Genomic DNA, 57,671 nt, shown 5'->3' with positions numbered 1-57,671 from the left:
CAGTAAATGGAAAATAAGATGGTCTAAATCTAATTTTTAATTTTTCATCAAAAAAATATTTTAAAAATAAAGATAATATTGCTTTTAATTCTAAAAAATTAATATTATTGTCTATTAATAATCCCTCTATCTGATGAAACATAGGAGTATGTCTGTTATCATAATCATTTCGATATACTTTACCTGAAGTTAATATTCTTATAGGAGGATTTAAAATTTTCATCATTCTAATTTGCATATTAGAAGTTTGTGTACGTAATAAATTTTTTTTATTTAACCAAAAAGTATCTTGTTCTGTTCGTGAAGGATGATTTTCTGATATATTTAATGCATCAAAATTATGATAAACATCTTCTATTTCTTGACTTTCTGTTATTTTAAATCCTAATTTTATAAAAAAATTCTCAATATCATAAATTACCATAGTTATGGGATGTTGAGATCCCATTTTAAAGTATCTACCAGGAAGTGTAATATCAATTTTTTTATTTAAAACTTGAAATTTAATATTATTAGATTCTAATTTATTTTTATGTTGTTTTATTAATGTTTTGATTTGTTTTTTTATATTATTAATAATTGTACTATTTTCAATTTTTTCTTGTTTTGTTAATTTTTTTAATAATAAAAATTGTGAAGATATATATCCTTTTTTTCCTAAATATTTTACTTTAAAAATATTTAATTCTTTAATATTATTAATTAAATTAATTTCTTTTTTTACATTTATTATTATTTGATTAAGATCAGATATCATTTTTTAGATATTCTCATTAATAATTAATTAATTTTTGTAAAATTTATTAACTTAGTAAATGATTGTTTATCAAAAATAGCTAATTCAGAAAGAATTTTTCTATTAATATTAATATTAGATTTTTTAAATCTATTCATTAAACAACTATAAGAAATATTTTCTTGACGAGCTGCAGCATTAATTCTTATAATCCATAATTGACGAAATTTTCTTTTACGTTGACGTCTATCACGATAAGAATATTGCCCTGCTTTTACAATTGCTTGAAATGCAGATCTATAAGTTCTTGATCTTGATCCAAGATATCCTTTAGCTTGTTTAATAATTTTTTTATGTCTGGTATGAGAAATTACACCTCGTTTAACTCTAGCCATATAATTTAAGATCTCCAAATTTTATTAAATTTTTTTATAAATAAGGTAAACAAGATATTAATGAATATGTATCTCCTTTAAATACTAATTTTTTTTTTCTTAAAGAACGTTTTTTTTTAGCTTTTTTTTTTGTTAAAAGATGTCTTAAATTAGCTTGTTTATGTTTAAATTTTCCAGAACTTGTTTTTTTAAAACGTTTAGCAGCACTACGTAATGTTTTAAGTTTGAACATATTTATGTAATCCAAATATTTTTTAAAAAACTAACGTATTATTTTATAAAAAAAATTTATAATTATTTTTTTTTAGGTACTAAAATCATTATCATTTGTCTTCCTTCAATTTTTTTGGGAAAATATTCAACTAAAGCTAAATGATTTAAATCATTTTTTATTCTATTTAACATAGAAAATCCAATTTGGATATGTACCATTTCTCTACCTCTAAATCTTAAAGTTATTTTTATTTTATCTCCTTTTTCTAAAAAACGAATTAAACTACGTAATTTAACCTGATAATCTCCTTGATCTGTATTTGGTCTAAATTTTATTTCTTTTAATTGAATTATTTTTTGTTTCTTTTTTTGTTCTCTTGATGTTTTATTTTTTATGTATAAAAATTTACCATAATTCATTATACGACATACAGGAGGATTTGCATTAGGACTAATTTCTACTAAATCAAATCCAATTTCTTTTGCTTTCATGATTGCAATTTTCAAATCAACAATACCAACTTGCTCACCTTTAAAACCTATTAATCTTACAATTTTAGCTTTAATATTTTCATTAATTTTATTAGGTTTAAGTTGTATCATTTTTTTTCCACTTTTAATATCCTATCTCCCCAATTGATGAATATTATAATTATTAATTTCTTTTTTTACCTTGCTGATAATATCATGAATTTTCATATTTCCCAAATCTTTACCAAAACAATCACGAATTGATACTGTATTATTTTCTATTTCTTTATCTCCACATATTAAAATATAAGGTATATGTTGTATAGTATATTGTCTAATTTTAAAAGATATTTTTTCATTTTTTAAATCTGCTTGAACTCGAATATTATTTTGTTTTATTATATTTAATAAATTTATAACATAATCAGTATGTTTATTACTTACATTAATTATGATGATTTGTAATGGAGCTAACCAAATAGGTAAATAACCAGAATATTCCTCCAGAATAATTCCAATAAATCTTTCTATAGAACCTAAAATAGCACGATGAATTATTATAGGTGTTTTACGTTCATTTTTAGAATCTATATAAAATAAATTTAAACAATTTGGTAATGTAAAATCTAATTGTATTGTACCACATTGCCATTCACGATTTAAACAATCGAAAAAAGAAAATTCTATTTTAGGTCCATAAAATGCACCTTCTCCAACCTGATAATTAAAAGTTATACCTAATTTTTTTAAAACTATAGCTAAATTTTTTTCAGATTGATCCCATACTTCATTATTTCCAATACGGTTTTTAGGTCTTGTAGATAATTTTACTAAAAAATTTTTAAAACCAAAAATTTGATAAATTTCACGCATCATATTAATACAATTTTCGATTTCTATTAAAATTTGTTCTTGTGTGCAAAATATATGAGCATCATCCTGAGTAAAACTACGTAATCTCATTAAACCATGCAAAGAACCTGATGGTTCATTTCGATGACAAATACCAAATTCTGCAATTCTTAAAGGTAAATCTTTATATGATTTCAAACCTTGTTGAAAAATTTGTATATGTCCTGGACAATTCATAGGTTTAATACAATAATTTCTATTTTCAGAAAATGTACTAAAAATCGCTTTTTTATAAATTTTCCAATGTCCTGTATTTTTCCAAATTATACTATCTGTTATTAATGGTGTTTTTACTTCTTGATAGTTATATTTTTCAAGTTTTTTACGTAAAAATTTTTCTAATTCATGAAAAATAATATAACCATTATTATGCCAAAAAACCATCCCTGGTGATTCATTTTGAAAATGATATAAATTGAGTTTTTTTCCAAATATTCTATGATCAAATTCTAGTAATTTATTTTTATTTAATAATTGTTTTTTTTTTTTTATTTTTTTATTATTAAAATTAGATGAATTATTATTTTGTTGCATTTTTTTCTTTTATATTAATTAATTGAATTTAATAAATTTTAAAATAATTAGTTACAATTAAATATATATATTTAATATATTATTATAAATATAATAAAATTATTAGTTATTAAAATTAATAATAATTATTATAGTGATATTTATTTATATAACAATAAAATAATTTTTAATTTATTAAAATTTTTATAAAAAAATTAAATTTTTTGTCCATAAGTTACTCTTTTATTACCATTATAATCTAAACAAGTTTTTATATTCTTATATTTTTTTTCTTGTAATATTTTCATAATTTGATTAGATTGATTGAATCCATGTTCTAGTATTATCCATCCAAATTTATTTAAATATTTAGTAGATTGTAAAATAATAGAATTAAAATTAGATAATCCATTATCTTCTGCAATTAAAGAATATATTGGTTCAAATTTTATACTTTTTTCAAGAAATAAATAATCTTTATATTTAATATAAGGAGGATTACTTACAATAATATCAAATTTTTGATGTTTTAAATTACTAAACCAATTACTTTGTATAAAATTAACATTATGAATAGATAATTTGTTTGCATTTTTTTTTGCAATATTAATTAGTTCTGGAACTATATCTATTCCAATAACATTTAATTTATTACATTCACTAGCTATAGCTAAAGCTATAGCTCCAGTTCCTGTACCTAAATCTAATATATTTTTTGTATTAAATTTAATTTTTGTTAATGTGTGTTCTACTAAAATTTCTGTATCTGGTCTAGGTATAAAAGTTAATGATGAAACATTAATTTTTAATGACCAAAATTCACAATATCCTAATATATAAGCAATTGGTTCACCATTTATTCTTCTTTTTAATAATTGCATTAATTTTTTTAATTGTGTTATATTTAAATAATTTTCATAAAATTCATAGATCCAAAATTTAGATTTATTAAGAACAAAAGATAATAATATTTCTGATTCTATTTTAGATAGATATATTTTATTTTTTTTTAAGATAATATTAGCATAAAATAACCATTTTTTAATTTTCATTTTTTTTTGATGTAAATAATAATAAATCAGCATGATATTTATGTAAGATATGTTCTATTAACAAATCTAATTTACCATTCATAATTTCATCTAATCTATAAATTGTTAAGTTAATGCGATGATCTGTTACTCTTTTTTGAATAAAATTATATGTTCTATTCCTATCAGAACGTTCACCAGTTCCTAACAAATTTTTTCTTATTAATGATTCATTTTTATTTCTTTTAGCTATTTCTGCGGCATTAATTCTAGCTATTAATACTGATAAAGCTTTAGATTTATTTTTATGTTGAGATCTTTCATCTTGACATTCTACAACAATTCCTGTTGGTATGTGAGTAATACGAATAGCTGAATCAGTTGTATTAACATGTTGTCCACCAGCTCCAGAAGAACGAAAAGTATCAATTTTTAAATCATTATTATTAATTTCTGGAACTTCAGATTTAGATAATTCTGGCATAACAGCTACAGTACATGTGGAAGTATGAACTCTTCCCTGAGATTCTGTTTCAGGAACTCTTTGTACTCTATGTCCACCTGATTCGAATCTTAATTTTCCATATACACCATGTCCAATTATTTTTAATATGATTTCTTTATATCCTCCATGTTCTCCATAATGAACATTAATTATTTTTACCTTCCAAGATTTAGATTCAGCATAACGAGCATACATTTTATAAATATTACCTACAAAAATAGCTGCTTCATTACCTCCTGAACCTGCTCTAATTTCTAAAAAACAATTTCTATTATTTTTATCATTACTTTTGGATAATAAAAGAATTTTAATTTCTTTTTCTATTTTTTTTTGTTTAATTTTAATATTTTTAATATCTTCTAAAACTAAAGAATATAATTCTTTATCATATAATAATTCGTTATTATTGATTAAATCTAATTGTAAATTCTTCCATTCTATAAATGGTTTAATTACTATAGATAAATTCATATATTCTATTGAAAGTTTACGTAAATTTTCTTGATTATTATATATTTTATAATTACTTAATTTTTTTTCAATATATATATAACGTTTATGTAATAAATTAAGTTGCTTAATAATAGAATTATTCATAAATTAAATTTTATGTTATAAATTTTGTTAAATAAATTTTAATAATATAATAAAAAAAATTAAAAATAATAAATTTTTATTAATAATATATATTATATTTTTTTTTATATATGGTACTTCTATATATATTTAAAATACTATATTAATAGTAATAAAAAATATTATTATAAATAATATTTATAAGGAATATTTTATGTCTGATATGAAATTATTTTCCGGAAATGCAATTCCAGAATTAGCAAAAGAAATTGCAGATCATTTATATACTAATTTAGGAAAAGCATATGTAGGTAAATTTAGTGATGGAGAAACTTCTGTTCAAATAAATGAAAATGTTAGAGGAGATGATGTTTTTATAATTCAATCTACTTGTCATCCTACAAATGACAATTTAATTGAATTAATTATCATAGCTGATGCATTACGAAGAGCTTCAGCAGGAAGAATAACAGCAGTTATACCATATTTTGGATATTCCAGACAAGATCGTAGACTAAGATCTGCCAGAGTACCTATTACAGCAAAAGTTATAGCTGATTTTCTATCTGGTGTAGGAATAGATAGAGTTTTAACGGTAGATTTACATGCAGAACAAATTCAAGGATTTTTTGATATTCCTGTAGATAATGTATTTAGTAGTTCTATTCTTATAGAAGATATGACAAAAATATTTTTAGATAAACCTATTATAGTGTCTCCAGACATTGGAGGTGTAATACGTGCTAGAGCTATAGCAACAACATTATTTAATGGTACTGATATGGCAATTATAGATAAAAGAAGATCTAAATCTAATATATCAGAAGTTATGCATATTATTGGAGATATTATAAATCGAGATTGTATTTTAATAGATGATATTATTGATACTGGTGGTACATTATGTGAAGCAGCAAAAGCGTTAAAAAAAAATGGTGCTAAAAGAGTTTTTGCATATGTAACTCATCCTATTTTTTCTGGTAATGCAGCAAATAATATTTCTAATTCTTTAATAGATGAAATTATAGTATGTGATACAATTCCTTTATCAAATAAAATAAAAAAATTAAAAAAAGTAAGAAAACTAACTTTATCAGAAATGCTTGCAGAATCTATTCGTAGAATAAATAATGAAGAATCTATTTCTGTAATGTTTAATAATTAAAATAGGAAATATTATTTGAATAATATTAAAATGATTGTTGGTTTAGGAAATATCGGAAAAAAATTTATTGGATCACGTCATAATGTAGGATCTGATTATATTTATTACCTTGCTAATTATTTTAAAATTAAATTGAATAAAATAGAAAAATTACATAGTTATATTGGTTTTGTTAATTTATCAAATAAAAAATTAATTTTATTAATTCCTGATACTTTTATGAATAATTCTGGTAAATCTATACTTCTTGCATCCAATTTTTACAAAATTATTTTAAATGAAATTTTAATAATACATGATGAATTAGATTTTTTACCAGGAAAAATAAAATTTAAATATGGAGGAGGTAGTGCGGGTCATAATGGACTAAATGATATAATAAAAAATTTTAATAATAAATTATTTTATAGATTAAGAATTGGCATTGGACATCCTAAAAATAAATTAAAAATAAATAATTTTGTATTAAATAAACCAACAGTAATTGAAAAAAAAATAATTAACTCCTCTATGAGGAATATAATTAACGCAATAAAAATCTTTATTAATACAAATTATTATAAAGCTATGAATTATCTTCATTCTAAATAAATAATAGGATTAAAAGTGAAATTAAAATGTGGTATAATTGGATTACCTAATGTTGGAAAATCAACATTATTTAATGCATTAACTAATTCAAATGTTAATGCATCTAATTATCCTTTTTGTACAATAGAACCTAATATTAGTATTGTTAATGTTCCTGATAAAAAATTAGATATATTATCTGAAATAGTGCTAACAAAAAAAATTACTCCATCTGTAATAAAATTTGTAGATATAGCAGGTTTAATTAAAGGAGCTTCTAAAGGAGAAGGATTAGGAAATAAATTTTTAAATCATATAACAGAAATGAATGCTATTATTCATGTTGTACGTTTCTTTGAAGATATAAATATATTAGATATATCACCTACTAATATACCAATTAATAATATTAATATAATTAATAATGAAATTATTCAATTTGATATTTATTTATGTATGAAACAAATAAAAATTTTATCTACAAAAAATAATTGTAAAAAAAATCATCAAAATATAAAATTATTAAATTTATGTTTAAATAAATTAAAAGAAAAAAGATTACTTAATACAATTAATTTTAATATAGAAGAATTAAAATTTATTAATAATATAAAATTATTAACTATTAAACCAATGATTATTATCGCTAATATAAGTGAAAATATATCACAAAATAAATTATATTTAAATCAATTACAATTGATATCTAAACAATATAATATTATAAATATATGTGCTAAATTAGCATTCACTAAGATTAATGAATTACAAAATTATTATTTAAATAAAATTGTAATAGCTAGTTTTAATTTATTAAATTTAAATATATTTTATACTGTTGGAATTAAAGAAACAAAATCATGGAGTATTATGAAAGGTACAACAGCTTTAGAAGCTGCAAAAAAAATTCATAGTGATATTAAAAGAGGGTTTATTAGAGCTAAGGTAATAAATTATAATGATTATATTTTTTATAAAAATGAAAATAAACTAAAGTTAGCAGGAAAAATTAGATTAGAAGGTAAAAATTATATTATTAAAAATAGAGATATAATTCATTTTCTTTTTAATGTTTAATAATATAGATTATTTATATATTTTCATATACAATTAATTATACTATTTTAATTTGAATTGATTTATTATGAATATTTATTCATAATAAGATTTACTTTCATAAATATGAGTAATATGTAATTAGTATTTATTATTACTTAAATCATATTATTTCACTGATGTTATAAGTGAAATTTGAGAATTATAATATGAAAATTATAAAACCTACATTACAACTAATTACAACTAAAACTGCTTATAGAGAAAACCCTACTATTATATATAATGAATTATGTAAAAAAAAAAAATATACTTTATTATTAGAATCAGTTGATATTAACAGTAAGAAAAATTTACAAAGTTTATTAATTATTGATAGTTCATTAAGGATTAGTTCTATTAAAAATACTGTAACTATTCAATCATTTTCTAAGAATGGAAATTTATTATTACAATTATTAGATAAATTTTTACCTAAAAATATATCTAATATAAAAAAAACAAACAATCGTTTTTTAATTTTACCAAAAATAAAAAAATTAGAAGATGAAGATACAAGATTAAAATCTTTATCTGTTTTTGACATATTAAGATATATACTTAAATTAGTTAAATTACCTAATAAAAAAGAAAATAAAGCTATGTTTTTAGGAGGATTATTTTCTTATGATTTAATATATAATTTTGAAAAATTACCACAAAGAACAAAATACCAAAATATATGTCCTGATTATTGTTTTTATTTATCTGAAATATTATTAATAATAGACCATAAAAAAAAAATATCAAATTTACAAGCTAGTATTTATATACCTAATAAACAAGAATTTCAAAGGTTAAATAAACGTATTAAAAATCTTAGTAAACAAATAGAACAAACAATAATATTACCATTAACTAATATTAACATTAGATCAAAAATTCATAAAAATATTTCTTATACATGTAATCAAAAAGATTTAGAATATTGTAATATAATTAAAAAAATGAAATTCTATATTGAATCAGGAGAAATTTTTCAAGTAGTACCTTCAAGAAAATTTTTTATACCATGTTATAATCCTTTAGTTGCTTATGATATTTTAAAAACAATAAATCCTAGTCCATATATGTTTTTTATGCAAGATAAAGAGTTTATTTTATTTGGAGCGTCTCCAGAAAGTTCATTAAAATTTAACTCTGTAAATAGACAAGTAGAATTGTATCCAATCGCCGGTACTAGATCAAGAAAATATATTAATAATATTGTGAATTTAGATTTAGATAGTCGTATTGAATTAGAAATGAGAATAGATCAAAAAGAAATGGCAGAACACTTAATGTTAGTAGATTTAGCAAGAAATGATTTAGCTAAAATATGTATTCCTGGTAGTAGATATGTAGCAGATTTGACAAAAGTTGATCGTTATTATTATGTTATGCATTTGGTCTCTAGAGTTATAGGAATTCTTAAACCTAATTTAGATGCTTTACATGCTTATCGTGCATGTATGAATATGGGTACTTTAACTGGAGCACCTAAAATACGTGCTATGCAATTAATAGCAATATTTGAAAAAGAACACAGAGGAAGTTATGGAGGCTCTATTGGTTATTTAACAGGACATGGAGATTTAGATACATGTATAATTATACGTTCTGCTTATATTCAAAATAATAAAGCAACTGTACAAGCTGGTGCAGGTATAGTATTAAATTCAGAACCACAATCTGAAGCGAATGAAAGTTTTAACAAAGCTAAAGCAGTTTTAACTGCTATAGAAAAAAGTAATTTTTATTATAAGGAGTAATAATAATTTAATGTCTAATGTATTTATTTTAGATAATATTGATTCATTTACTTATAATTTAGTCGATCAAATACGTTCTTTAAATCATAAAGTTATTGTTTATCGGAATAATCTTCCAATAAATTTTTTGTTAAGAAAATTAAGTAAAATTAAATATCCTATTTTATTATTATCTCCCGGTCCAGGATTACCTAATAAAGCTGGATTTATGCCTAATTTATTAAAAATTTTAATAGGAAAAGTACCTATTATTGGAATATGTTTAGGGCATCAAGCAATAATTGAATCTTATGGTGGATGTATCATAAGAGCAAAAGAAATTTTTCATGGTAAATCTTCAACTATTATTCATGATAATAAAGACATGTTTTATGGGATAAAAAATCCTATGAATGTGGCTCGTTATCATTCATTAATAGCAAATAAAATTCCTAATTTTTTAAAAATTAATTCGAAATGTAAAAATATTATTATGAGTTTTCGTTATAATTATCATAGAACATGTGGTTTTCAATTTCATCCTGAATCTATTCTTACTCCTGATGGAGATATTTTAATGAAAAAAACTATTCATTGGGCTTTGTCTTAAAATGAATATTATTAAAAGTGATAAAATGATTAATCTTATTTTAAATAAATTATACAATAGTAAAAATATTTCTAAAGATGAAAGTAATTATTTATTTACAGCTATTATAAATAAAAAATTAAATTCTAGTCAATTAGTAGCTATATTAATAGCTATGAAAATAAAGGGAGTAAATTATGAAGAAATTGCTGGTGCAGTAACTGCAATAATATCACACAAAATAAAATATTTTCCCAAACCAAAATATATTATATCAGATATTGTTGGTACTGGAGGAGATAATATGAATACTTTAAATATTTCTACAGGTAGTTCTTTTATTGCTGCTTCTTGTGGATTAAAAATAGTAAAACATATTAATCATTGTATATCGAGTAAATCTGGATCAGCTGATATACTATCTGCCATGGGTATTCAATTAAATCAATCTAGTATTGTTTCTCGTAAATTATTAGATGATTTTAATTTATGTTTTTTATTAGCACCTAAATATAATAATTTTTTTTTAGATTTTATGATTATAAGAAAACAATTAAAAACAAGAACTATTTTAAATATATTAGGTCCTTTATTAAATCCTGCTAAACCTCAAATTATTTTAATTGGGGTGTATAAAAAAAGTTTATTATTACCTGTTATTAATACTTTAAAATTATTGCAATATAAAAAAGCAGCTGTAGTTCATTGTAGTGGAATGGATGAAATATCATTACATGATAATACTCATGTATTTGAATTAAATAATAACATAATTTCTAATTATATATTAACTCCTAAACATTTTGGATTAAATTATATTTTAAAAAATGATTTGGTTGGTGGGTTACCTAAAGAAAATGCTAAATGTTTAATAAAATTATTAAAAGGAAAATCTAAAAATATTAGTTATAAAAATACTATAGCAGCTAATGTTGCTTTTTTATTAAAATTACATGGAAAAAAAAATTTAATTCAAAATACTCAAATGGTTCTTAATATAATTAATAATGGTCTTGGTTATAAATATATTACTAATTTAATAAATAAAGGTTTTATAAAAAAATAACTATGTATCAAAAAAATATTTTAGAAGAAATTATACAAAATAAAATTTCTTGGATTAAAAATAAAAAAAAAATGTTCCCTATAAAAAAAATTACATCATGTATAAAAAAAACACAATACGATTTTTATCATGCATTAAAAAGTAATAACAGTGTATTTATTTTGGAATGTAAAAAATATTCTCCATCTAAAGGATTAATTTGTAAAAATTATGATTTAAAATCTCTTGCTAATATTTATAAAAATTATTCATCTGTTATTTCAGTTCTTACAGATGAAAAATATTTTCAAGGAAATTTTAATGATATTAGTATTATTAGAAATATAGTATCACAGCCAATTTTATGTAAAGATTTTATTTTAGATCCATATCAAATATATTTTGCTAGATATCATAAAGCTGATGCAGTACTTTTAATATTATCTATATTAAATGATCAAGAATATATTCAATTATCTACAATAGCCAATAAATTAAATATGGGTATATTAACTGAGATTAGTAATGAAAAGGAACTTAAAAGAGCAATATATTTAAAAGCCCAAGTTATTGGTATTAATAACAGAAACTTAGAAGATTTTACAATAGATATTAATAAAACATGTGATTTAGTAAATTTAAATTTTATTCCTAAAAAAATTATATTAATTAGTGAATCAGGTATTAATAGTAATTTTCAAATAAGAAAATTAAGTAAATTTGTTCATGGATTTTTAATAGGTTCCGCAATAACATCTAAAAAAAATATTTTATTTGCAGTTAAAAATTTAATTTATGGAATAAATAAAATATGTGGTTTAAAAAAAATTGAGGATGCCAAAATAGTTAATGATTCAGGTAGTATATTTGGTGGATTGATTTTTGTAAACCATTCTATAAGAAATATTAATCTTAAAATTGCAAAAAATATTGTATTTGCTATTAAGCCTTTATTATACATAGGAATTTTTTGTAATAGCACAATTGAAACAATAGTTGAAATATCAAAAACATTATTATTATATGCTGTTCAATTACATGGTGAAGAAAATCAAAATTTTATTAACATTTTAAGAAAAAAATTACCTAATACAATTAAAATTTGGAAAGTTATTAAAATAAATAATAATATTCCTATATATAAATATAATAATGTAGATTTATATGTATATGATAATTACTTATCTGGTAAAGGAATAAAATTTAATTGGAAATTATTAAAAGGAAAAAATAATAAAAATATTTTATTAGCAGGTGGTTTAAATAAAAATAATTTTATAGAAGCAATAAAATTAAAATGTTATGGATTAGATTTTAATTCAGGAGTAGAAAGTGTTCCTGGAATTAAAGATCATTTAAAAATAAAAGAAATTTTTCAAAAATTAAGTAGATATTAAATATGTATTATTAATTTTTAATTATAAGGAAAATATTTAAATGATTACTTCGTTGCCTAGTTATTTTGGTAAATTTGGTGGAATGTTTGTACCACAAATATTAATACCTGCTTTATTAGAATTAGAACAAATATTTATTCAATCTCAAAAAGATCCTATTTTTAAAAAAACATTTAATTTGTTATTAAAAAATTACGTTGGTCGTCCAACTCCATTAACAATATGTAAAAATTTAACTAAAAACACAAATTCTATTCTTTATTTAAAAAGAGAAGATTTACTACATAGCGGAGCACATAAAATTAACCAAGCATTAGGTCAAGCATTATTAGCAAAAAAAATGAATAAAAAAGAAATTATAGCAGAAACAGGAGCAGGACAACATGGAGTGGCTGCGTCAATTGTATGTGCACTGTTAGAATTAAAATGTAAAGTTTTTATGGGAGAAAAAGATATAAAACGTCAAATATCTAATGTTTCAAGAATGAAATTATTAGGAACAGAAGTAATTTCAGTTAATCAAAATAATGGTACATTAAAAGATGCGTGTAATGAAGCAATTCGTTATTGGTCTAGTAATTATAAAAATTCTCATTATATGATAGGAACAGCTGCTGGACCTCATCCTTATCCTACTATTGTAAGTGAATTTCAAAGTATAATAGGTAAAGAAGTAAAAAATGACATTATTTCAATGGAAAATAGATTACCTGATATGTTAATAGCATGTGTAGGTGGTGGATCAAATGCTATTGGATTATTTAAAGATTTTATACAAGATAAATCTGTTCAATTAATTGGAATTGAACCAGGAGGTTTAGGAGTTCATACTAAAAAACACGGCGCTGCTTTAAAATATGGAAAAATAGGAATATATTTTGGTATGAAAACCGCAATCATGCAAACAAAAAATTATCAAATTGCTGAATCTTATTCAATTTCTGCAGGTTTAGATTTTCCTGCTGTAGGACCACAACATGCATATTTAAATAATATAGGTAGGGCTAATTATTTTTCTATTACAGATAAAGAAGCTATAGAAGCTTTTAAATTATTATGTGTGAAAGAAGGAATAATACCTGCTTTAGAATCTGCTCATGCTTTAGCATATGCTTTAAAAATTATTAAAAAAAATCCTAAAAAAAAACAAATATTAGTAGTAAATTTATCTGGAAGAGGTGATAAAGATATTACTACAGTAAATAATAATTAATTATAGGTTATATATAATATATGGAAAAACGTTATAATAATATGTTTAAATATTTAAAAAATAAGAAAGAAGCTGCATTAATACCTTTTATTACTATAGGAGATCCATCTATAAAAACATTTTTTAATATTGTGGACACACTTATTTATAATGGTTCAGATGGATTAGAATTAGGAATTCCATTTTCTGATCCATTAGCTGATGGTCCTATTATACAAAAAGCAAACAAAAGAGCTTTAAATTTAGATATTAATATTATTAAATGTTTTAAATTAATTAGTATTATCAGAAATAAATATCCTAATATTCCTATTGGAATATTAATATATGTAAATATTATTTATTCTTATGGTATAAAAAAATTTTATAACCAATGTTATAAATCAGGAATTGATTCTGTTCTTATTGTAGATGTACCAATTGAAGAATTTATACCTTTTTATAAAGAATCAATTAAAAATAAAATTTTACCCGTTTTGATTTGTCCACCTAATGCTAGTAATTTTTTATTAAAAAAACTTTCATCTTTTCATTGTGCATATACTTATGTATTATCAAGGTCTGGAATTACTGGTATTGATCAAATAATTAATAACAATTTTGATATTTCTAATTTATTTTCTCAGTTAATAAAATATAATGCAGCTTTACCATTACAAGGGTTTGGAATTCAAACTACTAAACATATTAAAAATGCTATTAAAAATGGTGCTTATGGAGTGATTTTAGGATCATTTATAATTAAATTAATAGAAGATTATCAAAATGATTCTATCATTTTATTAAAAAAATTAAAAAATATGATAATAAAATTTAAATCTGCTACAATTTCTGTAGAAAAGAAATAATTACAAAACTTATTTATATAAATAATTTTACTTATATGTCTTTTTTAAAAATTAAATTATTAACAAATAAAACTCAAATATTTTTCAAAAAATATTTGATGTTTTTTATAAAAATCGTTTTAAGTTTTTCCATATTATATTTAATGATAGAATATTTAACTTATCCCTATAAAAAAATATTTATTACTATATTGAAAGATATTATTAAAAAAAATAATTTTAATAATTTTTTTTTAATCTTACAACATTTAACAAACAAACAAAAGTTATCTATAAATTATTATTTTTTTATACATAAAATAGTAACTTTAATAAATTTTTTTTTAATAATAATTATTACAATTTCAGTTATAATTATTGATAATAATAAAAAAAAAAATATTATTAATTTTATTATAGAAAATATTTTTTATAATTTTCCTATATTATTTATAATATTTTTTATTATAAATATAATTTTAAATTATTATTTTATAATAGGTATTTTTTATAATATAATAATATTTTTTTTTTTATTATTATTTCCTATAATTAGAATAATAGAAAAAACAAATATTTTTATTTCTATTACTTATAGTATAAAATTAGTTTGGATTAATAAAAAAATAATATTTCCTATTTTTTTAATATATTTAATAATAAAATTTTTTTTATTAATTTTAAATACTATTTTATTATTTAATAATTCCTATTTATTATTATTAATATTTAATATTATTAATAATTTTATAACAATTATATTTATAATTTACTTAACAAAATGTTATTTTTTAATAAAATAATATAAAATTATTATTTTATTAAAAAATATAAAATTCTATACTAGACAAAAGATAATTTTTAATGATATATAAAGAGATATTCAAATAAATTATATTTTTATAAAGTTTATTTTATAAGATAATTAATAATTATTATGAAATTCCTTTCATTTAATATTAATGGTATTAGAGCACATATTCATCAACTTGAGTTAATAATTAATTTATATAATCCTGATATTATTGGATTGCAAGAAACTAAAGTTGAAGATATAAATTTCCCTAAAGAAAAATTAATAAAATTAGGTTATAATGTCTTTTTTTATGGTGAAAAAAAATATTATGGAGTAGCTTTATTAAGTAAATGTATTCCATTAAATATACAAAAAGGATTTTTGTGTGAACAGTTTAATAATCAAAAAAGACTAATAATAATTGATATTCCAAGTTCTATTGGTATTATAAAAATAATAAATTGTTATTTTCCTCAAGGAGATAATTGTAATAATTTTATTAAATTTTCTTCTAAAATTAATTTTTTTAAAAATTTACAACAATTTCTTGAAGATAATGTAGATCCTAATAGCCCAATTATATTAATGGGTGATATAAATGTTAGTATTTCTGATTTAGATATTGGTATAGGAGAAATTAATCGTAAACAATGGTTAAGTAAGGGAAAATGTTCTTTTTTGCCAGAAGAAAGAATCCATATTAATAAATTATTAAAATGGGGTTTATTTGATATTTGGAGGATAATGAATCCAAAAATAAATAATATATTTTCCTGGTTTGATTATCGATCTAATAGATATTTAAATAATCAAGGTTTAAGAGTTGATTTAATTTTAATTAGTAAAATATTAATACAATATTATATTGATTCAAATATAGAATATTCTATTCGAAAAATAATTAGACCATCAGACCATATACCAGTTTGGGTTGATTTTAAAATTTTTTAATTTAGTTTTATTTTAATATTAGGTGATAAATGACTATTTTATGGAATTTAATAAAATATTTTTTTTGTTATACTTGGTTAATACTCAATTTTATTAAAAAGTTAATATTAAATTTAATATTTTTATCTTTAGTAATAATATGTAGTTATTATATTTATAATATTGGTTTTCATAATCCAATAAATAATTTAAATAAAAATAAAAAACATATATTAGAAATTAATGTTCAATATTTAACAGATGATATAATAGATAATAATATTTTTTATAAATTATTGAACAAAATATTTAATTTACCAAAACAAAATTCAACTTTTCAAGTTGCTCAAGCTATTTTACGTGCGAAAACAGATAAAAATATTAATGGAATTATTTTAAATTTAAATAATTGTATGGTAGAAGATATAACTGTATTAGACTATATAGGTAAATATTTAAATAATTTTAAAACTTCTGGTAAACCTATATATGCTATAGGTGATATATATAACCAAAATCAATATTATTTAGCTAGTTTTGCTAACACAATAGTTCTAGAACCACACGGGTTTATAAATTTACATGGTTTATCTACAAATATGTTTTATTTTAATAGTTTATTGAAAAAATTAAAAATAAAATTAAATATATTTAAGATAGGAGAATTTAAATCAGCTGTTGAACCTATGACAAGAAATAATATGTCTTCAAGTACTAAAATAGTAGAAAAAAAATTAATTAATAATTTGTGGGGTAATTATTTAAGAACAATTATGAATAATCGTAAAATTACTCTTCAAAATTTATTTCCTAATCATAAAACTTATATTCAAAAACTAAAAAATAGCAAAGGAAATTTAGCATTATATGCTTTAAAAAATAAATTAGTAGATAAAATATCTACAAGATTTGATTTTGAAAATGATATGATAAAAAAATTTGGATGGGATTCTAAAAATCAAACATATAATCATATAAATATAAGTGAATATATTAATCAAAATTTTAAAGAAAAAAATAAAAATAATATTGCAGTGATAGTTATTGACGGAATTTTAAATTATGGTGTAAAAAGTACTGGTATTATTAATCAAATAAATCAAGCATATTTAGATCCTAATATTAAAGGAGTAATATTAAAAATTAATAGTCCAGGAGGTAGTTTAATAGCTTCTGAATATATATATAATGCATTAATTGCTTTAAAAAGAGTTCATAAACCTGTTGTAATATCAATGGGAGAAGTAGCTGCATCAGGAGGATATTTTATTGCAACTGCAGGAGATTATATTATAAGCAATAAAAATACTATTACAGGATCTATTGGTATATTTTCTATTGTACCCACATTTAATAATACTTTAAAAAGCTTAGGAATTTACAGTGATGGTGTTAGTATTAATAATGGATTAACAGAATCATTATATAAAGAATTATCTTTAGAAAGTAAAGAAATTAATAAAGCAACTTTACAAGGAGGTTATGAAAAATTTATATATGTAATTTCTAATGCAAGACATAAATCTATAAAAGATGTAAAAAAATTAGCTAATGGTATGATATGGATAGCTAAAGATGCAAAAAAAAATGGGTTAGTTGATGCTATTGGAGATTTTGATTCTGCTGTAAATAAAATTTCTAAATTAACAGGAATTAAAAATGTTTCATTAGAATGGTTAGAAAGTGATGTTGACTTATTTTCTTATAGTTTATTAGATTTTTTAACTTTTAAAATAAATAATAATTTTATTACTCTAAAAAATTTTTTTCCATTTTTAACAAATTATTATATTCAAAAAATTTTTTTCAAAAATAATTCATCATTATTAATGCAACAAGTAAATGATCCAGAAAACATATATGCTATATATAATTTAAATATTAATTAATAAAAAATATTTAAAAATAATATTTAAATAAGGAGAAAATAATGTCTGTTAGAGTTGCTATTAATGGATTTGGAAGAATAGGGCGTGTTTTTTTTCGTATTGCAGAAAAAAATTCTAAAATTAAAATTGTAGCTATTAATGATTTATTAGAAATAAATTATATGGCTTATATGTTAAAATATGATTCTACACATGGAAAATTTAATGGTAATATTGAGGTAAAAAATCAATATTTAATTGTTAATGGTAATTATATTAATGTTTTTTTTGAAAAAGATCCTTGTAATTTAAAATGGAATGATTTAGGTGTAGATGTAGTTGTAGAATCTACAGGGATGTTTTTAACTAAAGAATTAGCAAATAAACATATAATTGCAGGTGCTAAAAAAGTTATAATCACTGCGCCTCCTAAAGATAATAATATTCCTATGTATGTTAAAGGTGTTAATTTTGAAAATTATAATGGTGAAAATATTATATCTAATGCATCTTGTACAACTAATTGTTTAGCACCTTTAGTAAAAATTATTCATGATAATTTTACTATAAAAGAAGGATTAATGACAACAGTACATGCTGTTACTTCAACTCAAAAAACAGTAGATAGTCCTTCCTATAAAGATTGGAGAGGTGGTAGGGCTGCATATCAGAATATTATTCCATCAACTACAGGAGCAGCTAAAGCAGTAGGATGTGTTATACCTGAATTAAATGGTAAACTAACAGGTATATCTTTACGAGTTCCTGTTTCTAATGTTTCAGTTGTTGATTTAACAGTTAAATTATTTAAAAAAACTACATTGAATGAAATATTTAATAAAATAAAATTTGCTGCACATAATGATATGAAAGGTGTTCTTGGATATACAGAAGATGATGTAGTATCTAGTGATTTTAATGGAGAAATATTAACTTCTATTTTTGATAAAAAAGCTAGTCTACTAATTAGTAGTACTTTTGTAAAATTAATTGCTTGGTATGATAATGAAACAGGATATTCTAATAAAATTTTAGATCTTATAATACATATTACAAAAAATAATTAAATATTAGTCTTTTAATAATATTTAGACTTTTAACTGATAAAGCTTCGTATAAATGTTTATCAGTTAAAATATTCATATCAAGTTTATAAAATAAATCTTGTTTTCGGATATATTATTTAATATTTTAAAACATAAATTTATATATACATTATTATTTATTATTCATATGAAATGTTAAGTTTTGTCAAAATTAATGATAATCCGAAATACAGGAGCACCACTCTTTGGATTTACAATCAACTTTAATTTTATTTATTATAGGATGTATATTAATTGCATCTAGTATTTTAATAAGTTCAATTACTTCTAAAATAGGTATTTCTATCTTATTGGTATTTTTAGCAATAGGTATATTAGCTGGATCAGATGGTATTGGAAGAATTTCATTTCATAGTTATGAAATAGCAAATATTATTAGTAATTTATCTTTAGCTGTTATTTTACTTGATGGTGGAATGAGAACAAAAATTTCTTCAATTAAAATTGCTTTAATTCCTGCATTATCTTTGGCAACAATTGGAGTTTTAATAACTGCAGGATTAACAGGAATAATGGCGTCTTATTTGTTTAAAATACATTTAATTTATGGTTTTTTAATTGCTTCAATATTAGCATCCACTGATGCTGCTGCTATTTTTACTTCTGGAAAAGGATTAAATGAAAGAGTTATTTCTACTCTTGAAATAGAATCTGGAAGTAATGATCCTATGGCTGTATTTTTAACAACATCTATTATTAAAATGATTCAAATTAAACAATTAAATTTTACTATTAATATATTATTAATACATTTTATTTATTTAATTAAACAATTTATATTAGGAATAATATTAGGATTAATTGGCGCGTGGATATTAAAAAAAATTATTAATAAAATTATATTAGTTAGTGGATTATATCCTTTATTAGTATTAAGTATTGGTATACTTATTTTTTCTTTAACTAATTTATTAGATGGTAGTGGTATTTTAGCTATTTATTTATATGGTTTTTTAATTGGTAATTATAATATTCGTAATCAGAATAATATTCTTCAAATTTTTGATGGCATTGCATGGTTCAGTCAAATAACTATGTTTTTGATATTAGGATTATTAGTCAGTCCTAGTTCTTTGTTACATATTGCATTACCATCGTTAATATTATCATTTTGGATGATCTTATTAGTAAGGCCTTTATCTGTTTTTATAGTATTATCACCATTTGATAATTTTAATATACGTGAAAAATTTTTTATTAGTTGGATGGGATTAAGAGGTGCTGTTCCAATTATATTAGCTTTATTTCCTATAATAGCACAAATAGAACATGCTATGTTATTTTTCAATATAGCATTTTTTATTGTTTTAATTTCTTTAATACTTCAAGGAAGCTTTTTAAATTTTTTTGCAGTTAAGACAAAAGTATTATTACCTTCTATTGTTTTACCTATTCATAGAACTAATTTAGATATAAATATTAAAGAACAATGGGAACAATTTACCTATAAATTAGATGCAAAAACATGGTGTGTTGGGACTGCAATACGTGATTTATATATACCTAAAAAAACATTTATTAATGCATTATTTAGAAAGGGTAAATTAATAAGACCAATAGGAAATACTATTTTACAAAAAAATGATATAATCTGTATTATGGGTTGTGAAAATAATTTAACAGATTTAGGAAAATTATTTAGTCAAACAGTTTCATTATCTCTTAGTCAAAAATTTTTTGGAGATTTTATTCTAGATGCTGAAGCTAAATTATATGATATAGCAAAAATTTATAGTTTAAAATTAAATAAAAATATTGATGTTCAACAATCTATTGGAAAATTATTAATTTCTTTAATGCAAAATAATACTATAGTTGTTGGAGATCATATAAAATGGAATAATATTTTATGGACTATAGCAGAAAAAGAAAATAATAAAATTACTAGAATAGGTATTAGATCTATAAAAAAATATTAGTTAAAATATAAAATTTTTTTATTTAAATTATTTCTAATAATTTATCTCTGATAATAAAGAGTGATTAATATATTATTATCAGTTTTAAAATTTTAATTTAAAAAAATTTTTATATAATAGAAATATTAAATTTGTATTAATAATATTCTTTAATTCCTTGTCTTCCACCTAAAAGATGTAGATGTAAATAGAATATTTCTTGACATCCGTGTTTATTACAATTAATAACTATTCTATATCCATTTTTATTTATATTTGTTTTTTTGGCTATTTTAGAAGAAACTAATAACATTCTACCTAAAATTAATTCATGTGTTTGATTAATATCATTAAGAGTAGCAATAAATTTATTTGGTACAATTAAAATATGTATCGGACTTTTAGGATAAATATCATGAAATGCAGTTACTAACTCATCTTGATATATAATATTTGTTGATGTTTTATGTAATATTATTTTTTTAAAAATATCATTATTATTTTTCATTTTATTATTAATTATAAATTAATTAAAATTAATTAATATTTATTACTTATAAAATTATCTATTTCTGTTTTTAAATTATCAGATTTAGTTCCAAATACTGCTTGTACTCCATTGCCAGATATAATAACTCCAATTGCTCCTAATTTTATTAGTTTTTTTCGATTAACTTTGTTGATATTTATAACACTAATACGTAATCTTGTAATACAAGCATCTAAATTTGTAATATTTTTTTTACCACCAAAAGCATCTATTAATTGTTTTATATATTCTATTTTATTTTTTATAATATTATTTTTAATGTTTGATATATTATTATTTAAAATTTCTCTTCCTGGGGTTTTTAAATTCCATTTAACTATTAATATTCTAAAAATAGAATAATATATTATAGCATAAAAACTTCCTATTATTGGAAATAGCCATATTTTACTACCATGACCACTTAATATGATAAAATCAATTAAACCATGAGAAAAACTTGTTCCATTTCTCATACCTAATAAAATACAAATAGGAAAAGATAATCCAGCTAAAATTATATGTATAATATATAATATTGGTTCTACATACATAAAAGAAAATTCTATTGGTTCTGTAATTCCAGTAAAAAAAGAAGTTAATGCAGCAGATAACATTAAACTACCAATTTTACTTTTATTTTCTTTTTTAGAAGTATGCCATATTGCAATTGCAGCAGCTGGTAAACCATACATTTTAAATAAAAAACCTCCTGCCAATTTTCCTGCAGTAGGATCTCCTGATATATATCTAGCAATATCTCCATGATATATTTGTTTTGTTATATTATTAGTAAATGATCCAATTTCCATTTGGAATGGGACATTCCAAATATGATGTAATCCAAAGGGTAATAAAGCTCTTTCTACAATTCCATATATTCCAAAAGCAAGTATTGGGTTTTGATAAGCTGCCCAGTGTGAAAAACATTGAATAATTTTACCTAAAGGTAACCATAAAAAAGATAATAAAACTCCAATAAAAATTGAAGTTAAACCAGATATAATAGGGACAAAACGTTTGCCAGAAAAAAAACCAAGATATTCTACTAATTTAATTTGGTAAAATTTATTAAACATATATGCTGCTATAGATCCAGATATAATTCCTCCTAGTACTCCAGTATCAGCAAGATGTTTTTTTAGTATAATATCATGTGGTATATTATATAATAGTAATGGAATAATTACTTCTACAGTTTTAGTTAAAATACCATATGAAATAACAGATGCTAATGCAGATACACCATTATTTTTAGTAAATCCTAAAGCAATACCAATAGCAAAAATTAATGGCATATTAGAAAAAACTGATCCTCCAGTTTTTTCCATAATATTAGAAATAACTTTTGGTAACCAATAAAAATTAGCAGATCCAATACCTAATAATATACCAGCAATAGGTAATACTGAAACTGGTAACATTAAAGATTTACCAACTTTTTGTAAATTAGCAAATGTATTATTAAACATTATACAATCCTGACTTTTATTTATTTTTATAATTATAATAAAACATAATTAATTATTTTTTTAAAAATTTATTTTTTTTTCAAATGATAATAAAAATCTAATTAAAACTAATTTTTGATTAATATAATTAATATTAATTAAACAATTACGATAATATAATAAATCATCTATAATTAAAAATATATTATTTAATTTTATTATACTTGATATTACTGAAATTGAATCATATTGATCTAAGTTATAAAAAAATTTTTTATTAATTTTTAAATGATATTTAATTACATCTATTAATATGAAATATAACCAATGTAAATATAATAAAATATTTTTATTATTTAATATTTTTAATAAATATAATATATCATATTTTATTGCTGAAATAAAAATTTCATATAAATTTTTTCTTTCTATCCATAAAAAACTATTTAATAATTTATATGCATTGATAGGAGAATGATTGCATACACGTAATGCAGTTATTATTATTTTTTTTTCATAAAAATTATTTGATTGTTTTTGTATCCAAAACAATCCATCATTTTCAGATGGAGTATTAATGTACCATATTTGACAACGACTAGATATTGTAGGTAATAAATCATTTTTTTGATAACATTGCATAAAAAACCAGGTATTTTTAGGAGGTTCTTCAAGAATTTTTAAAATTGCATTACTAGATGAATGATTTAATTGTTTAGCATATGGTAACCATATTATTTTACCTTGATTTATATAAGAATTATTAGAAATATTATTAATAATATTTCTAATATTATCTATACTTATAGATATATTAGTATTATTTTTTTTTACAATATATAAATCAGGATGATTCCCAGTTTTTATTAAAATACAACTTGTACATTTTTTACAGTTATTTAAAAATTTTTTATTTGTACACAAAATCCATTTAATTAATGCATAAACTAAATCTATAGTACCTATACCATTAATTGAACAAAAGATAAAAGCATGATAACTTTTATTTCTTAAAAATTGTTGTATTATTGTTTTATAATGATTATTTAACCAAGGATAACATAATGATAATGTTTTATATTTTGACATAATTATTTATAATTCCTAACTTTTAATAAGTTTATTATTATTTTATTAAATATAATTTTATTATAAATTATTTAAAATAAATCATAATATATTATGATTATAAAAATTAATATTTTATATTAAGAAATTATTGAATAATTTTTTATTTATCTTAAATATTAATTTTTTATATATCAAAATATATTTTTATTATTAATAGTAATTAGTTATATAACTAAATGTTATAAAATTATTATTTATTTATATTTTTTAAAAAATAAAAATTATTCAATATTAATTATATAATTAATTATATCTTCTTAAAAATTAATGATGCATTAGTTCCTCCAAAACCAAAAGAATTACATAATACATATTTCATATTATATACATCACGTGCGATATTAGGAATGAAGTCTAAATCAAAATTTTTATCAACATTATTTAAATTAATCGTAGGTGGAACTATTTGATCTCTTAACGATAAAATAGAATAAATAGATTCAACTGCACCAGAAGCACCTAATAAATGTCCAGTTACTGATTTAGTAGAACTTACAAATAAATTTAAACTATTTTTAAAAATATGTTTAATAGCATGAAATTCTGCAATATCACCTAATATAGTTGATGTTCCATGTGCATTAATATACTTAATTTGATTAGAATTGATTTTTGCATCTTTTAATGCATTAAACATAGCTTGAATAGCTCCTTCTCCATATTTAGAAGGAGAAGTAATATGATAAGCATCATTACTCATACCAAATCCTACTATTTCTGCATAAATATTTGCGTTACGTTTTTTAGCATGATTATATTCTTCTAACACTAATATTCCAGCTCCATCACTTAGAACAAAACCATCTCTATCTTTATCCCAAGGACGGCTAGCTCCTTTAGGATTATTATTTCTTTTAGATAATGCTTTTGTTGCACAAAATCCACTTAATCCTAAAGGAGTTATTGCTTTTTCTGACCCACCTGCTAACATTACATCAGCATCATTATAAGATATAATTCTTGATGCTATTCCAATATTCTGCATAGCGGAACTACAAGCACTACTAATAGATATAGTAGGTCCTTTAAAACCATAATCAATAGTGATATTTCCTACTATCATATTAATCATTGTAGATGGAATATAAAAAGGAGATACTTTTCGAGGTCCTTTATTATATAATAAGTAATAATTTTTTTCTATTAAACTAATACCACCCATTCCAGAACCTATTGCTGCACCAAATCTATGAGCATTATTTTCGTTAACAATTATTCCTGAATCATCTATTGCTTGTTTAGAAGCAACTATTCCATATTGGATAAATAAATCCATATTACGTATTTTTTTTTTTAAAATAAAATTTTTACAAGAAAAATTTTTTATTAATCCTGCAAATTTAGTTGTATATTTACTTGTATCAAAATCATTGATTAAATCAATACCACTATTTCCATTTATAACATTATTCCAACTAGTTTTTATTGTATTTCCTATAGGAGTGACAAGTCCTATTCCAGTAATAACAACTCTACGTTTTAACATATTTTTTATAGTATAATTATTATTTAAAATAATCATCAAAGGATGAATTTAATATTTTTATTCATCCTTTGATGTTATTTAATTTTTGTGGTTATTAATATAATTAATTGCTTCTTGAACAGTAGTAATTTTTTCAGCATCTTCATCTGAAATTTCAGTATTAAACTCTTCTTCTAGAGCCATAACTAGCTCAACAGTATCAAGAGAATCTGCTCCTAAATCTTTGATAAATGCATTAGTATTAATAATTTTTTCTTGTTTAATATCAAGTTGTTCACTAATAATTTTCTTAACACGTTTCTCTGTAGAACTACTCATACTATTAAATTTCCTATAAAACTTATTTACATTATGATTCGCTATTTATCAAATTTTAAAAAAATAATTAAATATTAATATCTTTATTAAAATTAAATTTTGTTTATATAAAAAACATTATATTAATTTAAGACATATATAAACCACCATTAACATGTATTGTTTCTCCTGTAATATAAGATGCTTTATCAGAAGCTAAAAACGCTACAACATTAGCTATTTCTTGTGGAGTACCAAAACGTTTAAAAGGTATTTTAGATAAAATATGATTTTTTGTATGTTTTGAAAGTTTACAAGTCATATCAGTTTCAATAAATCCAGGAGATATAATATTAACAGTAACTCCTTTATGTGCTACTTCTAAAGCTAAAGATTTACTAAATCCTATTAAACCCGATTTTGATGCTGCATAATTTACTTGTCCTATATTACCTATCGAACCTATTATAGATCCTATACTAATAATACGTCCAAATGATTTTTTTAACATATAACGTATAACTTCTTGTGATAATTTAAAAACCGAAGTTAAATTAGTCATTAAAACATTATTCCATTCACTATCTTTCATATTTATAAGAAGACTATCAGAAATAATGCCAGCATTATTTACTAAAATATCTATATTACCAAATTTATGACGAATATCATTTAAAAAATTTTTAACAGATACAGTATTACTTATCAAATCTAATATTAAACCTATACCTTTTTTATCTAAGTATTTATTTATAATTTTTACACCATTTATACTTTTAGATGTACCAATTACTTTAGCACCATAGTGTGCTAAAGTATTAGAAATATAATATCCTATACCACGACTAGCACCCGTAACTAAAGCTAATTTTCCTGTTAAATTCATTTTATCCTCAAATTATTATATTTTTTTAATGCAATAGATAATGTTTTAGAATTGTTTATTGAAATAACATCTAAATTATTAGTAATATTTTTAGCTATTTTTGCAAGTATATTTTTTGGTCCAAACTCTAATATATTATTTATATTTTTATTTGATATATATTCCATACATCCAATCCAATTAATTGGATTGTATAATTGATGTATTAAATTATATTTTATTTTTTTGGGAGATGTTTCGCATTTTATATTTAAAGTATTAATAATAGGGATTGTAGGATAATTAAATTTAATATTTTTTAAAAATTTTTTAAATTTTTTTACGATTGGTTTCATTAATAAACAATGTGAAGGAACATTAATTTGTAATGGTATATTATGAGCACCTAATAATTTACATGCATTAATAACTCTCAGGATAGCATTTTTATTACCGCTAATTGTAACTTGATTATATGTATTATAACTAGAAATATTAACTATATTATTTTTTGATTCTTGTTCACAAACTTTTTGAATTAAAAATTTATTTAATCCTAAAATAACCTGCATAAAATATCCATCAATATTACTCTCTTTTAGAGAAACAGATATTTCTTGCATTAATTTTCCTCTATAATTAATTAATTGAATAGCATCATAAAAATTAATAACGTTGCTACATAACATAGCTGTATATTCACCTAAACTATGACCAACCATAATATTAGGAATAATATTACTTTTTTGTATCCATAATTTATATATTGCAAAAGATGCTATTAATATAGCAGGTTGAGAATAATAAGTTGTATTTAATTTTTTTAAAGGTCCTTTTTGTATCAATTTCCATAAATCATATTTTAAAATATCAGATGCTTTCTTAAAAATTTTTTGAATAATTAAATTTTTATCAAATAAATCTGATAACATTCCAATAAATTGACATCCTTGACCAGGAAAAATAGCAGCCAATTTTTTTTTTTATATATTGAATATATAATTTATTATTAATATTCAAATAAACATCCTTTATAAATTATATTAAATATAAAATTGTTAAATACCTTTTGTAAAAATAAATGATTAAATAAATTAATAAAAATTACTTATTTACTATTTTTTTACCTCTATAAAATCCATCTGATGTCATATTATGGTATAAATATTTTTTTCCTGTTTTTTTATCAATTAATAAAATTTTATTTTCAGATAATGCATGATGAGAACGACGCATTCCTCGTTTAGATCTAGATTTTTTACTTTTTTGTACAGCCATATTTAATCCTTTATTCATTTATTATTTATTAAAAAAATAATATTTATTATATATAAAATTATATATTTAAATATATAGATATTCAATAAAAAAGTGATTTTACAAAAATTAAAAATTTAACTTTAATAAACAATTTTTTAATTTACTGTTTAATGGAGCACAGATACAAATTTTTTTATTTGTTATTGGATGTATAAATTTTATTTTTTGTGCATGTAAAAATAATCTATTTAAACCTATTTTTTTTTTTAAATTTAAATTAAGATCTATATCTCCATAACGATTATCATAAGCAATAGGATGACCAATATGAGACATGTGTACTCTAATTTGATGAGTACGTCCTGTTAAAGGCATTATATTTAATAACATCATAGATTTATAATATTTTATAACTTTAAATTTTGTTTCTGAATATTTACCAATTTTATTATGTATAATTACTTTAATTTTATTATTTGTTTTTTTCTTTAATAAAAATCCTTTTATACAACCATAATTATTTTTAGTATAATGTCCTTTTACTAAAGCTATATAATTTTTTAGAATATTATTTTCACGTAATTGTTGATGTAGTAATTTTAATACAGATCTCTTTTTTGCTATTAACAATATACCAGAAGTTTCTTTATCTATCCTGTGTACTAATTCTAAAAATTTATTTTTTTTAAATAAAAATCTAAAATTTTCAATAATACCAAAATTTATACCACTACCTCCATGAACAGCAATTCCAGAAGGTTTATTTATAGCAATAATATATTTATCTTCAAATAAAATCATTTTTTTAAAAAAATTTATTTTTTTTTTATTAGGTAAAAAATTATTTTTTTTAATATTTTTTATATATATTAAAGGAAGAGATAAGACATCTTGTGATTTGACTTTATATTTTGGATCTACTTTTTTTTTATTAACTTTTATTTTACCTTGTCGTAAAATTTTATAAATAAAACTTTTAGGAATATTTTTAAATTTTGTAATTAAAAAATTATCAATTCGTTGCGAATCAATATAATTGGGTACAATTATAAATTGGTTTTTTATTTTTTTGTACATAAAATTTTTAAATTTCATATATAGTATACATTATATATATTTTAAATAATATTAAAATATTTTTTTTTATTAATAAAATAATTATTTGAAAATATATTTTTATGTTAGAATAAAAGTTTGTGATTATTTATTATACTTTTAATATTTAATAAATAAAATATACAAAACATCCATTTTATTAAAAAAAACATATAAAAATAATATTTAATATTATTTTTTAATAATTTAAAATAAATTATTTTAGTAAAAATTTTCCAAAAAAATACCATATTATATTTTTACAAATCAAATTTTTTTAATAAAATGATAAATTTGATATAAAAATAATGAGCAAGTTATAATGAAAAGAATGTTAATAAATGCTACTCAACATGAGGAATTACGTGTAGCTATGGTTGATGGACAAAAATTATATAATTTAGATATAGATAATAATAATTATAAACAAAGAAAATCTAATATATATAAAGGTAAAATTATTCATATAGAACAAAGTTTAGAAGCTGTTTTTGTAGATTATGGTGCTAAAAAACACGGTTTCTTACCTTTCAAAGAAATTACTAATAAATATATTACTAATAATTTAAATCATATTATTTTAAATAAAAATATTAAAGAATATTTATATGAAGGAAAAGAATTAATTGTACAAATTAATAAAGAAGAAAGAGGAAATAAAGGTGCTACATTAACTACATTTATAAGTTTAGCAGGTACATATTTAGTTTTAATGCCTAACAATCCTAAAATAGGAGGAATTTCAAAAAGAATTAAAGGTAAAAAAAGAAATGAATTAAAAAAAATTTTATTATCATTAAAGTTACCTAAAAATATGGGTTTAATAATACGTACTGCTGGATTAGATAAAAATAACCAAGAATTAGAATATGATTTACAATTAAGATTAAAACATTGGAAATCAATTAATAAAATAGCTGATAGTAAATCAGCACCTTTTCTAATACATCAAGAAAGTGATATAATTATGAGATCATTTAGAGATTATCTTTGTACAGAAATTAATGAAATTCTTATTGATAATCCAGAAATATTAAAATTAGCTAAAAAGTATATTAATTTATTAGGTAGATCTGATTTCAATCATAAAATTAAATTATATTCTAGTAAAATTCCATTATTTAGTCATTATCAGATAGAATCACAAATAGAAACTGCATTTCAAAGAAAGGTAAATTTACTATCTGGTGGCTCAATAATTATTGATACAACTGAAGCACTTACATCAGTTGATGTAAATTCAGCTAAGGCAACTAAAGGAACAAATATAGAAGAAACAGCTTTTAATATTAATTTAGAAGCAACTGATGAAATTGCAAAACAATTAAGATTACGTGATATAGGTGGTTTAATTGTTATTGATTTTATAGATATGTCTTCTTTAATACATCAGAGAGCAGTTGAACAACGTTTAAGAGATAAATTAATTCAAGATAAAGCTAAAATACAAATGAATCATATATCAAAATTTGGATTATTAGAAATGTCTCGTCAAAGAATTAAATCATCTTTAAGAGAAAATAATCATTTTATATGTCCTAGATGTATAGGAAATGGTACTATAAGAGATAATAAATCATTGTCTTTATCAATTTTAAGGTTAATTGAAGAAGAATCTTTTAAAGCAAATACTAAAGAAGTTTATGCAATAGTACCTGTAAAAATAGCATTATACTTATTAAATAAAAAAATAAAACCTATTAATATTATTGAAAATAAAAAAAATAAAGTACAAATTTTTATTATTCCAAATAATCAAATAAGTATTCCTGACTACTCTATTTTACGTATTTGTCATGGAAAAGATAAAAAAATTATTAATAGTTCTGTAACAAAAATTTATAATTTTAATTATAAATTTGATTATTATAAATATATGTATTTATTTTTTAAAAAAAATTTAATTAAAAAAAAAGAATTATTAATTGATAATCAAAATAAAATTTTAAAAAAAAATAAAATATTTAATTTTTTTTTAAAAATTAATATTATTATAAATAATAATTTTATACAAAAAATTTTTAATTATAAATTAAATTATATAAAATTAAATTTTAATAAAAGAATAATTGATTTTTATATACAAAAATATTTTAATTATTTTTATAAATTTTTATATTTTATAAATAATATGAGTTTAAATTATAAATTTAATAAAATTAATAATTTTCAAATAAAAAAAAAACTTTTGATTTTTTTTTATTTATTAAAAGAAAATCATCAAAAATAAATAATAAATTATTATTAAAAACTAATAGTCTATTAGAAAATAAAAATAATAAATTTAGAAAACTCCAATTAAATAAATTATCAAATTTTTTAAAAAAAATTTATAAACACTATTTTATATATAAAAAATATAATAAAATTAATTTAAATAATATTTATTATAAAAAAAAAATATATTTAATTATATTCATAATTTTGTTATTAAAAATAAAATATAAACGTATAATTAAAAAAATTTAAATACAAATTACTTAAATTATAAAACACAAAAAATAATTTTATTGTAATTTAAAATTTTTAAAAATTATATATTTAAATTGTCTATAATTTTTGAATATTTTTATAAAAATAATAATTATTATATAATTAATTATAAAAAATTTTTTTATTAAAAATTATTAAAAATAAAAATAATGAAATTATAGAAAAAATAATATTTTTTATCAAAATATTTTAAAAAAGTTAATTAAACAGAAGATACCCATCTATTAATAAATTATTATAGAAAATTATTAATTAATATATTTATTATTTAATATAAATATTAGAAATTATTTATAATTAAATCAAATAATTAAAAATTTATTTAATGATAATTAATATTAATTTTTTTATATAAAAAATTTCAATTTATTATTTTCAAAGTTGATTCTAGTAATTTATTTTATTATGAATGATTCTAGAATCAACTATAAATGTTTTTATTAAAGTATTTTTAAAATTTTATTAACAGTTTCTTTTGCATCTCCAAATAACATGTAACTATTATCTTTATAAAATAAAGGATTTGTAATACCAGAATATCCATAATTCATACTTCTTTTAAAAATAATAATATTTTTTGCTTTCCAAGCTTCTAGTACAGGCATGCCTGAAATTGGACTATTTTTATCTTCTTGAGCAGAAGGATTAACAGTATCATTAGCTCCTATAATCAAAACAGTGTCAGTATTAGAAAAATCTTTATTAATTTCATCCATTTCTAATATTATTTCATAAGGAATATTTGCTTCTGCTAATAAAACATTCATATGTCCTGGCAACCTTCCCGCTACAGGATGAATAGCAAATCTTACTTTAATATTATAAAAATTTAATTTTTTTACTACTTCTGAAATAGCATGTTGAGCTTGTGCTACTGCCATCCCATATCCAGGTATTATAATAATATTGTTAGATTCTTTTAAAATTTCTACTGTTTCAATTATAGAAATTTTTTTATATTGTTGTTCAATATCATTTTCAATAATATTATCACTTTTTTGATTTTGTAATCCTCCAAATATTACATTGATAAATGATCTATTCATACTTTTACACATTAAATATGATAATATTGCTCCAGAAGAACCAACTAATGCTCCAGTAATAATTAATAAATCATTGTTTAACATAAATCCAGAAGCTGCAGCAGCCCAACCTGAATATGAATTTAACATTGAAATGACTACAGGCATATCTGCACCACCTATACTAACTATTAAATATAAACCAAAAATCAATGAAATATGTATCATAAATATTAATGATAAAATTTGTACAATAATATATTGTGTATGTATAAATATTAACATTAATATAATAGAGATAATTAATGTAATAAAATTAATTAATTTTTTAAATTTGAAATTATAAGCTTTTGTTGTAATAATACCTGATAATTTACTAAATGCAATAACAGAACCTATAAAAGTAATAGATCCTATAAAAATACTAATAAATATCTCTATTAATTTTATTATATCATGTGTTTTATTGATATTATAATATATTGATAAATAACTATTTAACCCTACAATAACTGCAGTTAATCCTACAAAACTATGTAATATAGCAATTAATTGTGGCATTTTAGTCATATCTATTTTTTTAGATATGTTTATACCAATAATACCTCCTAAGATAATAGCTATTAATATATAACCAATATTATTAAATTGAGATTGTAATATAGTAACTATTATTGCAATTGTCATACCACTTATAGCAAAAAAAATACCTTTTTGAGAAGTTTCTTTCTGAGAAAGACTTGCAAGACTAAATATAAATAATATTGAAGATATAGTATATGTAACTATTGCTAGTCCATCAAACATCTATTAATACCTCTTAATTTTTATTAAACATTTTTAACATACGTTGAGTTATAGTTAATCCACCAAAAATATTTATACTAGACACTAATATCCCTAAAAATGATAATATAATTATTATTATATTATTATTATTAATTTGAAATATAACACCTATAATAATAATACCGGAAATTGCGTTAGTTACTGACATTAAGGGAGTATGTAATTTATGACTAACATTCCATACAACATAGTAACCTACTATACAGGATAATAAAAATATTATAAAATGAGGTATAGTTTCTTTAGGAATGAATTTTATAATATACATAAAAAATAAACTTGTAATTATAAAAAAATATTGTTTTATATCTTTTAAAAAAGATTTTTCTTTTTTAGTTTTTATATTTTTTTTTATAATTTTTAGTTCGTGTGAATTTTCTAAATTTTGTTCAAATTTTTTTTCTTCAATTAATGGTGCTGGCCAAATAACTTTTTTATCATAAGTAACCGTCATATTACGTATAATTTCGTCTTTAAAATCAATATTTAATCTTTTAGTATCATTAGATAATAATAATTTAATTAAATTAATAATATTATTACTATATAGTTGTGAAGCTTGTATGGGCATTCTACTAGGCAGATTAATAAAACCTACTATTTTAACATTATTTGCAGTTGTAATAATTTTATTTATTTGAGTTAATGTACAATTACCACCATTTTCAGCAGCTAAATCAAAAATAATACTTCCTGGTTTCATATTTTTAATCATTTCATCATTAATTAAAATAGGAGCTTTTTTACCAGGTATTAATGCTGTAGATATAATAATATCTGTTTCTTTCATATAATTAGATAAAAGTTTCATTTCTGAACTTATTTTATTTGAATCAAAAAATTTTTTATTATTTAAATTATTATATTTTTGTTTAAATTGAAGAAACATAGCACCCATACTATTAATTTGTTCTTTAACTTCTTCTCGAGTATCAAATGCTTTAACTATTGCACCTAAACTTCGTGCAGTTGCTATAGCAGATAGCCCTGCAACTCCAGCTCCTATAACTATTATTTTTGCTGATGGAGTTTTACCGGCAGCTGTAATTTGTCCATTAAGTGATTTGCCAAATAAGTAAGCTGATTCTATAATACTTCTATATCCAGTTAAATTACTCATAGAACTTAAAGCATCTATAGATTGTGCTCTAGAAATTCTGGGAACTGAATCCATAGATATAGCTGTAATATTTTTAATTGCTAATTCTTTTAATAAAAAAGAATTTTTTGAAGGCCAAATAAAACTAATTAGTATACTATTATTTTTTATTAATTTTATTTCTTCTATAGTAGGAGGATTAATTTTAATTATTATATTAACATTCCAAATTTTAATTTCATTAACAATTTTTGCTCCGACATCAATAAAATCTTGATCTTTAAAATAAGTACTTTTTCCCGCACATTTTTCAATAAATATTGTAAATCCTAATTTTATTAATTTTTTTGCTGAGATAGGAGTAATAGCTATTCTTGTTTCTTTAAATAGTTTTTCTTTTGGTATACCAATTATCATTGTTAACCTCTTTTTTTATATAAAATTTAATTTGTAAAATTATAAAAATTTATATTTTTATATATGCAGTATTTTAAAATATAAAAATTATATTTATTAAATATATTATCAGATAAATAAATTTAATAAAAATTAAAAATTTTTATTAATACCAATAAGATTAAACCCCCCATCAACATGAATTATTTCTCCAGTAATTCCACATGATAAATCAGAACATAAAAATACAGCAACATTACCAATATCATTTATTGTAATTTGATATGATAATGGTTTCATTCTATTATAATATTCTAATATATAATTAAAATTATTAATACCTGATGAAGCTAAAGTTTTTATAGGTGAAGAAGATATCCCATTAATTCTAATATTTTGTTTACCAATATCATACGCTATATAACGAATATTAGCTTCTAATGATGCTTTTGCTAATCCCATAACATTATAATTAGGTATTACTCTATTAGCACCCAAATATGATAAAGAAACTATTGAAGATTGAGGATATAGCATAAATCTACATTCTTTAACCATAGCTGTTAAACTATATGAGCTAATATCGTGAGCTATTTGAAATCCTTTTCTTGAAGTAGTTTCAATAAAACTTCCTTTTAACTGATTTTTAGGAACAAAAGCAATAGAATGTATAAAACCATGAAATTTATTCCAAAATTTAGATATTTTAATAAATAAAAATTTTATATTATTATCTTTAGATACATCACATTTTATTATCGGATAATTTGTCATGTTTTGTACTAATTGTTCTACTCTTTTTTTATTTTTTTTTTTTTGATATGTAAAAATTAATTCTGCTTTATTGGCATACATAGCTTTAGCTATGCCATATGCAATAGATAATTTACTTATTATTCCTGTAATTAATATTTTTTTTCCAAATAACAATTTCATAAAAAAATTATACCTTTTAAAATTAATAATATTTTTATATATAAAAATAAATATAAATAAAAATTATTGAAAATAATATTTTAAAAAATTCGACACTTCTCACTTTTTTGATTTGTTTCACTAGACAAATGAATTATTAATTGATGTACTTCATTTGACACACTTCAGTGTCTATTTTTATGTAAAGGTAACAATTGATGTCCAAGATTAAAGGTAATGTTAAGTGGTTTAATGAATCTAAGGGCTTTGGTTTCATTACTCCTGAAGATGGCAGTAAAGATGTTTTTGTACATTTTTCTGCAATTCAAAGCAATGGATTCAAAACATTAACTGAAGGCCAAAAAGTAGAATTCGAAATCACTAACGGTGCCAAAGGTCCTTCTGCTGCTAATGTAATTGCTATTTAAAATTATTATTAGTATTTAACATTTAAAAGGTCGAATTCTGTTGCCTCTGAGAGTTTAAATTTTTAATTTTTAATATTTATAAATAAAACAAAATATATCAAAAAATTTTTAAATAATGAGAAATTTGTTTTAAACAAATGTTATAAAAAGATCTTAAACTATTCAGAGGCATAATAATGTTTATTTAATAAAATAACTTTTTGCGTTATAAGAAGAACGTATAAAAGGTCCACATACTACTTTTTTAAAACCTATATCTAGAGCTTTTTCCCTTATTTTATTAAAATCTAATATACTAATATATTTTTTAACAGCAATATGTTTTTTAGTAGGTTGTAAATATTGACCTATAGTAACAATATCAACTCCATTTGATTTTAAATCATATAAAGTATTATATAATTCTTCATTAGTTTCTCCAAAACCTAACATTAATCCTGATTTTGTTGTAATTTTAGGAAATTTTTTTTTAAACTGATTTAATAAAATTAATGATTGTTTATAATTTCCAGAAGGTCTTATTATTTTAAATAAACGTTCTACTGTTTCTATATTATGATTGAAAATATCAGGTAATGTATTTTTAATAATTGTTAATGCTTTATTAATACAATTTTTAAAATCAGGAACTAATATTTCTATTTTAGTATTAGGATTTTTTTTACGTATTAATTTTATACATATAGAAAATTGTTTAGCTCCTCCATCATGTAAATCATCTCTATTCACAGAAGTAATAACTACATATTTTAATTTCATTTGATAAATAGTATTAGCTAAATTTAATGCTTCATTATTATCAATTTTTAATGGTCTACCACTAATAACATTACAATACAAACAATTTCTAGTACATATATTACCTAAAATCATAAAAGTTACTTGTTTTTTACTAAAACATTCTATAATGTTAGGGCAAGATGCTTCTTCACAAACAGAATATAATCTATTTTTTTTTATAATAGATTTAATTTGTTTTACTTTATGAATATTCTTTTCAGAAAATTTAATTTTAATCCAATCAGGTTTTTTTAAAAAAAATTGTTTCATATTATTTAATATTTATTAACTTTTTATAAATAAGGTGTTTAAAATATAAAATAAATTTATATTTTACTATATTTATTTAATAATTTCATAAATTCATTAATTATTAAATTTTTTACTATAGGAATTTTAATGTTAGGAACTAAATCTTTTATTTGAATCATTTTTAATTTATGGAAACCACATGGATTAATATAAGTAAAAGGTAATAAATCCATATCAACATTTATAGCAATACCATGTAATGAATATCCTTTAGATATTTTTAAACCTATTGATGCAATTTTTTTATTATTAATATATACACCAGGATTATAGTTATATAATAATTTATCTGCTTTTATTCCTATATTAAATAAAACATTTATTACTGTTTTCTCTAATATTGATACTAAAATTCGTATACCAATATTACGTTTTTTCAAATTAATTAATACATACATTAATTGTTGCCCTGGAGCATGATATGTAATTTTTCCACCTCTATTACTATTAAATAAAGGAATTTTATTATTTATATATAAAATATCTTCTTTTTTAGATGTTCTGCCTTGTGTAAAAACTGGTGTATGTTCTACCATCCAAATTTCATCTAATGTAAATAAATTACGTTGTTCAGTAAAATTATTCATTTTTTTATAAGTTAAAACCCAAGGTTCTATACCTAAATCACGTACAAATAAATTATTTTTATAATTATACATAGTTAATATTATTATTAATTTGAATAAAATATATCTATTGAAATATTATTGATTTAACCATTTACTTAATAGTAATCTAATATAATCAAAAAGACAAATAAAAAAATTACCTTTAGGTATTTCTTGTAAAGATACTAATGGATAACTTTTTAATATATGATTATTTATAATAAAATTAACACTACCTAATATTTCATATTTATGAATAGGTGCTATTATTTTATTACAATTAATAAAATATATTATATGTAATTTTTTCTCTTGACTTTTTACAATAGTTAAATATACATTTTTATTAACTCCTAAAAATGTAGAATGATATTTCCCAAAAAAAACTGGAATAATGCTAAATTTTTTGTATTTAATTAATGGATTTATAGTTTTAAAATTTTTAAATCCCCAATTTAATAATATTTTACTATCTAATGTACGATTTTTTTCAGATTTTTCTCCTAAAATAACAGCTAAAAGTCTCATATTATATTTTTTAGCAGAAACTAATAAATTATAACCAGCAATTTCAGTATGTCCAGTTTTAATACCATCGACATTTAACAAATTATCCCATAATAATGAATTGCGATTTATTTGATGAATTTTATTAAAAGTAAATTCTTTTTCTTTATATAAATAATATTCATTAGGAAAATCTCTTATTAATGCTCTTCCTAGAAGAGCCATATCTCTAGCAGAAGTATATTGTTTAAATTCATCTAATCCATGTACATTTTTAAAAATTGTATTTTTTAACCCTATTTTTTTTGAATAAAAATTCATTAAATTAACAAAGTTATGTTGATTACCAGATATATATTCAGCAATTGCAACACAAGCATCATTACCTGATTGTAATATAATACCTTTTATTAAATTTTGAACAGAAACATGTTCTCCATATTTTAAAAACATTAAAGATGATCCATTAAATAATATATTACCTGAATAATGAGCATTTTTACCTATAGTTACTTCATCATTACGATTAATTTTACCTAATTCAATAGCTTTTTCTATTACATAGCTAGTCATTACTTTTGCTAAACTAGCAGGATTATAATGTATATCAGCATTTTTTTCTGCTAATACTAATCCTGAATAATAATCTATTAAAATATATGATTTAGCATTTAAAATAGGTTTAGATGTAATTTCAAAAAAATTTTCATTACTATAAGATATATAAGAATACATCATAAATATAATAATTAATATTAAGTTAATTGATATCTTATAAGTATATTTAATACAATTATTTATTAATTTCATTATATGTTAAACTCTATATTTAGAATATGTATTTTAAATTTTAAATAAATATAATTTTTATTATTTCTTAAAATATATATTTTATATAATTTTTTCTAAAATAGAAATAAAATATTAATAGATTTCTTTAATATAATAAATAAAAATTTTAAAACTTATTTATAAATACTTATCAATATAATATGAAAAAAATATTTAAATTTGCTTTAGGAATAGAATATAATGGTAGTAATTATCATGGATGGCAAAAACAAAAAGAATTTTCAAATACTATACAACAACACATAGAAAATGCAATATCTATAATTGCTAATCATAATATAGAAATTTTTTGTGCCGGTAGAACAGATATAGGAGTTCACAGTATAGGCCAAGTCATTCATTTTGAAACTGTTTCTATACGTAAGATTAAATCTTGGATATTAGGTATAAATAGTTTATTACCTAAAGATATAGTAGTTACTTGGATTGTTCCAGTAACAAAAGAATTTCATGCAAGATTTAGTGCTATATCTCGTAAATATTATTACATAATATATAATAGTAAATATCGTTCAGGAATTTTAAATAAATTAGTTACTCAGTATCAATATAATTTAGATATTAAAAAAATGAATAAAGCAGCAAAATATTTGATAGGAGAAAATGATTTAACTTCTTTTAGATCAGTAAAATGTCAATCTAGTAGTTCTTATAGAAGAATAATACATTTAAATATAAAAAAATATAATAATTATATAATTATTGATATAAAAGCTAATTCTTTTGTTTATCATATGGTACGCACTATAGTAGGTTGTTTATTAGAAATAGGATCACATTCTAAAAAAGAAATCTGGTTATTAGAGTTATTAAAAAAAAAAGATAGAACAAAAGCAGCAACTACAGTAAAACCTAATGGATTGTTTTTAGTAGAAATTGAATATCCGAAAAGATTTAATATACCATATTATAGTAATTTAAATTTTTTATTAAATTTATAAAAAAATTTTTAGAAAAATATTAGTTATAATAAATAAATAGTTATCATTAAATAATCATTTAATTAAAATTTATTAAACAAAAATATAATTAAGATATTTAAGTTTGTATATGATATTCTAAAATATATAATAAATAAAGAAAAATAAAAATTTATAAATGAATATTGAGGTTTAATATAAAAAAAAATATGTATCTGATCGATTATTTTCTAATAATAATTATTATTATTTCATCTTTAATAAGTTGGTATAAAGGTTTTTTACAAGAAATATTATCAATATTTACTTGGTTTTTTGCATATTATTTTTCTAAAAAATATTATCATTATTTATCCAAATATATACATAGTATTGATAATTTATTATTAAAAAATAGTATTTCTATGTTTACTTTATTCATAATAATATTAATTATTGGGTATACTATCAATTATTATGTAAATAATAGTATCCAAAAATCTTTTTTAAATAAAATAAACCAAATTTTTGGTTTATTTTATGGTATTTTTAAAGGAATTATAATAATTTTAATATTTTTATATATAATAAATTATTGTAACCGTGAATTATATTCAGATCTTTTAAAAGATAAACCACAACTATTTTATTATTTAAATCATTTTATTAAAAACAATATAAAATAAATATTTTATATAATATGTTTTGGTACCCAGAGCGGGAATTGAACCCGCACAACAATATATATGTCGAGGGATTTTAAGTCCCTTGTGTCTACCAATTCCACCATCTGGGCATGAATATTAAAAAGGAAAGGCGCATCCCGGAATTGAACCGAAATAAAAGGATTTGCAGTCCTCTGCATAACCATTCTGCCAATGCGCCACATACTTATTTTATTAATAAAATTTTTTTTTAATAACTTGTAGAGATTATAAAACAATATTTATAAAAATTGCAATAAATATATAATTTTAATTTCTTTTATATATAAAATTTATATAATTTATATATAATTATAATTTTTATATCATATTAAAATAATAAATTTATAATTAAAATAATTTATTTATGATAAATAATAATTTTTAGTAAAAAATTATTTTATTAATTATTAAATTTTTAATTTTTTATAAATAAACATCTTATTTCTTATAGATATTTATGAGGATATAATTTATGTCATTTAAATTAGTACTTGTTATTAATTGTGGTAGTTCTTCTTTGAAATTTGCCATAATTGATCCAATTAATAAAAAAACTTTTTTGTCTGGTATTGCAGAATATTTTAATAATATTAAAGCTTATATTAAATGGAAAATAAATAATTCTGAAGAAAAATATTTTTTAACAAAACAAAGTAATCATGGAATAGCATTAAATTTTTTAGCAAATAAAATTTTAATTATGTATCCAGTACTATTTAACAGTATTATTGCTATTGGACATCGTATTGTTCATGGAGGAGAAAAATTTATACAATCTGTAATTATTAATGATGAAGTTATAAAAGAAATAAAAAAAGCATCTATATTTGCTCCATTACACAATCCCATTCAATTAATTGGAATACAAGAAGCATTAAAATCTTTTCCACATTTAAAAAAAAAACAAATTGCAGTTTTTGATACTTCTTTTCATCAAACAATACCCGAAGAATCATATTTATATGGATTACCATTATATTTTTATAAAAAATATAAAATTCGTCGTTATGGAGCTCATGGAACAAGTCATAGATATGTTTCTAAAAAAGGTGCTGAAATATTAAATAAATCAATTCATAATTTTAATTGTATTACTTGTCATTTAGGCAATGGTTCATCAGTAACAGCTATTTGTAATGGTAAAAGTGTAGATACTTCAATGGGATTAACTCCATTAGAAGGATTAGTTATGGGAACTAGATGTGGTGATATTGATCCAGCTATAATTTTCTATATGAATAAAGAATTAAAAATGGATGTAAATTTAATTGAAAATATTTTAACTACTAAATCAGGTATGTTAGGGTTAACAAATATAACTAGTGATTTTAGATATATTGAAAATAATTATTTAAAAAACAAAAAAATTCAAACGGCAGTAAAAATATTTATACATCGTTTGTCAAAATATATAGCTTCTTATACTATATTAATGAATAATAAATTAAATGCTGTTATTTTTACAGGTGGTATAGGAGAAAATAGTATTTTAATTAGGGAATTAACAATAAAAAAATTAAAAATATTAGGTATGAATATTAATAAAAAACTAAATATAGATATGAAACATGGTAAATCAGGACTAATTAATAATAGGAATAGTATTCCAATATTAGTAATACCAACAAATGAAGAATTATTAATTGCACAAGATACATTTATTATTATACATAATTAAATTTTTTTATATAATTTAAATAAATTTTTACAAAAGGAGAAATAATTATGTCAAAAATTATCATGTCTATGCCTGTAAATATTGATGCTAACTTTTTTACAAGTATTAATTTAGGATTAATTCATAATTTACAAATGAAAAATTTAAAATGTAAATTTTTTAAACCTATTTCTCAAATAGAAAATAACATTTTTGATTATACAAAAAAAATTTTAATTAAATATTCTAATATAGAATGCATAAAATCATTAAATATTAAAAATTTAGATAAAAATATAAAATATAATGATATTATAGATAATATAATTAAAAATTATTATTTGAATATAATAAAAACTGATATTGTTTTAATAGAAGGATTAATACCTATTATAGAACAAAAATTATTATTTAATTTAAATTGTCAAATAGCAAAAATTTTTAATGCAAATATAATCTTTATTACCTCAATTTTTAAAAAAAATAATTTTGAACAAATAAAATCAAAAATTAATTTTTATTTTAAAAATTTTTTAAATCAAAAACAATTATATAATGCATATTATATTGTACAAAAACCTTTTCAAAATAATTATAATCCTTTTTTTTATTGTTCTAATTCATTAGAAAATAATAATATAAAAAAAGAAATTGCTCACAATAAATCTAATTTATTAAAATCAAATACATCTTTTATATATATACCATGGGGTTATATATCTAATATATTTAAAATAAATATAATAGAAATATGTCAATATTTAAATTGTAATATAATTAATATTATTAATAATTGTAAAATTAAATCTACTATTTTTATAGATAATGATTATGTAAATAAAAAATATTTTTTTGAATCTTTAATTATTATTTCTATAAAAAATATAAATTTATTAAAAAATTTATATAAAAAAATTATTAATGGAAATATTGTTACTGCAATTTTATTTACAGAATATAATATAGTAAATGTTACTAAAAATAATATTATTGATGATTTTATTAATTTAAGTATAAAAAATAAAATAACATTGTTAAATATAAGTTTAAATATTTGGCAAATATATTCTCAATTACAAAATTTTAATAAAAATTATGTTCCAATACAAGATAAATTATTAATTAATAAAATTAAAAGTTACATAGTAAAATATATAAATAAAATTATTTTTTATAAAAATTTTAAAAATTATACAAATAATAATTTTATATCACCATATATATTTAAATATAATATAGTTAAGCAAGCACAAAAAATAAATAAATCTATTTTACTTCCCGAAGGAAATGAATTACGTATTATACAAGCAGCATCTATATGTGTAAACCAAAAAATTGCTAATTGTATTTTATTAGGTAATGTTAAAGAAATAAAAAATATAGCAAAATTACATAATATTATTCTAAATAAAAAAATTAATATTATTGATCCTGATCATATCCGAAAAAATTATATTCAGTCTGTTATTGATTTAAGAAAACATAAAGGTATTGATGAGTTTGCAGCAAAAAATTTATTAAAAAATAATATGTTTTTAGCTACTGTAATGTTAAAATTGGGTGAGGTAGATGGCATAGTGTCTGGTTCAAATAATACAACTGCTAATACAATTAGACCTGCATTACAAATAATTAAAACTTTACCTCAATATTCTTTAATATCATCTATATTTTTTATGTTGTTGAAACAAGGAGTATTAATTTATGGTGATTGTGCTATTAATCCAAATCCTAATGCTAAACAATTAGCTGAAATAGCAATTCAATCTGCTCAAACTGCTATATTGTTTAATATTAAACCTAAAATTGCAATGATTTCATATTCTACAGGAAATTCTGCCACAGGAAAAGATGTTGATCTTGTATCAAAGGCAACTAAAATTGTTCAAAATAAATATCCTAACTTAGTTATTGATGGACCATTACAATATGATGCAGCAATAATTAAAAATGTTGCTAAATATAAAGCTCCACATTCTTCAGTTGCTGGTCAAGCAAATATTATTATTTTTCCTGATCTTAATACAGGAAATACTACGTATAAAGCAGTACAAAGATCATCTGAAATAATATCAATAGGACCAATATTACAGGGTATAAATAAACCAGTAAATGATCTTTCAAGAGGAGCTACTATTGAAGATATCATCTATACTATAGTTATAACATCTATTCAATCAATTAAAAAAATATAAAATAATATTATATACTTTTTAAAAAGAATCTTTTTTTAAATTTTAAATTTTCATTAAATTCGTAAATCATTGGAATACCAGTAGGTATATTTAAATTAACTATATCGTCATTATTAATATTTTCTATATATTTAATTAATGCGCGTAAAGAGTTACCATGTGCCACAATAATAATACGTTCCCCATTTTTTATTTTATATAAAATATCATTAATCCATATATCTATTACTCTTTTCAAAGTAATTGATAAACTTTCTGTTAATGGTAATTCATAATCTTCTAATTTAGAATATTTTGAATCATATCGTGGACATCGATGATCTTCTATAGTTAAAGATGGAGGATTAATATCAAAACTACGTCTCCATTTATGTACTTGTTTTTTTCCGTATTTTTCAGTTATTTGATCTTTATTCATTCCTTGTAATGCTCCATAATGTCTTTCATTTAATTTCCATGTTTTTTTAACTGGTATCCACATTTGATCTAATTCAGTTAAAATTAACCATAAAGTATGTATAGATCTTTTTAAAACAGAAGTATAAGCGTAATCAAATTTAAAATTATAATTTTTTAATATTTTTCCTGCTTGTTCTGCTTCAATTATTCCTTCTTCAGATAATCCAACATCATACCATCCAGTAAAAAGATTTTCTTTATTCCATTGACTTTGACCATGACGAAGTAATACTAATTTTATCGTTGACATAAATTACCTTTATATGAAATATTTAATATTATGTAAAATAAAAATTTAATATTAATTAAATATCAAAAGAAAAACCACAATTACAAGTAGTCTTGGCTTTTGGATTATGAATAATAAATTTTGATCCTTCAATATTTTCAATATAATCAATTGTAATCCCAAATAAATATTGCATGCTAATTGGGTCAATTATAATTGAAAATTCTAATAATTTTATTATTATATCTTTTTTGTTAATTTTACTATCTAAAATAAATTCATATTTAAATCCATTACATCCACCACCTATTATAAATATTCTAAATTTTATTTTATTATTATTTTTTTTTGAAATAAAATATTTAATTTTATTAATAGCTTTTTTTGTAATTTTTATTGAAGAATTTATTAAATTATTTTTCATAGTACTCTGTATCATTCAATTTTAAATATTATTTATTTTATAAAATAATCTTGATTTATGACGTGCAGCTTTATTTTTATGTATTAAACCGCGACGTACTTGTTTATCAATAACAGATTGCATCTGTTTAAATGTTATTTGTATAATTTTTATATTTTTAGTTAATAATGCATTATTCACTTTTTTTATAAAAGTACGTAACATTGAACGATAACTCATATTATGTTTTCTTTGTTTTTCAGATTTAATTGCTCTTTTTTTAGAAGATTTAATATTCGCCATTTTTATTTCCTTAAAATATTATTAATATAATTTTTATATTTTTAAATAATATATTTTGTATAGTTATATAAATTTTTATTACAGTATATCTAAAAAATTATCTTTAATAAAAGAAATTTTTTTATGAATTCAAATTTAATTTTAATTACATTAATAATATATGATAATATTCATTAAAAATTTTATAAATAATAAATTTATTATAAAAAATAATATTTATTAATTAATTTATAATTAAGAATATATTTTTTAAGGAAATATTTATAATATGAAAAATAGATTTAATTTAAATTTACCAAATACTAAATTTCCAATGAAAGCAAATCTTTCTATAAATGAATTAATTATATTGAAAAAATGGGAAAATGATAATTTATATCAAAAAATACTTGATTCTAAAAAAGGGAAAGAAATTTTTCTTTTACATGATGGACCCCCATATGCTAATGGAAATATTCATATTGGTCATGCTTTTAATAAAATTTTAAAAGATATTATTATTAAATCTAAAAATATGAATGGATATAATGCTCCATTTATTCCAGGATGGGATTGTCATGGTTTACCTATAGAACAAAAAGTAGAACAAAGTTTAAGTATATTAAAGAAAAAAATTTCTCAATCACAATTAAGATTAAAATGTAGAAAATATGCATTACAACAGATAAAAAAACAAAAAAAAGATTTTATTAGATTAGGAGTTTTAGCTGACTGGAATAATCCATATTTAACTATGGATTTTAAAACAGAAGCTAATATTATTAGAACATTTAGTAAAATATTACAAAATAATCATATATATAAGGGAGAAAAACCAGTACATTGGTGTATTTCTTGTTGTTCTTCTTTAGCTGAAGCAGAAGTAGATTATATAAATAAAAAATCATTATCATTATATGTAAAATTTAAAATAATTGATATTAATTTTTTTAACACATTTTGTAATATAAAAAATAATTTTAATATTTCATTATTAATCTGGACAACAACACCATGGACATTACCTGCTAATAAAGCTGTAGCAATACATCCTAATATTATATATCAATTAATTAAAATTAATAATGAAATTATAGTTATTGCTAAAAAATTAGTTAAAAAAATAATGAAAAAATCTAAAATTATAGATTGGGAGATATTAGGTGAAATTAAAGGAATTTTTTTTAAAAATATTTTTTTATATAATCCTATAAATAATAATTCTACACCATTAATAATTACTAATTATATTTCAGAATATTCAGGAACAGGAATTGTTCATATTGCTCCAAATCATGGTTTAGATGATTATAATATATGTATTAAAAATAATATTAAAGGAATAAATATAATTAATAAAAAAGGATTTTTTATTAAAGGAATTCATCCTGATTTAGATCGTATAAATATATTTAATTCTGATAAAATAATTCAATTAATTTTAATTAAAAATAATTCATTATTTTTATCAGAAAAATATTTACATAGTTATCCATATTGTTGGCGTCATAAAATGCCTGTAATTTTTAAAGCTACACCCCAATGGTTTATTAGTATGGATAAAAATAATCTTAGAAATTTAACATTGAAAACAATGAAAAAAGTGAAATGGATACCTAATTGGGGATTTAATAGAATGCATAATATGTTAATTAATAGACCAGATTGGTGTATATCTCGTCAACGTTTTTGGGGCATTCCAATTCCATTATTTATACATAAAAAAACACAAAAAATACATTATGATTCTGTGAATTTAATAGAATCTATAGCAAAAATTATAGAAAAAAAAGGAATACAATCATGGTGGGATTTAGATATAACACAATTTCTAGGTATAGATGCAATAAATTATGAAAAAGTACTAGATGTATTAGATGTTTGGTTTGATTCTGGATCTACTTATTATTCAGTTATTTCAAATATAAAATATTTAAATAAACAAAAAATTGATATTTATTTAGAAGGATCTGATCAATATAGGGGTTGGTTTATTTCTTCATTAATAATTTCTACTTCGATAGAAAATAAAGCTCCATATAAAACAGTAATTAGTCATGGATTTACTGTAGATAATAAAGGTAAAAAGATGTCTAAATCTTTAGGTAATATTATTCATCCTCAAGAAATTATAAATCTATTAGGTAGTGATATAATAAGATTATGGGTATCTTTAACTGATTACTCTAATGATATTTGTATTTCTCAAAATATTTTAAATAAAACTACAGAAATTTATAGACGTATTCGTAATACAGCAAGATTTTTATTATCTAATTTAGATGGATTTATTCCTGAAAAAAATATGTTAAAAGAATCAAATATGTTAATATTAGATAGATGGATTATAAATAAAACTAAATTAATACAAAATTATATAATTAATAATTATAATAATTATAATATACAAAATGTAATAAAAAAAATAGTAAAATTTTGTTCCATTGATATGGGTTCCTTTTATTTAGAAATTATTAAAGATAGACAATATACTTTTAAAAAAAATAGTATAGCTAGATTAAGTAGTCAAACTGCATTGTATTTAATAATTGAATCACTAGTAAGATGGATTGCACCTATTTTATCTTTTACTGCAGATGAAATTTGGAATTACATACCTGGTAAAAGATCAAAATATGTATTTACAGAAGAATGGTATTCTGGACTGTTTGAATTATCTTCATATGAAATTATGAATAATAATTATTGGGAAGATTTATTTAAATTTAAAATTGAAATAAATAAAATTATCGAAAATGCAAGAGAAAAAAATATTATAGGTAGTTCTTTAGAAGCAGATATTATTTTATACCTAAATACAAATATTTATAATAAATTATTATTATTAGGTAATGAATTAAAATTTTTTTTATTAGTTTCTTCTGTCACTATTATAGAACATAAAGACAATTATAATAATAAATTAATAAATAAATTTCAAATAACAAAAATTGTTGGTAAAAAATGTTTAAGATGTTGGCATTATTATATTAAACTTACTAATAATATTTGTAATCGTTGTATACAAAATATTGAAGGAAATGGTGAAATACGTTTATTTGTTTAATATTTGAATATTACTATTATAATAAAATTTATGAAATATTTAAAAATAAATAATTATTTAAATATAATATTTATAAGTATAATAATATTTATTGATTTAATAAGTAAATTTTTTATTTTTAAAAAATTTAATTTATATGAATCTTATTATATTAATTCTCATTTAAATTTATATTATATTAATAATTATGGTATAATATTTGGTGTATTTGGAGAACAAAATAAATATAATTTAAGTATTATATTTTGTAATATTTTAATATTAATTTTATTATTTTATAAAAATATAAAGCAGAAATCTATAAATTTTATGTATAGTTTAGTTATTGCAGGATTATTAGGAAATTTAATTAATCGAATTATTAATGGTTTTGTTATAGATTTTATTGATATACATATAGGAAATTTACATTATCCTATTTTTAATTTAGCTGATATTTCAATAGTTATCGGTATTATACTTTTAATTATTTATTAAGTTTAATTTTAAATTGAATCAAAGATAATTTTAATTATAATAATTGTTATTTGTAAAATAAATTATATTTATTAATAGGTTTTTATAAAATGAAAAATAAATTTCGTTTAGCTATATCTGGTATTAATGGTCGTATGGGAAAAAATTTATTAATGATTATAAATCAAAATAAATATAATTGTATATTATTAAATGGTGTTTTAGAATCTAAAAAATCATTAGTAATTAATAATAATATTAAATATATATTTAAAAAAAACATATTATATAATTTATATATACAAGATAATATTATGAATATAATAAATGATTTTGATACATTAATTGATTTTACAAATCCTAAAACCACATTAAATTATGTTAACATTTGTAATCAATATAATAAAAATATTGTTATTGGTACAACTGGATTTTCTGAAGAAGAAAAAATACAAATAAAAAAAATGTCTAATAATATTGGTATTGTTATGTCATCTAATTTTAGTATAGGAGTTAATATAATATTTACAATATTAAAAAAAATATCTAAAATTTTTAATAAACAAAAAAATATTATAGATATTGACATTATTGAAAAACATCATAAAAATAAAATAGATTGTCCTTCAGGTACAGCATTATCTATAAAAAATATTATTTTAAATTTTTTTAATAAAAAAATTTTTAATAAAATTAATTGTCATTCTATAAGAGCTGGTGATATTTATGGTGAACATCAAATAATTTTATCTTCCATAGGAGAGCAAATTGAATTAATACATAAAGCTTCTAATAGATTAACTTTTGCTGAAGGAGCTTTACAAGCTGCTATATGGATTTCTAATACTAAACAAAAAGGAATATATGATATGTGTGATGTATTAGGAATATAAAAAATTAAATATTATGTTTTTATATTATAATTTATTTATAATCGTAAAAAATCTATATGATATATTTTAGTTAATTGATAAGGATGATATTGAATATCAGAAATTTTAACTCTGATAAGTTTATTTTTTTCATCAATTAATTGTAATATATGATATTTATTACTTAATAAATTATTATTTATATTTAATAAATCTTTATTTTTAATAAAAATAGAGATTTCTTTTTTTTTATTTCCATATATTATAGCTGGTATTTTACCATTAATACGTAACCATTTATTTGATTTTTTTCCTGTTATATTTCTTTTAAAAATTTTTATTTTATTCATTATTTTCTCAAGTAATTATATTTTTAAATTAAAAATTAATATAATTTTTTAGCGGTCTCTAATAAATCATTATTAAAAACTCTTTGCATTTTTTTGATAGCATAAATAATATCATTATGAACCATTTTATCATTTATAACTCCTATACATCTCCCACCATATCCTTTACATAATAGTTCTACTGAATATGCTCCCATACGAGAAGCTAAAATTCTATCATAAGCAACAGGAGAACCACCTCTTTGAATATGACCTAATACAGTTGTTCTTGTTTCACGTTGTATTTTTGTTTCAATAAACTTTGCTAATTTATTAATATCACAAATGTATTCTGTAATTAATACTATAGCATGTTTTTTACCTTTGTCTATTCCTAATTTAATTTCATTTACTAAATCATTTTGATTATAAGTAATTTCTGGTAAAACAATAAATTCACATCCTCCAGCAATAGCAGCAGCTAAAGTTAAATCTCCACAATATCTTCCCATTATTTCTACTAATGATATACGCTGATGAGACGAAGAAGTGTCTCTTAAACGATCAATAGCTTGAACAACTGTTTCTAATGCTGTAAAATATCCAATACTATAATCTGTACCTGCTACATCGTTATCAATAGTTCCTGGTATACCAATACATGGAAAACCCATTTCTGTTAAAGATTTTGCACCCATATAAGATCCATCACCCCCAATAACTACCAAAGCATCAATACCATAATTTTTCATATTTTTAATAGCTAATTTACGTATTTTAAGATTTTTAAATTGTGGAAATCTTGCTGAACCTAAAAAAGTACCTCCCCTATTAATAATATCTGATACACTATGTCTATTTAATTTTTTTATATTATTACTACATAGACCTAAATAACCATCATATATTCCAAATACTTCAATATCATTACCTATTGCAGTTCTTACAATACCTCTAATAGCAGCATTCATTCCTGGAGAATCACCACCACTAGTAAGAATACCTATTTTACGAATCATAAAAACCTCTTTTTTATTTTAAATCTTTAAATTAAATTTTATATTTTTAATTTTTAAAATATCCTTTATACTGTTCTGAAACCACTGAATATGGATCTTGATGTATTATTATATCTGAATTAGGAAATTTTTTATTTAAAGCTAATTCTATTTGTTCTGCAATAGAATGTGATTCTAATAAAGGTAAATAATCATCTAATACTAAATGTAATTGAATAAAACGTGTTGGACCAGATTTTCTAGTTTTTAATTGATGTGCTCCTTTTACTCCTGGCCATGAACTTACTAAATTTATTATTATTTTTTTTTCTTTATTAGGCAAAGCTTGATCTAATAAAGATTGAATTGCTTTATATCCAATTTTAAATGCATTATAAAAAATAAATAAGCCTACTATTAATGCTATTAATGAATCTGCTCTATGTATTCCAAAATAGTTTAAAACTAAAGCAATTAAAATTGCACTATTAATTAATATATCTGATTCATAATGTATCATATCAGCATGAGTTGCTTGACTATTTGTTTTATATATAACTTTTTTTTGAAATATAACTAAGATTAAAGTTAAAAAAAATGAAATTATTATTACTAATATTCCAATTATTGGATAATGTAATTTTTCAGGATTAGATAAATATTTAATACTATTTAAACATAAAAATAAAGTTGAACCTGAAATAAACATACTTTGTGCTAATGCTGATAATGATTCAGCTTTACCATGACCAAAAGTATGTTCTGAATCTGCTGGTTGTAATGAATAAAATATAATAAATAAGTTAATTGTTGAGGAAGTAATATCTACTAAAGAATCTATACATGCAGCCAACATACTAATAGATTTAGTATACCACCAAGCTAATATTTTCATTATTAATAATGTTAAAGATAATAAAATAGCTAAATTTGTTGCTTTAGTAACTAAATTAGTATATTGATTTTTTTTAATTATTTTGTTTACTTTAACATTCATGTTTATTTTTATTCCTATGAATTTTATCGATTTAGTAAATGAAAATTAATACTTATTGTATAAATTATAGTTTACTTTAACATTAATATTTATTCTATAATAAATATGTTAAATTAGAATTTTTTATTCTAATAAATTATTCAAAAATAAATTTAAATAATATAAAGCAAATGAACAATTTTGATGAAAAAACTTTTCAAGGAATGATATTTATTTTACAAAATTATTGGGCTCAACATGGATGTTGTATACTACAGCCAATAGATACAGAAGTAGGTGCAGGTACTTCACATCCAATGACATGTTTATATGCTATAGGATCTACAGTTAAAAATGTTGCATATATACAATTATCTAGAAGACCTTGTGATGGTAGATATGGAAAACATTCTAATAGATTACAACAATATTATCAATTTCAAGTTATAATGAAACCACCACCACATAACATCCAAGAATTATATTTACAATCATTACAAGCATTAAATTTAAATTTAGTGACAAATGATATTCGTTTTGTAGAAGATAATTGGGAAAATCCTACTCTTGGAGCTAATGGAGTTGGTTGGGAAATATGGATAAATGGAATGGAAATAACTCAATTTACATATTTTCAACAAGTTGGTGGATTATCATGTAATCCAATAACAGGAGAAATTACTTATGGTTTAGAAAGATTAGGTATGCATATACAACAAGTAGAAAATATTTTTAATTTAATATGGAGTAAAAATAAAAATCATTTTATTACTTATGGTGATATTTTAAAACAAAATGAGTTTGAACAATCTGATTATAATTTTAATTATGCAAATATTGAATTTCTTGTGAAGTCTTTTAAACACTATGAACAAGAAGTTACTTTTTTATTAAATTTAAAACATCCGTTAATTTTTCCAGCTTATGATAAAGTTTTAAAAGCTTCTCATTGTTTTAATTTATTAGAATCTCGTAGATTTTTATCTAACACTGAAAGACAAAGATATATTTTAAAATTAAGAAATATGACTAAATTAGTTGTAAAAAAATATTACCATTATATAAAATAGGAAATATCATTTATTATGAAAAAAGAAACTTTATTATTAGAAATAGGTATAGAAGATATTCCTTCTCAATATTTATTAAAAACTGTTCAAATAATTTTTGATAATTTTAAAAATGAATTAAAAAAAAATAATTTTTTATATAAAAAAATTATATGGTTTGCTACTCCTAGAAGAATTGCCATTCAAGTATTTTATTTAAATACAGTACAATTAAATTACATTTTAAAAATAAAAGGACCTACAATATCTAATTGTAATGATGAAAATATATTTTCAATAAATATTGTTAAACATTGGATTAAAAAATATCAAATTAAAGATATAAAAAAAATTATTATAAAAAATAATTATTTATTTTATAATAAACAAATTGAAGGACTTAATATTAAATTTTTATTAACACAAATGATTATAAATTCTTTAAAAAATTTTTCTTTACCTAATTTAATGTATTGGAATTATATAAATAAATATAGTCTAAAATTTATTAGACCTATAAGAACTATAACAGTTTTTTTAGGTAATAAAAATATACAAATAAATATTTTCAATATAAAATCTAGTAAAATTATATATGGACATCGTTTTATAGGTGAATCAAAAATTATTTTAGAAAATGCAGATCAATATGAACAGTCTCTTTTATATAAAGGAAATGTAATTGTTAATTTTTTAAAACGTAAAAATAAAATAATTAATGATATAAAAAAAATTGCTTATTCATTAAATGGATCAGTAAATTTATCAAATAATTTTTTAGAAGAACTAACATCTATGGTAGAATGGCCAGTAGTATTAACAGCAAAATTTAATTCTAAATTTTTGTCTTTACCTAATAAAATATTAGAATATATTATGATAAAATATCAAAAATATATTCCCTTATATGATATAGATAAAAATCTCTTGCCAAATTTTATTTTTATATCTAATGTTGAATCTCAAAATAATAATTTAATTATTAAAGGAAATGAAAAAGTAATTAAATCAAAATTTGAAGATGCTCAATTTCATTTTAAAAATGATTCTAAAAAAAAACTTGAACAATATATAAATAAATTAAAAAATATTATTTTTCAGAAAGATTTAGGTAATTTATTAGATAAAACGGTACGTTTAACAAAATTATCTAAATATATAGCAATTAAAATTAAAGCAAATATAAGTAATTGTATTAGAGCTAGTCAATTATCCAAATGTGATTTAGCTACAACAATGGTTCATGAATTTCCTGAATTGCAGGGTATTATTGGAATGTATTATGCAAAATATAATGGAGAAAATACAGATGTATGTATATCTATAAAAGAACAATATCAATATAAATTTAATGATAAAATACCTAAGAATTTAACTTCTTGTGTATTATTTTTATCTGATAAAATTGATACTTTAGTTGGTATTTTTGGTATATCTTTATTTCCTAAAAGTAATAAAGACCCATTTGCATTAAAAAGAATTGCATTAGTAATAATAAAAATTATAATTAATAATAAATTAAATTTAGATTTGTTAAAATTAATAAAAGTGTCAATATCTTTATATAACATAAATTTTAATAATAAAAATATTATTAATGACTTGATGAATTTTATAATTAATAGGTGTCAAAACTGGTATATATCATTAGGATTTCAAAAAAATATTATTAAAGCAGTATTAACAAATATTGTTAATAAACCATTAATTATAGATTTAAAAATAAAAACATTAAATTTATTTTTAAAAAAAGAAAAAAAACAAAATAAACTTTTAATTTATACTTATAAAAGAATAAATAAAATTTTACTAAAAAATAAATACTTTATTAGTGAAGATGTAAATTTATACCTTTTAAAAGAAAAAGAAGAAATAATATTATTTAATCATTTATTAAAATTGTCAAAAATTTTTTTATTGAAAATCAAAAATAATGAATATTATAATCTTTTATTAATATTGTCAGAATTATATTATCCTATAAATGATTTTTTTAAAAAAATTACAATAGATGTTAAAAATATAAAAATAAAAACAAACAGGATCACTATTCTTAATAAAATTAATCAATTTTTTACACAAATAGTTGATATAAATCAATTATATTAATTTTAATTGTTTTAATACTATTTCTATTATCATTTTATTTTTTTTAGCTATGGGAGTCATAGGCAATCTCATTGTATCATTATTTATTAATCCAATTTTTTTAGCAACCCATTTAATAGGGATTGGATTTGATTCTATAAATAATACATTATGTAATTTTATTAAATTTTCATTTAGTATTTCTGCTTTATGCCATTGATTTTTTTTTATGTAATTACAAAACTTACTCATTTCTAAGGCAGCAATATTAGCTGTAACAGAAATAATTCCATGACCACCTAATCTCATAAATTCTAAAGCAGTAGAATCATCTCCACTAATTAAATAAAAAGAATCATGTACTAAACGTTTAATTTTGTTAACACGTGATAAATTTCCAGTTGCTTCTTTAATACCAACTATATTTTTTATTTTAGATAAACGTCCTATTGTTTTTGGTAACAAATCACAACCAGTTCTAACTGGAACATTATATAATATTTGAGGTAATTCAGTATTATTTGCAATAGTTTTAAAATGTTGATATAAACCTTCTTGTGTAGGACGATTATAATATGGTGTTACACTTAAACATCCTATAATTCCTGAATTTTCTAATTTTGATGTTATTGATATACATTTAGATGTTGAATTAAATCCTGTTCCTGCTATAATTGGAATCCTACTTTTTGCAAAATCTATTGCTAGCATTACTATTTTTATATGTTCATTATAATTTAATGTAGCAGATTCACCTGTAGTACCCATAATAACTATAGCTTTTGTACCATTTTTAATATGATATTCAATAAGTCTTTTTAAACTTATTTTACAAATATTACCTTTAATATCCATTGGTGTAATAAGAGCTACAATACTTCCGGTGAACATTATAAACAATCCATTTAAAATAAATAATAATATTATTATACTAAAAAATTTTTAAAAAATAAACTTAATTAATTAATTCATTTAATTAAAGAAATTTATTTTTTTTGTAAAAATAATTCTATTTTTTTTTGAACATTTAAAATACAATCAGTATT

General features: G+C 20.2%; 54 protein-coding genes, 2 tRNA genes and 1 pseudogene (2 of these 57 only partly in view). 25 read left to right on the top strand and 32 right to left on the bottom strand.

The window, feature by feature from the left end:
* The 7 genes from pheS to prfA all read right to left on the bottom strand — a co-directional run.
* Positions 1-754, bottom strand: the 5' portion of a protein-coding gene (gene pheS / locus GJT80_RS00585; protein WP_211080449.1) for a phenylalanine--tRNA ligase subunit alpha. 230 nt of this gene lie to the left of the window's left edge; only the first 754 of its 984 coding nucleotides appear in the window; its start codon is at positions 752-754; its stop codon lies off the left edge, out of view.
* A 26-nt stretch (positions 755-780) separates the two neighbouring features.
* Positions 781-1,131 (bottom strand): 50S ribosomal protein L20, encoded by a 351-nt coding sequence (gene rplT, locus GJT80_RS00580; RefSeq protein ID WP_168867464.1) that lies wholly within the window; start codon positions 1,129-1,131, stop codon positions 781-783.
* 34 nt (positions 1,132-1,165) lie between these two features.
* The gene (gene rpmI, locus GJT80_RS00575; protein WP_168867463.1) at positions 1,166-1,363 is read right to left on the bottom strand and encodes a 50S ribosomal protein L35; all 198 of its coding nucleotides are present in this window, start codon (positions 1,361-1,363) and stop codon (positions 1,166-1,168) included.
* Positions 1,364-1,425: 62 nt separating this feature from the next.
* Positions 1,426-1,947 (bottom strand): translation initiation factor IF-3, encoded by a 522-nt coding sequence (gene infC / locus GJT80_RS00570; protein ID WP_425482260.1) that lies wholly within the window; start codon positions 1,945-1,947, stop codon positions 1,426-1,428.
* 21 nt (positions 1,948-1,968) lie between these two features.
* Entirely contained in the window at positions 1,969-3,261 is a 1,293-nt protein-coding gene (gene thrS, locus GJT80_RS00565) for a threonine--tRNA ligase (protein ID WP_168867462.1), read from the bottom strand.
* Between the two features lie 194 nt (positions 3,262-3,455).
* A complete protein-coding gene (gene prmC / locus GJT80_RS00560) occupies positions 3,456-4,292 on the bottom strand; it encodes a peptide chain release factor N(5)-glutamine methyltransferase (protein WP_168867461.1) in 837 nt (278 codons plus the stop codon).
* Positions 4,282-5,373, bottom strand: coding sequence for a peptide chain release factor 1 (gene prfA, locus GJT80_RS00555; protein ID WP_168867460.1), 1,092 nt, complete (start codon positions 5,371-5,373; stop codon positions 4,282-4,284). Before prfA ends, prmC begins: the two co-directional genes overlap by 11 nt.
* A gap of 193 nt (positions 5,374-5,566) precedes the next feature.
* Between prfA and GJT80_RS00550 the strand changes: the two genes are divergently transcribed.
* From GJT80_RS00550 to GJT80_RS00485, 14 genes are all read left to right on the top strand, one after another.
* The gene (locus tag GJT80_RS00550) at positions 5,567-6,517 is read left to right on the top strand and encodes a ribose-phosphate pyrophosphokinase (protein WP_168867459.1); all 951 of its coding nucleotides are present in this window, start codon (positions 5,567-5,569) and stop codon (positions 6,515-6,517) included.
* Positions 6,518-6,532: 15 nt separating this feature from the next.
* Entirely contained in the window at positions 6,533-7,108 is a 576-nt protein-coding gene (pth, locus tag GJT80_RS00545; RefSeq protein WP_168867458.1) for an aminoacyl-tRNA hydrolase, read from the top strand.
* A 15-nt stretch (positions 7,109-7,123) separates the two neighbouring features.
* Positions 7,124-8,164 (top strand): redox-regulated ATPase YchF, encoded by a 1,041-nt coding sequence (gene ychF, locus GJT80_RS00540; protein ID WP_168867457.1) that lies wholly within the window; start codon positions 7,124-7,126, stop codon positions 8,162-8,164.
* Positions 8,165-8,352: 188 nt separating this feature from the next.
* Positions 8,353-9,933, top strand: coding sequence for an anthranilate synthase component 1 (locus GJT80_RS00535; RefSeq protein WP_168867456.1), 1,581 nt, complete (start codon positions 8,353-8,355; stop codon positions 9,931-9,933).
* A 10-nt stretch (positions 9,934-9,943) separates the two neighbouring features.
* Complete coding sequence (locus tag GJT80_RS00530) at positions 9,944-10,522, top strand: aminodeoxychorismate/anthranilate synthase component II (protein WP_168867455.1); 579 nt, start codon at positions 9,944-9,946, stop codon at positions 10,520-10,522.
* Positions 10,523-10,550: 28 nt separating this feature from the next.
* A complete protein-coding gene (trpD, locus tag GJT80_RS00525) occupies positions 10,551-11,567 on the top strand; it encodes an anthranilate phosphoribosyltransferase (protein WP_484488948.1) in 1,017 nt (338 codons plus the stop codon).
* Positions 11,568-11,569: 2 nt separating this feature from the next.
* Entirely contained in the window at positions 11,570-12,943 is a 1,374-nt protein-coding gene (gene trpCF, locus GJT80_RS00520) for a bifunctional indole-3-glycerol-phosphate synthase TrpC/phosphoribosylanthranilate isomerase TrpF (RefSeq protein WP_168867454.1), read from the top strand.
* A gap of 40 nt (positions 12,944-12,983) precedes the next feature.
* Positions 12,984-14,156 (top strand): tryptophan synthase subunit beta, encoded by a 1,173-nt coding sequence (gene trpB, locus GJT80_RS00515; protein ID WP_168867453.1) that lies wholly within the window; start codon positions 12,984-12,986, stop codon positions 14,154-14,156.
* A gap of 20 nt (positions 14,157-14,176) precedes the next feature.
* Positions 14,177-15,004, top strand: coding sequence for a tryptophan synthase subunit alpha (trpA, locus tag GJT80_RS00510; protein WP_168867452.1), 828 nt, complete (start codon positions 14,177-14,179; stop codon positions 15,002-15,004).
* A gap of 35 nt (positions 15,005-15,039) precedes the next feature.
* Positions 15,040-15,786, top strand: a complete 747-nt coding sequence (locus GJT80_RS02545) for a YciC family protein (RefSeq protein ID WP_168867451.1) — start codon at positions 15,040-15,042, stop codon at positions 15,784-15,786.
* 134 nt (positions 15,787-15,920) lie between these two features.
* The gene (gene xthA / locus GJT80_RS00500) at positions 15,921-16,730 is read left to right on the top strand and encodes an exodeoxyribonuclease III (RefSeq protein ID WP_168867450.1); all 810 of its coding nucleotides are present in this window, start codon (positions 15,921-15,923) and stop codon (positions 16,728-16,730) included.
* A 29-nt stretch (positions 16,731-16,759) separates the two neighbouring features.
* A complete protein-coding gene (gene sppA / locus GJT80_RS00495) occupies positions 16,760-18,598 on the top strand; it encodes a signal peptide peptidase SppA (protein ID WP_168867449.1) in 1,839 nt (612 codons plus the stop codon).
* 41 nt (positions 18,599-18,639) lie between these two features.
* Positions 18,640-19,644 (top strand): type I glyceraldehyde-3-phosphate dehydrogenase, encoded by a 1,005-nt coding sequence (gap, locus tag GJT80_RS00490; RefSeq protein ID WP_168867448.1) that lies wholly within the window; start codon positions 18,640-18,642, stop codon positions 19,642-19,644.
* Between the two features lie 224 nt (positions 19,645-19,868).
* A complete protein-coding gene (locus GJT80_RS00485; RefSeq protein WP_168867447.1) occupies positions 19,869-21,602 on the top strand; it encodes a potassium/proton antiporter in 1,734 nt (577 codons plus the stop codon).
* 136 nt (positions 21,603-21,738) lie between these two features.
* On the opposite strand, the gene GJT80_RS00480 is transcribed toward GJT80_RS00485, so the two are convergent.
* The 9 genes from GJT80_RS00480 to GJT80_RS00440 form a co-directional block, all read right to left on the bottom strand.
* Entirely contained in the window at positions 21,739-22,089 is a 351-nt protein-coding gene (locus GJT80_RS00480) for a histidine triad nucleotide-binding protein (protein WP_168867446.1), read from the bottom strand.
* Between the two features lie 32 nt (positions 22,090-22,121).
* Positions 22,122-23,582 (bottom strand): PTS glucose transporter subunit IIBC, encoded by a 1,461-nt coding sequence (gene ptsG / locus GJT80_RS00475; RefSeq protein ID WP_168867445.1) that lies wholly within the window; start codon positions 23,580-23,582, stop codon positions 22,122-22,124.
* A gap of 60 nt (positions 23,583-23,642) precedes the next feature.
* A complete protein-coding gene (locus GJT80_RS00470) occupies positions 23,643-24,650 on the bottom strand; it encodes a DNA polymerase III subunit delta' C-terminal domain-containing protein (RefSeq protein ID WP_168867444.1) in 1,008 nt (335 codons plus the stop codon).
* A 289-nt stretch (positions 24,651-24,939) separates the two neighbouring features.
* Positions 24,940-26,178 carry a beta-ketoacyl-ACP synthase II gene (gene fabF, locus GJT80_RS00465; RefSeq protein ID WP_168867802.1) on the bottom strand — a complete coding sequence of 413 codons (1,239 nt, stop codon included), beginning with the start codon at positions 26,176-26,178 and terminating at the stop codon, positions 24,940-24,942.
* A gap of 78 nt (positions 26,179-26,256) precedes the next feature.
* Complete coding sequence (gene acpP, locus GJT80_RS00460; protein ID WP_168867443.1) at positions 26,257-26,496, bottom strand: acyl carrier protein; 240 nt, start codon at positions 26,494-26,496, stop codon at positions 26,257-26,259.
* Between the two features lie 127 nt (positions 26,497-26,623).
* Positions 26,624-27,361 (bottom strand): 3-oxoacyl-[acyl-carrier-protein] reductase, encoded by a 738-nt coding sequence (gene fabG / locus GJT80_RS00455; protein ID WP_168867442.1) that lies wholly within the window; start codon positions 27,359-27,361, stop codon positions 26,624-26,626.
* Positions 27,358-28,314, bottom strand: coding sequence for an ACP S-malonyltransferase (gene fabD / locus GJT80_RS00450; protein WP_168867441.1), 957 nt, complete (start codon positions 28,312-28,314; stop codon positions 27,358-27,360). Before fabD ends, fabG begins: the two co-directional genes overlap by 4 nt.
* 130 nt (positions 28,315-28,444) lie before the next feature.
* Complete coding sequence (gene rpmF / locus GJT80_RS00445; RefSeq protein WP_168867440.1) at positions 28,445-28,618, bottom strand: 50S ribosomal protein L32; 174 nt, start codon at positions 28,616-28,618, stop codon at positions 28,445-28,447.
* 108 nt (positions 28,619-28,726) lie between these two features.
* Positions 28,727-29,695 carry an RluA family pseudouridine synthase gene (locus GJT80_RS00440; protein ID WP_343033593.1) on the bottom strand — a complete coding sequence of 323 codons (969 nt, stop codon included), beginning with the start codon at positions 29,693-29,695 and terminating at the stop codon, positions 28,727-28,729.
* A 322-nt stretch (positions 29,696-30,017) separates the two neighbouring features.
* Between GJT80_RS00440 and GJT80_RS00435 the strand changes: the two are divergent.
* Positions 30,018-31,538: pseudogene (locus GJT80_RS00435) on the top strand (Rne/Rng family ribonuclease); the annotation flags it as partial.
* A gap of 1,090 nt (positions 31,539-32,628) precedes the next feature.
* Here GJT80_RS00435 and GJT80_RS00430 read toward each other — a convergent pair.
* The 3 genes from GJT80_RS00430 to GJT80_RS00420 form a co-directional block, all read right to left on the bottom strand.
* The gene (locus tag GJT80_RS00430; protein WP_168867438.1) at positions 32,629-34,020 is read right to left on the bottom strand and encodes an NAD(P)(+) transhydrogenase (Re/Si-specific) subunit beta; all 1,392 of its coding nucleotides are present in this window, start codon (positions 34,018-34,020) and stop codon (positions 32,629-32,631) included.
* A 13-nt stretch (positions 34,021-34,033) separates the two neighbouring features.
* Positions 34,034-35,578 carry a Re/Si-specific NAD(P)(+) transhydrogenase subunit alpha gene (locus tag GJT80_RS00425; RefSeq protein WP_168867437.1) on the bottom strand — a complete coding sequence of 515 codons (1,545 nt, stop codon included), beginning with the start codon at positions 35,576-35,578 and terminating at the stop codon, positions 34,034-34,036.
* A 132-nt stretch (positions 35,579-35,710) separates the two neighbouring features.
* Complete coding sequence (locus GJT80_RS00420) at positions 35,711-36,493, bottom strand: enoyl-ACP reductase FabI (protein ID WP_168867436.1); 783 nt, start codon at positions 36,491-36,493, stop codon at positions 35,711-35,713.
* A gap of 197 nt (positions 36,494-36,690) precedes the next feature.
* Between GJT80_RS00420 and cspE the strand changes: the two genes are divergently transcribed.
* Entirely contained in the window at positions 36,691-36,900 is a 210-nt protein-coding gene (gene cspE / locus GJT80_RS00415; protein ID WP_168820002.1) for a transcription antiterminator/RNA stability regulator CspE, read from the top strand.
* A 180-nt stretch (positions 36,901-37,080) separates the two neighbouring features.
* On the opposite strand, the gene lipA is transcribed toward cspE, so the two are convergent.
* From lipA to GJT80_RS00400, 3 genes are read right to left on the bottom strand one after another with little or no spacing between them, the layout of a single operon-like run.
* Positions 37,081-37,950: a lipoyl synthase gene (lipA, locus tag GJT80_RS00410; RefSeq protein ID WP_211080445.1), complete on the bottom strand. Its 870-nt coding sequence runs from the start codon at positions 37,948-37,950 to the stop codon at positions 37,081-37,083.
* A gap of 56 nt (positions 37,951-38,006) precedes the next feature.
* Positions 38,007-38,651, bottom strand: a complete 645-nt coding sequence (gene lipB, locus GJT80_RS00405) for a lipoyl(octanoyl) transferase LipB (protein ID WP_168867435.1) — start codon at positions 38,649-38,651, stop codon at positions 38,007-38,009.
* Between the two features lie 45 nt (positions 38,652-38,696).
* On the bottom strand, positions 38,697-39,917 hold the full coding sequence (locus GJT80_RS00400; protein ID WP_246208516.1) for a serine hydrolase: 1,221 nt from the start codon (positions 39,915-39,917) through the stop codon (positions 38,697-38,699).
* A 182-nt stretch (positions 39,918-40,099) separates the two neighbouring features.
* Between GJT80_RS00400 and truA the strand changes: the two genes are divergently transcribed.
* Positions 40,100-40,900 carry a tRNA pseudouridine(38-40) synthase TruA gene (gene truA / locus GJT80_RS00395; RefSeq protein ID WP_168867434.1) on the top strand — a complete coding sequence of 267 codons (801 nt, stop codon included), beginning with the start codon at positions 40,100-40,102 and terminating at the stop codon, positions 40,898-40,900.
* Between the two features lie 188 nt (positions 40,901-41,088).
* Positions 41,089-41,544, top strand: a complete 456-nt coding sequence (locus tag GJT80_RS00390; RefSeq protein WP_168867433.1) for a CvpA family protein — start codon at positions 41,089-41,091, stop codon at positions 41,542-41,544.
* Between the two features lie 20 nt (positions 41,545-41,564).
* Here GJT80_RS00390 and GJT80_RS00385 read toward each other — a convergent pair.
* Together GJT80_RS00385 and GJT80_RS00380 are read right to left on the bottom strand one after the other, a co-directional pair.
* Positions 41,565-41,654 (bottom strand) — tRNA-Leu (locus GJT80_RS00385).
* Between the two features lie 18 nt (positions 41,655-41,672).
* Positions 41,673-41,743, bottom strand: a tRNA-Cys gene (locus GJT80_RS00380).
* 294 nt (positions 41,744-42,037) lie between these two features.
* On the opposite strand from GJT80_RS00380, the gene GJT80_RS00375 reads away from it, so the two are divergent.
* A complete protein-coding gene (locus GJT80_RS00375; protein WP_168867432.1) occupies positions 42,038-43,243 on the top strand; it encodes an acetate kinase in 1,206 nt (401 codons plus the stop codon).
* A 47-nt stretch (positions 43,244-43,290) separates the two neighbouring features.
* Complete coding sequence (pta, locus tag GJT80_RS00370) at positions 43,291-45,417, top strand: phosphate acetyltransferase (RefSeq protein WP_168867431.1); 2,127 nt, start codon at positions 43,291-43,293, stop codon at positions 45,415-45,417.
* A gap of 7 nt (positions 45,418-45,424) precedes the next feature.
* On the opposite strand, the gene gpmA is transcribed toward pta, so the two are convergent.
* From gpmA to rpsT, 3 genes are read right to left on the bottom strand one after another with little or no spacing between them, the layout of a single operon-like run.
* Complete coding sequence (gene gpmA, locus GJT80_RS00365) at positions 45,425-46,126, bottom strand: 2,3-diphosphoglycerate-dependent phosphoglycerate mutase (protein WP_168867430.1); 702 nt, start codon at positions 46,124-46,126, stop codon at positions 45,425-45,427.
* A 55-nt stretch (positions 46,127-46,181) separates the two neighbouring features.
* On the bottom strand, positions 46,182-46,529 hold the full coding sequence (gene erpA, locus GJT80_RS00360) for an iron-sulfur cluster insertion protein ErpA (RefSeq protein ID WP_168867429.1): 348 nt from the start codon (positions 46,527-46,529) through the stop codon (positions 46,182-46,184).
* Between the two features lie 21 nt (positions 46,530-46,550).
* Positions 46,551-46,811, bottom strand: a complete 261-nt coding sequence (rpsT, locus tag GJT80_RS00355) for a 30S ribosomal protein S20 (RefSeq protein WP_168867428.1) — start codon at positions 46,809-46,811, stop codon at positions 46,551-46,553.
* A gap of 268 nt (positions 46,812-47,079) precedes the next feature.
* On the opposite strand from rpsT, the gene ileS reads away from it, so the two are divergent.
* The 3 genes from ileS (at position 47,080) to dapB (ending at position 51,206) form a co-directional block, all read left to right on the top strand.
* Entirely contained in the window at positions 47,080-49,857 is a 2,778-nt protein-coding gene (gene ileS / locus GJT80_RS00350) for an isoleucine--tRNA ligase (RefSeq protein WP_168867427.1), read from the top strand.
* 30 nt (positions 49,858-49,887) lie between these two features.
* Positions 49,888-50,334 carry a signal peptidase II gene (gene lspA / locus GJT80_RS00345; protein WP_168867426.1) on the top strand — a complete coding sequence of 149 codons (447 nt, stop codon included), beginning with the start codon at positions 49,888-49,890 and terminating at the stop codon, positions 50,332-50,334.
* Between the two features lie 89 nt (positions 50,335-50,423).
* Positions 50,424-51,206 (top strand): 4-hydroxy-tetrahydrodipicolinate reductase, encoded by a 783-nt coding sequence (gene dapB / locus GJT80_RS00340; protein ID WP_168867425.1) that lies wholly within the window; start codon positions 50,424-50,426, stop codon positions 51,204-51,206.
* Between the two features lie 35 nt (positions 51,207-51,241).
* On the opposite strand, the gene rplY is transcribed toward dapB, so the two are convergent.
* From rplY to GJT80_RS00325, 3 genes are read right to left on the bottom strand one after another with little or no spacing between them, the layout of a single operon-like run.
* A complete protein-coding gene (gene rplY / locus GJT80_RS00335; protein WP_168867424.1) occupies positions 51,242-51,535 on the bottom strand; it encodes a 50S ribosomal protein L25 in 294 nt (97 codons plus the stop codon).
* A 35-nt stretch (positions 51,536-51,570) separates the two neighbouring features.
* Positions 51,571-52,533, bottom strand: a complete 963-nt coding sequence (gene pfkA / locus GJT80_RS00330) for a 6-phosphofructokinase (RefSeq protein WP_168867423.1) — start codon at positions 52,531-52,533, stop codon at positions 51,571-51,573.
* Positions 52,534-52,579: 46 nt separating this feature from the next.
* Positions 52,580-53,509, bottom strand: a complete 930-nt coding sequence (locus GJT80_RS00325) for a cation diffusion facilitator family transporter (protein ID WP_168867422.1) — start codon at positions 53,507-53,509, stop codon at positions 52,580-52,582.
* 170 nt (positions 53,510-53,679) lie between these two features.
* Between GJT80_RS00325 and glyQ the strand changes: the two genes are divergently transcribed.
* Entirely contained in the window at positions 53,680-54,558 is an 879-nt protein-coding gene (glyQ, locus tag GJT80_RS00320) for a glycine--tRNA ligase subunit alpha (protein ID WP_168867421.1), read from the top strand.
* Positions 54,559-54,573: 15 nt separating this feature from the next.
* Positions 54,574-56,646 (top strand): glycine--tRNA ligase subunit beta, encoded by a 2,073-nt coding sequence (glyS, locus tag GJT80_RS00315; protein ID WP_168867420.1) that lies wholly within the window; start codon positions 54,574-54,576, stop codon positions 56,644-56,646.
* On the opposite strand, the gene dapA is transcribed toward glyS, so the two are convergent.
* The gene (dapA, locus tag GJT80_RS00310) at positions 56,638-57,516 is read right to left on the bottom strand and encodes a 4-hydroxy-tetrahydrodipicolinate synthase (protein ID WP_168867419.1); all 879 of its coding nucleotides are present in this window, start codon (positions 57,514-57,516) and stop codon (positions 56,638-56,640) included. The genes glyS and dapA overlap by 9 nt on opposite strands.
* Before the next feature lie 95 nt (positions 57,517-57,611).
* Positions 57,612-57,671 carry the end of an adenylate kinase family protein gene (locus GJT80_RS00305; RefSeq protein WP_168867418.1) on the bottom strand. 594 nt of this gene lie beyond the right edge of the window, so the window shows 60 of its 654 coding nt (coding positions 595-654); its start codon lies off the right edge, out of view; the stop codon is at positions 57,612-57,614.

The organism is Enterobacteriaceae endosymbiont of Plateumaris braccata (genome assembly GCF_012563325.1).
In the GTDB taxonomy this organism is placed as follows: Bacteria; Pseudomonadota; Gammaproteobacteria; order Enterobacterales; family Enterobacteriaceae.
This window is presented reverse-complemented; position numbering and strand designations above follow the sequence as displayed.

What these genes read in the sequence shown, in the direction of transcription:
- ptsG (WP_168867445.1), bottom strand. Translation starts at nt 23,582, where the DNA reads ATGTTTAATAATACATTTGCTAATTTACAAAAAGTTGGTAAATCTTTA.
- prmC (WP_168867461.1), bottom strand. Translation starts at nt 4,292, where the DNA reads ATGAAAATTAAAAAATGGTTATTTTATGCTAATATTATCTTAAAAAAA.
- rplT (WP_168867464.1), bottom strand. Translation starts at nt 1,131, where the DNA reads ATGGCTAGAGTTAAACGAGGTGTAATTTCTCATACCAGACATAAAAAA.
- xthA (WP_168867450.1), top strand. Translation starts at nt 15,921, where the DNA reads ATGAAATTCCTTTCATTTAATATTAATGGTATTAGAGCACATATTCAT.
- GJT80_RS00420 (WP_168867436.1), bottom strand. Translation starts at nt 36,493, where the DNA reads ATGAAATTGTTATTTGGAAAAAAAATATTAATTACAGGAATAATAAGT.
- truA (WP_168867434.1), top strand. Translation starts at nt 40,100, where the DNA reads ATGAAAAAAATATTTAAATTTGCTTTAGGAATAGAATATAATGGTAGT.
- GJT80_RS00375 (WP_168867432.1), top strand. Translation starts at nt 42,038, where the DNA reads ATGTCATTTAAATTAGTACTTGTTATTAATTGTGGTAGTTCTTCTTTG.
- acpP (WP_168867443.1), bottom strand. Translation starts at nt 26,496, where the DNA reads ATGAGTAGTTCTACAGAGAAACGTGTTAAGAAAATTATTAGTGAACAA.
- fabF (WP_168867802.1), bottom strand. Translation starts at nt 26,178, where the DNA reads ATGTTAAAACGTAGAGTTGTTATTACTGGAATAGGACTTGTCACTCCT.
- glyQ (WP_168867421.1), top strand. Translation starts at nt 53,680, where the DNA reads ATGAACAATTTTGATGAAAAAACTTTTCAAGGAATGATATTTATTTTA.
- rpmI (WP_168867463.1), bottom strand. Translation starts at nt 1,363, where the DNA reads ATGTTCAAACTTAAAACATTACGTAGTGCTGCTAAACGTTTTAAAAAA.
- trpB (WP_168867453.1), top strand. Translation starts at nt 12,984, where the DNA reads ATGATTACTTCGTTGCCTAGTTATTTTGGTAAATTTGGTGGAATGTTT.
- GJT80_RS00550 (WP_168867459.1), top strand. Translation starts at nt 5,567, where the DNA reads ATGTCTGATATGAAATTATTTTCCGGAAATGCAATTCCAGAATTAGCA.
- thrS (WP_168867462.1), bottom strand. Translation starts at nt 3,261, where the DNA reads ATGCAACAAAATAATAATTCATCTAATTTTAATAATAAAAAAATAAAA.
- trpCF (WP_168867454.1), top strand. Translation starts at nt 11,570, where the DNA reads ATGTATCAAAAAAATATTTTAGAAGAAATTATACAAAATAAAATTTCT.
- pfkA (WP_168867423.1), bottom strand. Translation starts at nt 52,533, where the DNA reads ATGATTCGTAAAATAGGTATTCTTACTAGTGGTGGTGATTCTCCAGGA.
- gap (WP_168867448.1), top strand. Translation starts at nt 18,640, where the DNA reads ATGTCTGTTAGAGTTGCTATTAATGGATTTGGAAGAATAGGGCGTGTT.
- GJT80_RS00470 (WP_168867444.1), bottom strand. Translation starts at nt 24,650, where the DNA reads ATGTCAAAATATAAAACATTATCATTATGTTATCCTTGGTTAAATAAT.
- GJT80_RS00440 (WP_343033593.1), bottom strand. Translation starts at nt 29,695, where the DNA reads ATGAAATTTAAAAATTTTATGTACAAAAAAATAAAAAACCAATTTATA.
- lipB (WP_168867435.1), bottom strand. Translation starts at nt 38,651, where the DNA reads ATGTATAATTATAAAAATAATTTATTTGTACGTGATTTAGGTATAGAA.
- cspE (WP_168820002.1), top strand. Translation starts at nt 36,691, where the DNA reads ATGTCCAAGATTAAAGGTAATGTTAAGTGGTTTAATGAATCTAAGGGC.
- dapA (WP_168867419.1), bottom strand. Translation starts at nt 57,516, where the DNA reads ATGTTCACCGGAAGTATTGTAGCTCTTATTACACCAATGGATATTAAA.
- gpmA (WP_168867430.1), bottom strand. Translation starts at nt 46,126, where the DNA reads ATGTCAACGATAAAATTAGTATTACTTCGTCATGGTCAAAGTCAATGG.
- GJT80_RS00325 (WP_168867422.1), bottom strand. Translation starts at nt 53,509, where the DNA reads ATGAATGTTAAAGTAAACAAAATAATTAAAAAAAATCAATATACTAAT.
- rplY (WP_168867424.1), bottom strand. Translation starts at nt 51,535, where the DNA reads ATGAATAAAATAAAAATTTTTAAAAGAAATATAACAGGAAAAAAATCA.
- glyS (WP_168867420.1), top strand. Translation starts at nt 54,574, where the DNA reads ATGAAAAAAGAAACTTTATTATTAGAAATAGGTATAGAAGATATTCCT.
- rpmF (WP_168867440.1), bottom strand. Translation starts at nt 28,618, where the DNA reads ATGGCTGTACAAAAAAGTAAAAAATCTAGATCTAAACGAGGAATGCGT.
- GJT80_RS00430 (WP_168867438.1), bottom strand. Translation starts at nt 34,020, where the DNA reads ATGTTTGATGGACTAGCAATAGTTACATATACTATATCTTCAATATTA.
- GJT80_RS00390 (WP_168867433.1), top strand. Translation starts at nt 41,089, where the DNA reads ATGTATCTGATCGATTATTTTCTAATAATAATTATTATTATTTCATCT.
- rpsT (WP_168867428.1), bottom strand. Translation starts at nt 46,811, where the DNA reads ATGGCGAATATTAAATCTTCTAAAAAAAGAGCAATTAAATCTGAAAAA.
- GJT80_RS00480 (WP_168867446.1), bottom strand. Translation starts at nt 22,089, where the DNA reads ATGAAAAATAATAATGATATTTTTAAAAAAATAATATTACATAAAACA.
- trpA (WP_168867452.1), top strand. Translation starts at nt 14,177, where the DNA reads ATGGAAAAACGTTATAATAATATGTTTAAATATTTAAAAAATAAGAAA.
- ileS (WP_168867427.1), top strand. Translation starts at nt 47,080, where the DNA reads ATGAAAAATAGATTTAATTTAAATTTACCAAATACTAAATTTCCAATG.
- GJT80_RS00530 (WP_168867455.1), top strand. Translation starts at nt 9,944, where the DNA reads ATGTCTAATGTATTTATTTTAGATAATATTGATTCATTTACTTATAAT.
- GJT80_RS02545 (WP_168867451.1), top strand. Translation starts at nt 15,040, where the DNA reads ATGTCTTTTTTAAAAATTAAATTATTAACAAATAAAACTCAAATATTT.
- erpA (WP_168867429.1), bottom strand. Translation starts at nt 46,529, where the DNA reads ATGAAAAATAATTTAATAAATTCTTCAATAAAAATTACAAAAAAAGCT.
- prfA (WP_168867460.1), bottom strand. Translation starts at nt 5,373, where the DNA reads ATGAATAATTCTATTATTAAGCAACTTAATTTATTACATAAACGTTAT.
- GJT80_RS00425 (WP_168867437.1), bottom strand. Translation starts at nt 35,578, where the DNA reads ATGATAATTGGTATACCAAAAGAAAAACTATTTAAAGAAACAAGAATA.
- GJT80_RS00400 (WP_246208516.1), bottom strand. Translation starts at nt 39,917, where the DNA reads ATGAAATTAATAAATAATTGTATTAAATATACTTATAAGATATCAATT.
- fabG (WP_168867442.1), bottom strand. Translation starts at nt 27,361, where the DNA reads ATGAATTTAACAGGAAAATTAGCTTTAGTTACGGGTGCTAGTCGTGGT.
- dapB (WP_168867425.1), top strand. Translation starts at nt 50,424, where the DNA reads ATGAAAAATAAATTTCGTTTAGCTATATCTGGTATTAATGGTCGTATG.
- sppA (WP_168867449.1), top strand. Translation starts at nt 16,760, where the DNA reads ATGACTATTTTATGGAATTTAATAAAATATTTTTTTTGTTATACTTGG.
- lipA (WP_211080445.1), bottom strand. Translation starts at nt 37,950, where the DNA reads ATGAAACAATTTTTTTTAAAAAAACCTGATTGGATTAAAATTAAATTT.
- lspA (WP_168867426.1), top strand. Translation starts at nt 49,888, where the DNA reads ATGAAATATTTAAAAATAAATAATTATTTAAATATAATATTTATAAGT.
- infC (WP_425482260.1), bottom strand. Translation starts at nt 1,947, where the DNA reads ATGATACAACTTAAACCTAATAAAATTAATGAAAATATTAAAGCTAAA.
- pta (WP_168867431.1), top strand. Translation starts at nt 43,291, where the DNA reads ATGTCAAAAATTATCATGTCTATGCCTGTAAATATTGATGCTAACTTT.
- GJT80_RS00535 (WP_168867456.1), top strand. Translation starts at nt 8,353, where the DNA reads ATGAAAATTATAAAACCTACATTACAACTAATTACAACTAAAACTGCT.